General features: G+C 75.4%; 43 protein-coding genes, 1 pseudogene and 2 riboswitches. Of the genes and pseudogenes, 22 read left to right on the top strand and 22 right to left on the bottom strand.

What is annotated here, in order from left to right:
- Positions 1 to 38: 38 nt before the first annotated feature.
- The 3 genes from asnB to ACI796_RS21120 are packed head-to-tail and all read right to left on the bottom strand — an operon-like array spanning position 39 to position 2703.
- Positions 39 to 1973: an asparagine synthase (glutamine-hydrolyzing) gene (asnB, locus tag ACI796_RS21130; protein ID WP_456943181.1), complete on the bottom strand. Its 1935-nt coding sequence runs from the start codon at positions 1971 to 1973 to the stop codon at positions 39 to 41.
- A 30-nt stretch (positions 1974 to 2003) separates the two neighbouring features.
- Positions 2004 to 2348, bottom strand: a complete 345-nt coding sequence (locus tag ACI796_RS21125) for a DUF3817 domain-containing protein (RefSeq protein WP_456943180.1) — start codon at positions 2346 to 2348, stop codon at positions 2004 to 2006.
- Positions 2338 to 2703, bottom strand: a complete 366-nt coding sequence (locus ACI796_RS21120) for a metalloprotease (RefSeq protein ID WP_456943179.1) — start codon at positions 2701 to 2703, stop codon at positions 2338 to 2340. Before ACI796_RS21120 ends, ACI796_RS21125 begins: the two co-directional genes overlap by 11 nt.
- Positions 2704 to 2959: 256 nt before the next feature.
- Between ACI796_RS21120 and ctaC the strand changes: the two genes are divergently transcribed.
- Both ctaC and ACI796_RS21110 read left to right on the top strand, forming a co-directional pair.
- Positions 2960 to 3832: an aa3-type cytochrome oxidase subunit II gene (ctaC, locus tag ACI796_RS21115; RefSeq protein WP_456943178.1), complete on the top strand. Its 873-nt coding sequence runs from the start codon at positions 2960 to 2962 to the stop codon at positions 3830 to 3832.
- 54 nt (positions 3833 to 3886) lie between these two features.
- Entirely contained in the window at positions 3887 to 4291 is a 405-nt protein-coding gene (locus tag ACI796_RS21110) for a cytochrome c oxidase subunit 4 (protein ID WP_456943177.1), read from the top strand.
- Between the two features lie 667 nt (positions 4292 to 4958).
- Here the strand turns inward: ACI796_RS21110 and qcrB are convergent.
- From qcrB to ctaE, 4 genes are read right to left on the bottom strand one after another with little or no spacing between them, the layout of a single operon-like run.
- Complete coding sequence (qcrB, locus tag ACI796_RS21105) at positions 4959 to 6695, bottom strand: cytochrome bc1 complex cytochrome b subunit (RefSeq protein ID WP_456943176.1); 1737 nt, start codon at positions 6693 to 6695, stop codon at positions 4959 to 4961.
- Positions 6695 to 7807 (bottom strand): cytochrome bc1 complex Rieske iron-sulfur subunit, encoded by a 1113-nt coding sequence (gene qcrA, locus ACI796_RS21100; RefSeq protein WP_456943175.1) that lies wholly within the window; start codon positions 7805 to 7807, stop codon positions 6695 to 6697. The genes qcrB and qcrA overlap by 1 nt, the downstream gene beginning before the upstream one ends.
- On the bottom strand, positions 7804 to 8685 hold the full coding sequence (gene qcrC / locus ACI796_RS21095) for a cytochrome bc1 complex diheme cytochrome c subunit (protein ID WP_456943174.1): 882 nt from the start codon (positions 8683 to 8685) through the stop codon (positions 7804 to 7806). Before qcrC ends, qcrA begins: the two co-directional genes overlap by 4 nt.
- A gap of 7 nt (positions 8686 to 8692) precedes the next feature.
- Positions 8693 to 9316, bottom strand: coding sequence for an aa3-type cytochrome oxidase subunit III (gene ctaE / locus ACI796_RS21090; protein ID WP_456943173.1), 624 nt, complete (start codon positions 9314 to 9316; stop codon positions 8693 to 8695).
- 134 nt (positions 9317 to 9450) lie between these two features.
- On the opposite strand from ctaE, the gene ACI796_RS21085 reads away from it, so the two are divergent.
- Both ACI796_RS21085 and trpD read left to right on the top strand, forming a co-directional pair.
- On the top strand, positions 9451 to 9864 hold the full coding sequence (locus ACI796_RS21085; protein ID WP_456926577.1) for a hypothetical protein: 414 nt from the start codon (positions 9451 to 9453) through the stop codon (positions 9862 to 9864).
- The gene (trpD, locus tag ACI796_RS21080; protein WP_456943172.1) at positions 9861 to 10919 is read left to right on the top strand and encodes an anthranilate phosphoribosyltransferase; all 1059 of its coding nucleotides are present in this window, start codon (positions 9861 to 9863) and stop codon (positions 10917 to 10919) included. Before ACI796_RS21085 ends, trpD begins: the two co-directional genes overlap by 4 nt.
- Before the next feature lie 21 nt (positions 10920 to 10940).
- On the opposite strand, the gene ACI796_RS21075 is transcribed toward trpD, so the two are convergent.
- Positions 10941 to 11225: an Lrp/AsnC family transcriptional regulator gene (locus ACI796_RS21075; protein ID WP_456938673.1), complete on the bottom strand. Its 285-nt coding sequence runs from the start codon at positions 11223 to 11225 to the stop codon at positions 10941 to 10943.
- A 10-nt stretch (positions 11226 to 11235) separates the two neighbouring features.
- A complete protein-coding gene (locus ACI796_RS21070) occupies positions 11236 to 13188 on the bottom strand; it encodes a DEDD exonuclease domain-containing protein (protein WP_456943171.1) in 1953 nt (650 codons plus the stop codon).
- A 165-nt stretch (positions 13189 to 13353) separates the two neighbouring features.
- Between ACI796_RS21070 and ACI796_RS21065 the strand changes: the two genes are divergently transcribed.
- The 5 genes from ACI796_RS21065 to ACI796_RS21045 all read left to right on the top strand — a co-directional run bounded on the left by ACI796_RS21065 (position 13354) and on the right by ACI796_RS21045 (position 19635).
- Positions 13354 to 15084 (top strand): NlpC/P60 family protein, encoded by a 1731-nt coding sequence (locus ACI796_RS21065; protein WP_456943170.1) that lies wholly within the window; start codon positions 13354 to 13356, stop codon positions 15082 to 15084.
- A 110-nt stretch (positions 15085 to 15194) separates the two neighbouring features.
- The gene (locus tag ACI796_RS21060; RefSeq protein WP_456943169.1) at positions 15195 to 15482 is read left to right on the top strand and encodes a hypothetical protein; all 288 of its coding nucleotides are present in this window, start codon (positions 15195 to 15197) and stop codon (positions 15480 to 15482) included.
- A 157-nt stretch (positions 15483 to 15639) separates the two neighbouring features.
- Positions 15640 to 15820, top strand: a riboswitch (cyclic di-AMP (ydaO/yuaA leader).
- Between the two features lie 16 nt (positions 15821 to 15836).
- A complete protein-coding gene (locus ACI796_RS21055; protein ID WP_456943168.1) occupies positions 15837 to 17060 on the top strand; it encodes an NlpC/P60 family protein in 1224 nt (407 codons plus the stop codon).
- Positions 17061 to 17170: 110 nt separating this feature from the next.
- On the top strand, positions 17171 to 18496 hold the full coding sequence (locus tag ACI796_RS21050; protein WP_456943167.1) for a M48 family metallopeptidase: 1326 nt from the start codon (positions 17171 to 17173) through the stop codon (positions 18494 to 18496).
- Positions 18493 to 19635: a glycosyltransferase family 4 protein gene (locus tag ACI796_RS21045; protein WP_456943166.1), complete on the top strand. Its 1143-nt coding sequence runs from the start codon at positions 18493 to 18495 to the stop codon at positions 19633 to 19635. Before ACI796_RS21050 ends, ACI796_RS21045 begins: the two co-directional genes overlap by 4 nt.
- Before the next feature lie 43 nt (positions 19636 to 19678).
- Here ACI796_RS21045 and ACI796_RS21040 read toward each other — a convergent pair whose 3' ends face one another.
- Positions 19679 to 21478 (bottom strand): AMP-dependent synthetase/ligase, encoded by a 1800-nt coding sequence (locus ACI796_RS21040; RefSeq protein ID WP_456943165.1) that lies wholly within the window; start codon positions 21476 to 21478, stop codon positions 19679 to 19681.
- Positions 21479 to 21634: 156 nt separating this feature from the next.
- Here ACI796_RS21040 and ACI796_RS21035 point away from each other — a divergent pair, with 156 nt between their 5' ends.
- From ACI796_RS21035 to ACI796_RS21020, 4 genes are read left to right on the top strand one after another with little or no spacing between them, the layout of a single operon-like run.
- A complete protein-coding gene (locus ACI796_RS21035) occupies positions 21635 to 22066 on the top strand; it encodes an SRPBCC family protein (protein ID WP_456943164.1) in 432 nt (143 codons plus the stop codon).
- A 5-nt stretch (positions 22067 to 22071) separates the two neighbouring features.
- A complete protein-coding gene (locus ACI796_RS21030; protein WP_456943163.1) occupies positions 22072 to 23280 on the top strand; it encodes an ArsA-related P-loop ATPase in 1209 nt (402 codons plus the stop codon).
- Positions 23277 to 23588: a hypothetical protein gene (locus ACI796_RS21025; RefSeq protein ID WP_456943162.1), complete on the top strand. Its 312-nt coding sequence runs from the start codon at positions 23277 to 23279 to the stop codon at positions 23586 to 23588. The genes ACI796_RS21030 and ACI796_RS21025 overlap by 4 nt, the downstream gene beginning before the upstream one ends.
- Positions 23589 to 24581, top strand: coding sequence for an ROK family glucokinase (locus ACI796_RS21020; RefSeq protein ID WP_456943161.1), 993 nt, complete (start codon positions 23589 to 23591; stop codon positions 24579 to 24581).
- A 10-nt stretch (positions 24582 to 24591) separates the two neighbouring features.
- On the opposite strand, the gene ACI796_RS21015 is transcribed toward ACI796_RS21020, so the two are convergent.
- Positions 24592 to 25299, bottom strand: coding sequence for a hypothetical protein (locus tag ACI796_RS21015; RefSeq protein ID WP_456943160.1), 708 nt, complete (start codon positions 25297 to 25299; stop codon positions 24592 to 24594).
- Positions 25300 to 25442: 143 nt separating this feature from the next.
- Between ACI796_RS21015 and ACI796_RS21010 the strand changes: the two genes are divergently transcribed.
- Positions 25443 to 26204 carry a lysophospholipid acyltransferase family protein gene (locus tag ACI796_RS21010; RefSeq protein WP_456943159.1) on the top strand — a complete coding sequence of 254 codons (762 nt, stop codon included), beginning with the start codon at positions 25443 to 25445 and terminating at the stop codon, positions 26202 to 26204.
- Here ACI796_RS21010 and ACI796_RS21005 read toward each other — a convergent pair.
- The gene (locus ACI796_RS21005; protein ID WP_456943158.1) at positions 26201 to 26953 is read right to left on the bottom strand and encodes a TetR family transcriptional regulator; all 753 of its coding nucleotides are present in this window, start codon (positions 26951 to 26953) and stop codon (positions 26201 to 26203) included. The genes ACI796_RS21010 and ACI796_RS21005 overlap by 4 nt on opposite strands.
- The gene (locus ACI796_RS21000; protein ID WP_456943157.1) at positions 26950 to 27978 is read right to left on the bottom strand and encodes a flavin-containing monooxygenase; all 1029 of its coding nucleotides are present in this window, start codon (positions 27976 to 27978) and stop codon (positions 26950 to 26952) included. The genes ACI796_RS21005 and ACI796_RS21000 overlap by 4 nt, the downstream gene beginning before the upstream one ends.
- On the opposite strand from ACI796_RS21000, the gene ACI796_RS20995 reads away from it, so the two are divergent.
- Both ACI796_RS20995 and ACI796_RS20990 read left to right on the top strand, forming a co-directional pair.
- Complete coding sequence (locus ACI796_RS20995) at positions 27977 to 28189, top strand: hypothetical protein (RefSeq protein WP_456943156.1); 213 nt, start codon at positions 27977 to 27979, stop codon at positions 28187 to 28189. The two genes, ACI796_RS21000 and ACI796_RS20995, sit on opposite strands and share 2 nt — an antisense overlap.
- A 20-nt stretch (positions 28190 to 28209) precedes the next feature.
- Positions 28210 to 28695: a polyadenylate-specific 3'-exoribonuclease AS gene (locus tag ACI796_RS20990; RefSeq protein ID WP_456943155.1), complete on the top strand. Its 486-nt coding sequence runs from the start codon at positions 28210 to 28212 to the stop codon at positions 28693 to 28695.
- A 9-nt stretch (positions 28696 to 28704) separates the two neighbouring features.
- On the opposite strand, the gene ACI796_RS20985 is transcribed toward ACI796_RS20990, so the two are convergent.
- Positions 28705 to 29100, bottom strand: coding sequence for a PaaI family thioesterase (locus tag ACI796_RS20985; protein WP_456943154.1), 396 nt, complete (start codon positions 29098 to 29100; stop codon positions 28705 to 28707).
- A 100-nt stretch (positions 29101 to 29200) separates the two neighbouring features.
- Between ACI796_RS20985 and ACI796_RS20980 the strand changes: the two genes are divergently transcribed.
- From ACI796_RS20980 to ACI796_RS20970, 3 genes are read left to right on the top strand one after another with little or no spacing between them, the layout of a single operon-like run.
- Positions 29201 to 30223: an ATP-dependent 6-phosphofructokinase gene (locus ACI796_RS20980; RefSeq protein WP_456943153.1), complete on the top strand. Its 1023-nt coding sequence runs from the start codon at positions 29201 to 29203 to the stop codon at positions 30221 to 30223.
- 28 nt (positions 30224 to 30251) lie between these two features.
- Positions 30252 to 31589, top strand: coding sequence for a class II 3-deoxy-7-phosphoheptulonate synthase (locus ACI796_RS20975; protein ID WP_456943152.1), 1338 nt, complete (start codon positions 30252 to 30254; stop codon positions 31587 to 31589).
- Positions 31582 to 32607, top strand: coding sequence for a threonine aldolase family protein (locus tag ACI796_RS20970; protein ID WP_456943151.1), 1026 nt, complete (start codon positions 31582 to 31584; stop codon positions 32605 to 32607). Before ACI796_RS20975 ends, ACI796_RS20970 begins: the two co-directional genes overlap by 8 nt.
- 44 nt (positions 32608 to 32651) lie before the next feature.
- Here the strand turns inward: ACI796_RS20970 and ACI796_RS20965 are convergent, their stop codons facing one another.
- The 3 genes from ACI796_RS20965 to pknB form a co-directional block, all read right to left on the bottom strand.
- Positions 32652 to 33830 carry a S8 family peptidase gene (locus ACI796_RS20965; RefSeq protein ID WP_456943150.1) on the bottom strand — a complete coding sequence of 393 codons (1179 nt, stop codon included), beginning with the start codon at positions 33828 to 33830 and terminating at the stop codon, positions 32652 to 32654.
- A 138-nt stretch (positions 33831 to 33968) separates the two neighbouring features.
- Entirely contained in the window at positions 33969 to 34910 is a 942-nt protein-coding gene (locus tag ACI796_RS20960; protein ID WP_456943149.1) for a deoxyribonuclease IV, read from the bottom strand.
- Complete coding sequence (pknB, locus tag ACI796_RS20955; protein ID WP_456943148.1) at positions 34907 to 36895, bottom strand: Stk1 family PASTA domain-containing Ser/Thr kinase; 1989 nt, start codon at positions 36893 to 36895, stop codon at positions 34907 to 34909. Before pknB ends, ACI796_RS20960 begins: the two co-directional genes overlap by 4 nt.
- Before the next feature lie 166 nt (positions 36896 to 37061).
- Between pknB and ACI796_RS20950 the strand changes: the two genes are divergently transcribed.
- The gene (locus ACI796_RS20950; RefSeq protein ID WP_456943147.1) at positions 37062 to 37199 is read left to right on the top strand and encodes a hypothetical protein; all 138 of its coding nucleotides are present in this window, start codon (positions 37062 to 37064) and stop codon (positions 37197 to 37199) included.
- A gap of 48 nt (positions 37200 to 37247) precedes the next feature.
- Here the strand turns inward: ACI796_RS20950 and ACI796_RS20945 are convergent, their stop codons facing one another.
- Positions 37248 to 38705 (bottom strand): glycine hydroxymethyltransferase, encoded by a 1458-nt coding sequence (locus ACI796_RS20945; protein ID WP_456943146.1) that lies wholly within the window; start codon positions 38703 to 38705, stop codon positions 37248 to 37250.
- Between the two features lie 25 nt (positions 38706 to 38730).
- Positions 38731 to 38814: riboswitch (ZMP/ZTP riboswitch) on the bottom strand.
- A 38-nt stretch (positions 38815 to 38852) separates the two neighbouring features.
- On the opposite strand from ACI796_RS20945, the gene ACI796_RS20940 reads away from it, so the two are divergent.
- Entirely contained in the window at positions 38853 to 39191 is a 339-nt protein-coding gene (locus ACI796_RS20940) for an Rv2175c family DNA-binding protein (protein ID WP_456943145.1), read from the top strand.
- Here ACI796_RS20940 and ACI796_RS20935 read toward each other — a convergent pair.
- Genes ACI796_RS20935 through ACI796_RS20925 form a run of 3 tightly spaced genes read right to left on the bottom strand, consistent with a single transcriptional unit; the run spans position 39188 to position 42737 of the window.
- Positions 39188 to 40111, bottom strand: a complete 924-nt coding sequence (locus ACI796_RS20935) for a phytoene/squalene synthase family protein (RefSeq protein ID WP_456943144.1) — start codon at positions 40109 to 40111, stop codon at positions 39188 to 39190. The two genes, ACI796_RS20940 and ACI796_RS20935, sit on opposite strands and share 4 nt — an antisense overlap.
- Positions 40108 to 41601: a phytoene desaturase family protein gene (gene crtI / locus ACI796_RS20930; RefSeq protein ID WP_456943143.1), complete on the bottom strand. Its 1494-nt coding sequence runs from the start codon at positions 41599 to 41601 to the stop codon at positions 40108 to 40110. The genes ACI796_RS20935 and crtI overlap by 4 nt, the downstream gene beginning before the upstream one ends.
- 2 nt (positions 41602 to 41603) lie before the next feature.
- Entirely contained in the window at positions 41604 to 42737 is a 1134-nt protein-coding gene (locus ACI796_RS20925; RefSeq protein WP_456943142.1) for a polyprenyl synthetase family protein, read from the bottom strand.
- A 161-nt stretch (positions 42738 to 42898) separates the two neighbouring features.
- Here ACI796_RS20925 and metF point away from each other — a divergent pair, with 161 nt between their 5' ends.
- On the top strand, positions 42899 to 43825 hold the full coding sequence (metF, locus tag ACI796_RS20920) for a methylenetetrahydrofolate reductase [NAD(P)H] (protein ID WP_456943141.1): 927 nt from the start codon (positions 42899 to 42901) through the stop codon (positions 43823 to 43825).
- Between the two features lie 180 nt (positions 43826 to 44005).
- Here metF and ACI796_RS20915 read toward each other — a convergent pair.
- A pseudogene (locus tag ACI796_RS20915) lies at positions 44006 to 44262 on the bottom strand (HNH endonuclease); the annotation flags it as partial.

Below are 44262 nucleotides of genomic sequence, written 5' to 3'. Positions count from 1 at the left end.
GCCCGTCCCCGGGAGGGGACGGGCGCCGTTCCGCGTTCTCAGAGCTTGACGGGGTAGACCGTCTCCGGGACGTCGACGACGATCCGCTCCTCGACGAAGATCCCGTGCCACACCATGAAGACCAGCACCGACCACAGCTGACGGGCGATGCGCTTGCTCGGCACCTCCTCGGTGCGCAGCCGGTCGAGCAGGCCAAGGACGACGTCGCGGTCCAGCCACTCCTGCGTCTGGCTCTCGGTGACGATCCCGCGGGCCCAGTCGTGCAGCGGGCCGGCGAGGAACTCCGCCGTCGGCACGGGGAAGCCGAGCTTGCGCCGGTTCATGATCCGCGGCGGCACGATCTGGCGCATCGCCTGGCGCAGCGCGTACTTGGTCGCGTCGCCGCGGCGCGGCACCCGCTGCCCGACCGGGAGCGAGCTCGCGATGGCGAACACCTCGGGGTCGAGGAACGGCACCCGCAGCTCGAGCGAGTTGGCCATGGTCATCTTGTCGGCCTTGACCAGGATGTCGCCGCGCAGCCAGGTGAACAGGTCGACGTACTGCATCGCCGTCACGTCGTCGTAGCCGGCCTCGCGGGTGCGCCGGTACAGGTCCTCGGTGACCGCGACGTGCGAGAGGTCGGGGTCGCGGCCGGGCAGCAGCGCGGCCAGCTCGTCGTCGCGCAGGTTGCGGGCGTTGCCGTAGTACCGCTGCTCGAGCGGGATCGACGCCCGGCGCAGCAGGTCCTGCCCGCGGACGCCCTCGGGCAGCACGTCGGCGATCCGGGCCATCGCCCGGCGGGCGGCCGGCGGCAGCTTCGACGCCCACGCGAGGCTGATCGGCTCGCGGTAGATGGTGTAGCCGCCGAACAGCTCGTCGGCGCCCTCGCCGGACAGCACGACCTTGACGTGCTTGCGCGCCTCGCGGGCCACGAAGTACAGCGGCACCAGCGCGGGGTCGGCGACCGGGTCGTCGAGGTACCAGACCACCTCGGGGATGGCCGCGGCGAACTGCTCGGCGGTGACCTCCACCGGCACGTGCTTGACGCCGAGGATCGACGCCGACTCGGCGGCGATCTCGATCTCCGACTGCGCCTGCCGCTGGAAGCCGACCGTGAACGTCAGCAGGTCCGGGTTGTACCGGTGCGCGAGCGCGGCGATCGCGGTGGAGTCGATGCCGCTGGAGAGGAACGAGCCGACGGTGACGTCGGCGCGCATGTGCTTGGCCACCGACTCGTCGAGCACCTCGGCGATGCGGTCGTAGAGCTCCTGCTCCCGGCCGGCGGGCACCGGCTGCGGCGTCCAGGCGGGGTGGAAGTAGCGCGCGGTGGACAGCTCGCCGTCGACGACGGTGAAGGTCGTGCCGCTCTCGATCCGGCGGATGCCGCGGTGCAGCGTCGCCGGCTCCGGCACGTACTGCAGCGTCAGGTAGTGCTGCAGCGACGCCGGGTCGACGCCGCCCGCGGCCGCGCTGCCGCCGAGCAGCTGCAGGAGCGCCTTCTTCTCCGAGCTGAAGACCAGCCCGCCGTCGGCCAGGCGCGCGGTGAACAGCGGCTTGATGCCGAACGGGTCGCGGGCGCCGAAGGCGGTGCGGGTCTCGGTGTCCCAGATGACGAAGGAGAACATCCCGCGCAGCCGCCGGACGACGTCCTGGCCCCACAGGTGGTAGCCCGCGACGATCGTCTCGGTGTCGCCGTGCGTGGCCAGCTGCGCGCCCGCGGCCTGCAGCTCCTCGCGCAGCTCGACGTAGTTGTAGATCTCCCCGTTGAACAGGATCCGGTAGCGGTCACCGGCGTAGGGGAGGGGCTGGGGGCTGCCCTCGACGTCGATGATCGACAGCCGGTTGAAGCCGAGGACGACGTTGCCGTCGGACCACACGGCGGTGTCGTCCGGCCCGCGGTGGTGCAGGCAGTGCAGCGCCGCGCGGACGTCGTCGACGTGGGCCTCGGAGACCCGGGGCGCGTCGGTGGACAGGTAGGCCAGCAGGCCGCACATGCGGGGTTCTCCGGGGAGTGAGGAGGACGGTCAGAGGGGTCGGCCGGCGCGGACGCGGGTGGTCACCCGGCGCTCCGCGACGAACGACACGAGGGGGACGACGCCGGCCAGCAGCACCAGCAGGGTGCCCTTGGCGGTGAACCGCGCCTTGAGGGCCAGGTCGAACGCCGTCGCGAGGTAGACGATGTAGAGCAGCCCGTGGACGGGTGAGACGACCGCGGACACCTCGGGGATCCCGGCCGCGTAGCGCAGCGGGATGGCGACGGCGACGAGCACCAGGAGCATCACGCCGACGGCGTAGGCCATGACGCGGTAGCGGGTGAGCGCGCCGGCCACCTGGGGGGTCAGCGTCGCCTGCTGCGGCTCAGCGGCCACCCGGACCCCGCTGACCGAGCGCCCGCTCGTTGAGCTCGGCGAGGTAGGCGTTGTAGGCGGCCAGCTCCGGGTCCCCGCTGGTGTCCACCCGCGGCCGCTGGTACAGGACGACGGCGGTGGTCGGCTCGTCCTCGTCGGGGTGGCGGTTGAGCTCGACGCGGACCATCCGGACGTAGAACCACAGGCCCATGAACCCGTACAGCGGCCACTGCAGCGCGTAGCTCCAGTTGACCGCTCCACCGCCGGCTTCGGCCTTGGTCAGCTGCCAGTAGCCGAGGAAGAAGGTGGCGACGAACAGGGCGGCCACCAGCAGGTGCAGCAGCACCCAGCGGGGGGTCAGCAGCCGCGTCCACACGCCCTCGACTCTAACCGCCTCCGTCGCGGTCGAGGCGGCACGGTGAGCAGGCCCACGAGCGGCCCGGTCACCGGCGTCCCGGTGGTCCCGGCCGACCCGCCGGTACCGGGTCTCCGGTGGTCGGCCGCCGTGCGGGGTCGGCTAGTCTCGGCCCAGACTGAGGTCGGCGCACGGACCAGGGCGGGCACCCCGCCCGCGGCCGCGCCGGGAGAGCCGCCCGGGAACCGCCGGGCGGAGGACGAGGAGGCAGCGGGCAGTGGCTCGACGCAGCAGGCTCGCGCGGGTCGCCGCGCTCGGTCTCCTGGGGGTGCTCACCCTCACCGGGTGCGACCTCAACAACGAGTTCTGGCGCTTCGGGTTCCCCGAGGGCGTGACCGAGGAAGCGACGGAGATCCGTCAGCTGTGGACCGGCTCGGTCATCGCGGCGCTGATCGTCGGCTTCATCGTGTGGGGTCTGATCATCTGGTCGGTGGTCATGCACCGGAAGAAGGGCGACGACCTGCCGCGGCAGACGGCGTACAACCTGCCGCTGGAGATCGCGTACTCGATCTTCCCGTTCATCATCATCGCCGCCCTGTTCTTCTTCACCGTCTCGGTGCAGAACGACGTGCAGGAGCGCAGCGACGACCCCGACACGACGATCGCGGTCAACGCCTTCAAGTGGAACTGGCAGTTCGTCTACCCGGAGACCACCGGTCCCGACGGCGAGCCGGTGAACACCGTCGGCGCGACCGACGAGATCCCGATCCTCGTGCTGCCGGTCGACCAGGACATCCGCTTCGAGGTCGCCTCCGCCGACGTCATCCACTCGTTCTGGGTGCCGGAGTTCCTCTTCAAGCTCGACGTCATCCCGGGCAACGAGAACGGCCGGGACAACGTCTTCGAGCTGCACCCGAACGAGGAGGGCGCCTACGTCGGGCGCTGCGCGGAGCTCTGCGGCTCGTACCACGCGTACATGAACTTCGAGGTCCGCGTGGTCAGCGCCGAGGACTACGAGGCCTACCTGGCCGCCCGTGAGTCGGGCCAGGACACCCGCGAGGCGCTCGAGAGCATCGGCCAGGACGGCGAGGCCATCACGACCGAGCCGTTCCGCGTGGGCGACGGCTACTACCAGCGTGCGGCCGACTGACGTGTCCACCGGCACCGAGGACCACCGCACCGACGCTGCGCAGGGAGGACGGCCGTGAAGGTCGAGGCGCTCATCTTCAACCTCATCGCGGTCTTCTGCATCGTCGCGGCGGCCGTGTACGGCTTCTGGGCGCAGGAGCCGATCGGCACGACGGCGCTGATCCTGTCCGGGGGGCTCACCGGCCTCATCGGCGGGTTCTTCTGGTTCATCTCCCGCCGCATCGACGCCCGGCCCGAGGACCGCAAGGACGCCGAGATCGCCGAGGGCGCCGGTGAGCTGGGCTTCTTCCCGCCGGCCAGCTACTGGCCCTTCGGCCTGGCTCTCTCCGCGGCCGTCACGGGCCTCGGTCTGGCCTTCTGGTACGACTGGCTGATCATCCTCGGCGTCGTGAGCCTGCTCGTGACCATCGCCGGCCTGCTGTTCGAGTTCTACGTCGGGCAGAACGCGCAGTCCAGCTGACGTCCCGTCGCTGACGAGGGCCCCCTCCCGCACCGCGGGAGGGGGCCCTCGTGCATCTGCAGGCCGGACGGGAGCTGCGCTCCGGTGCGGGGGAGAGCGCCGGCCTCCCCGCGCTGCTCGTCACGAGGGAGTCCGGGCAGGTGCTGAGCCGCTCCTGGGACGCCGAGAGAGCGGTGCCGAGGCCATCGATGACGGAGGGGCGCCCACGGGCCCACCGAGACCCGCTGACGAGCGGCGGGGGGGTACGCCGCCACGGCGCCCGGGCCCGGAGCACGGTCGCCGTCGTGGCGGGGCGTCCGACGACCCCGTGGGGGCTGCGACGGTTGCGGTGGCCGCGGCGGTCGCTCCCCGGGACGGGGGAGTGCGCCCTGGCGACCCGTCCTCCGACGGCGGGCGGGGGTCGGGCGCTGCGCCGCTGGTCCCCGCACGCCCGTGGGTGCCGTGGCGGGCCGACCGTCCTCGGCCGGCGTCGCCTCCGGCCGGGAGACGGGATGCGGTGCCGTCGAGGTGTGCAGGCTGTGCGCGGCCCGCACACCCCACGCCGCGCGGTCTCCGGCGCTACGGCCCGGGGCTCAGCCCGTCCGGCCGACTGGGGCGCTCGTCCCGGAGATGCAGCAGGGCCCCGGTGGAGTGCTCCACCGGGGCCCTGCGTGCTCAGTGCGTCGCGTCAGTCGCGCGGCTCCTGTGGGCGTCCGCCCTCGGAGGGACGGCCACCCTCGGAGGGACGACCCCCCTCGGCGGGACGGCCACCCTCGGCCGGGCGCCCACCGTCGGCCGGACGGCCGCTGGTGGTGAGCTCGCGGCCCGGCTCGGCCGCGGACAGGCCCCGCTCCTCGGCGCGCTGCTCGATCTCCACCGCCGACGGCTCCTCGATCGGCGAGAAGAACCCGCGGATGGCGCGACGGGCGCCACCGACCTGGTTCATCTTCTTGGGCACCGGAGCGCCGCCGTAGGCCAGCTCGCTGTGGCCGTGCGCGTCCACCGGGCCGAGAGGCTGGTGGACCTCGATGAACTCACCGTGCGGCAGCCGGCGGATGACACCGGTCTCGATGCCGTGCTCGAGGACCTCACGGTCGTGCTGCTGCAGACCGAGGCAGATCCGGTAGGTGAGCACGTACGCGATCGGCGGCAGGACGATCAGGCCGATGCGGCCCATCCAGGTCATCGCGTTCAGGCTGATGTCGAACTTGTCGGCGATGACGTCGTTCGCACCCGACAGCAGCAGCACCACGTAGAAGGTGAGCGCCATCAGGCCGAGCGAGGTGCGCACGGGGACGTCCCGCGGGCGCTGGAGCAGGTGGTGCGAGGCGGTGTCGCCGGTCAGCTTCCGCTCCAGCACCGGGTAGGCGAGCAGGAGCGTGAAGATGATGCCGGGGAGCACGACCGTCGGCCAGAACAGCGCCGGGATGTTGTAGTTGCCCGGCAGGTAGATGTCCCAGGCCGGGAACAGACGGGTCGAGCCGTCGAGGAACATGACGTACCAGTCGGGCTGCGACGCCGAGGACACCTGCGCCGGGTTGTACGGGCCCCACAGCCACACCGGGTTGATCTGCACGAGGCCACCGAGGGCCGCGCAGACACCGAAGACCACCAGCAGCAGACCGGTCGCCTTGCCGGCGAAGGTCGGGAAGAGCCGGTTGCCGACCACGTTGTGCTCGGTGCGGCCCGGGCCGGGGAACTGGGTGTGCTTCTGCTTGACCAGGATCAGCAGGTGCAGCGCGATCAGCGCCAGGATGATCGCCGGGATGAGCAGCACGTGGGCGATGTAGAGCCGCCCGACGATCAGGTCCCCGACGTAGTCACCGCCGAAGACCGCCCAGTGCACCCAGGTGCCCACGACCGGGATCGACAGGATGATCGCCGACATGATCCGGAGGCCGGTGCCCGAGAGCAGGTCGTCCGGCATCGAGTAGCCGGCGAAGCCCTCGAAGATGCCGAGGATCAGCAGCGCGACACCGATGAGCCAGTTGGTCTCGCGCGGCCGGCGGAACGCGCCGGTGAAGAAGATCCGCAGCATGTGGCAGACGATCGCGGCCATGAACAGCAGCGCGGCCCAGTGGTGCATCTGCCGCATGAGCAGGCCGCCGCGGACGTCGAACGAGATGTCCAGCGTCGAGGCGTACGCGATCGACATGTCGACGCCGCGCAGGGGCGCGTACGAGCCGTCGTAGGTGACCTCGGTCATCGAGGCCTGGAAGAAGAACGTCAGGTACGTGCCGGTGAGCAGCAGGATGATGAACGAGTAGAGCGCGATCTCCCCGAGCAGGAACGACCAGTGGTCGGGGAAGACCTTGTTCAGCGTCCGGCGGAGCGGACCGGCGACGATGAGCCGGTCGTCGACCTCGAGAGCGGCCTTGCCGAGGCGCGTGGTGGGCGCCCCCGGCGCGGTGGCGGTGCGAGCCATCAGATGCGCTCCCGGTTCCAGTAAGTGGGACCCACGGCCTCAATGTAGTCGCTGCGCGCGACGAAGAAGCCCTCGTCGTCGACCGTGATGGGCAGCTGCGGCAGCGAGCGGGTGGCGGGCCCGAAGACCGGCTTGGCGCCCTGTGTGACGTCGAACTGCGACTGGTGGCACGGGCAGAGGATCCGGCTGGTCTCCTGCTCGTACAGCGACACCGGGCAGCCGGCGTGCGTGCAGATCTTGGAGAAGGCGACGTAGTCGCCGTAGCCGAAGCCCTCCTGGCCCTCGCGCGGGACCGCCTCGGCCTGCTGCGCGGGGCGCAGCCGGATCAGCATCGTGGCGGCGTCGGACAGCCGGTTGCCGCCGGGGACGGCCGGGAAGACGGTCTCCAGCGAGCCGGGCACCTGGTCGCCGGGGCGGATCGGGGTGCCGTCGTCGCGGACGAGGCGGACGCCCTCGGCCCACTCGGTGGTACCCAGCGGATTGCCGCGGTTCGGGTTCTTGATCAGGCCGCCGAGCGGGGCGATCAGCATCAGGCCCAGGCCGCCGCCCATGAACAGCAGGCTGCGGGTGAGGAGCTTGCGCCGCTTCAGGCCGCTGTTGTGCAGGCCGCCGACGAGCGTGGCGCCGGTGGTGACGCGGTCGAAGTGCGAGCCGTCGTGCTTGTCCTGCACCGCCGTCTCGTGCGGCAGCAGCTTCTTCGTGTAGAGCACCAGGCCCACGCCGAAGAAGGTGAACGCGAGGCCCATGAGCGCGCCGAGCAGCGGGGTGTAGAGCGTGCTGAAGGTGCCGCTGCCCAGCTCCCACTGCCAGTCGGGCAGGAACCAGCCGGCGCCGGCGTAGACGACGACGAAGGCGAACGCGGACAGCCCGGCCAGGCCGAACGTCAGGCCCACCTGGCGGACGGCGCGCCGCTCCAGCGCCGACCCGGGCTCGGGGCCCGGCTCGACGTGGAGCACCTCCACGCCGTCGTACCGGGCGCCGAGGCGGTCGAGCTCCTCGCGGGGGAGGGCCGCGAGCTGCTCGGGGGTGTAGTCGTCGTCCGGGCCGCCGTGCAGCGGGCCCGGGGTGTCCGCCCCGCCGGTCGAGCCGGGGCGGGTGTCGTGCGTGGTCACGCCTTGCTCCCCATCCAGAAGATCCCGAACATCAGCGCGGAGATCGCGACGGTCCAGATGACCAGGCCCTCGCTGACCGGGCCGATGCGGCCGATGCCCGCGCCGCCCGGGTCGGGCATGTCGGTGATCGTCTGGACGTAGTTGATGATCGCCCGCTTCTCCTCCGGGGTGATCTGGTTGTCCCCGAAGACCGGCATGTTCTCGGGGCCGGAGAGCATGGCGGTGTAGATCTCGAGGTCGTTGGCGTCCTCGAGGCTGGGCGCGTACTTGCCCGAGGAGAGCGCGCCACCCTCGCCGACGAAGTTGTGGCACTGCGCGCAGTTGAGCCGGAACAGCTCACCGCCGGCGGCCAGGTCGCCGTCGCGCAGGTCGCCCGAGGGGAGGGTCGGGCCGCCGCCGTTGGCCTGGACGTAGGCCATCAGCTGGTCGATCTCCTCGTCGGAGAAGATGGCCGGCTTGTCGGGGGCCTGGGCGCTCTGGCGGACCAGCGGCATGCGGCCGGTGTGCACCTGGAAGTACACGGAGGCCTCGCCGACGCCGATGAGCGAGGGGCCGCGGTTGGGCACGCCCTCGAGGTTCTCGCCGTGGCAGCTGATGCAGCTGCGCTCGTACAGCTCGCGGCCGGCGGCCTCGGCGCTGGACTCGCTGCCCTCGTCGGCGGCCTGGGCGCCCGGGGCGAGGGTCGAGTAGAGCGCGCCGGTCAGGACCAGCCCGGCCATCAGGGCGGCGACGTTGCCGACGCGGCGGCGCTGCTTCGAGCGGCGGCGGGCGCGGGCGGCGGCAGCCGGGGTCCCCTCGGCCGGGCGGCGGCGCGACCAGCGCGACCGCCGCGGCTCCTCGTCGGGCAGGGTGTCGGACTGCGGGTTCGTGGTGGACACCGGTTCCCTAGCGGATCAGGTAGATCGTGGCGAAGAGCCCGACCCACACGACGTCGACGAAGTGCCAGTAGTAGGAGACCACGATCGCCGAGGTCGCCTGCGCCGGCGTGAAGCGGCCCATGGTGGACCGGATGAGCACGTAGACGAAGGCCACGAGGCCGCCGATGACGTGCAGGGCGTGGAAGCCGGTCGTCAGGTAGAAGACCGAGCCGTAGGTGCTGCTCGAGATGGTGGTCGCGTGGTCGGTGACGAGCACCCGGTACTCGTTCGCCTGGCCCAGCACGAAGACCAGCCCCATGACGAAGGTGATCGTGAACCACCGGCGCAGGCCGTAGACGTTGCCGCTCTCGGCCGCGAACACGCCGATCTGGCAGGTGACCGAGGAGGCCACCAGGATCAGCGTGAAGACCAGCGCGTACGGCAGGTTCAGTTCGGTGGGTTCCGGGGGCCAGCCCTCGGTCGAGCGCGCCCGCGCGGTGAAGTACATGGCGAACAGCCCGGCGAAGAACATCAGCTCGCTGGAGAGCCAGATGATCGTGCCGACGCTGACCATGTTCGGTCGGGTCAGGGAGTGCACCCGCGAGGTGTCGAAGGTGCTGCTCGCCACGGGGGCCGTTGTCACGTCGCCCATCATGGCATCGGCCGCCGACGTGCACAGACCGTGGGTGGCACGGCGTGGCCGCGCCGTGACCCGCCCGAGACCGTCCCCCGGACGGGGGTCGCGCCCACCCGGACGGGAGCCGCGCGGGCACTAGGCTGCCGGGCGTGAGCGACGCGCCGGCCACCGTCCTGGTCTACAGCTCCCGGCCCGAGGTCCGCGAGGCCGTCCGCACCGCCGTCGGCCGCCGGCCGGCGCCCGACGTCGGGCCGCTGACCTGGATCGAGTGCGCCACCGGCGAGGACGTCGTCGACACCGTCGACGGCGGCGGCGTGGACCTGTGCATCCTCGACGGCGAGGCGCAGCCGACCGGCGGCCTGGCGCTGTCCCGGCAGTTGACCGTCGAGGTCGCCGACCGGCCGGCCCTGTGCGTGCTGATCGCCCGGCAGCCCGACCGCTGGCTGGCCCACTGGTCGCAGGCCGACGCCACCCTCGCGTTCCCGGTCGACCCGCTGGCCGCCCCCGAGGTCGTCGCCGGCCTGCTGCGCGCGCACGCGGGCCGCCGTCCCGTCTCGCGGTGAGCGCGGGCACCACCGCCGGGCCGACGTGGCCCGGCCTGCTGACGCGCCTGCTGAGCCGCCAGGACCTCACCGCCGCGGACACGGCGTGGGCGATGCGCGAGGTGATGTCCGGCGAGGCGACGCCGGCGCAGGTGGCCGGGTTCGCCGTCGCCCTGCGCGCCAAGGGCGAGGCGCCGGAGGAGGTCGCGGGCCTCGCGGCCACGATGCTCGAGCGCGCGACGCCGGTCGAGGTGCCGGTGCCCACCGTCGACATCGTCGGCACCGGCGGCGACGGCGCGCACACGGTGAACATCTCGACGATGGCCGCCGTCGTGACCGCGGCCGCGGGGGTGCCGGTGGCCAAGCACGGCAACCGCGCCGCGTCGTCGTCCTCGGGCGCCGCCGACGTGCTCGAGGCGCTCGGCGTCGTCATCGACCTGCCGGCCCCGGCCGTCGCCCGGTGCGTGCAGGAGGCCGGCATCGGGTTCTTCTTCGCGCCGGTGTTCCACCCGAGCTTCCGGCACACCGCGGCCCCGCGGCGGGAGCTGGGCATCGGGACCGTCTTCAACTTCCTCGGGCCGCTGACCAACCCGGCGCGGCCGGTGGCCGCCGCGATCGGTTGCGCCGACCCGCGGATGGCGCCGGTCCTGGCCGAGGTGGTCGCCGGCCGCGGCGCCCGCGCCCTGGTCTTCCGCGGCGACGACGGGCTGGACGAGCTGACCACCGCGACGACGTCGAGCGTGTGGGTGGCCCGCGACGGCGCGGTGACGCCCGGGCGCGTGGACCCGGCCGCACTCGGCATCGCCCCGGCGGGGCCGGACGCGCTGCGCGGCGGGGACCCGGCGCACAACGCGGCGGTCTTCCGGCGGGTCCTCGACGGCGAGCCGGGGGCGGTGCGCGACGCCGTCCTGCTCAACGCCGCCGCCGCGCTGGCCGCCTTCGACGAGCGCGGCGGGGAGCTCGGGGACCTGCTCGGCGCCGGGATCGAACGGGCCGCCGCCGCGGTCGACGACGGCCGGGCTGCCGCGCTGCTGGACCGGTGGGTGGCCGTCAGCCGCGAGGCCGCCGGCCGCTGAGGCCGGTCACTCGCCCTCGAGTCACTCGCCCTCGAGCCCCAGGGAGAACGCCGCCTCCAGGTCGTGCCGCGAGTAGGCGCGGAAGGCGATGTGCGTCTCGGTCTCCAGCACGCCGGGCACCTTGTTGATCCGCCCGGCGATCACCTCGGCCACCTGGTCGAACTCGCGGACCCGCACGATCGCGATCAGGTCGACCTCCCCGGCGGTCGAGTAGACCTCGCTCACGCCGTCGAGGTCGGCGATCGCGGCCGCCACCTCGGGGATCGCGTCGGTGGCCGCGTCGACCATCACGATGGCGGTGATCACGCCGGCGATGCTAGTTGAAGGACCCTCCGGCCCCCCACGCCTCGCTCCGCTCGGCGCGGGCCCCTGCAGGAGGGCCGTTCCAGTGCGTCACGGCGCCGCCGGGTACCGGTCCCGCGGCGGCCGGTCCCTCGCTCGAGACCCGCTCGGGGCGGGCGCGGGTGCCCAGCTGCCGGCCGTCGTGGAAGGGGTCGCGCAGCGCCCGGCCGGCCTCCACCCGGGCGAGGAAGCCGCTGAGCCCGCCGGTGCCCGGGGCGACGCAGGCGAGCGTGCCGGTCACCTCGACCAGCCGGGTGCCGGGCTTCTCCATCCACCGCATCACCAGCTCGGTCTCGTCGACCGTGGCGGCCAGCCCGCCGTCGTCGGGGGTGGTCTCGGCGGTGGCGCGCAGGACGGCGAGGGCGTCGCGGACCGACGTCCCGCGCGGGGCGCACCCGGCGGCGACCAGGCGGCCCCGCCGGACGACCGACAGCGCCCACCCGCCGGCGCCGTCGGGCCGGGCGATGACCAGCTCCGGGACGGCGGCCAGCGACTCCAGCCGCTGCCGTCGGCGCACCGCGCGCACGAGGACCGCGACCCGGTCGCGGAGCACCCCGGCGTCCTCGAACCGCTGGGCGGCCGAGAGGTGGTCGACCCGGTCCAGCAGCGGCGCGACCAGGGCGCTCGGGTCGCCGGCCACCGCGGCGCGCAGCACCGCGGCGATCGCGGCGTACTCCTCGACCGACTGGTGGCCCGCGCACGGGCCGCCGCAGCGGCCCATGCCGAACAGGGCGCAGGTGCTCGTGGGCACCCGCGGGGACAGCCGGGTGGTGCACTGCCGCAGCGGCAGCGCCTCGTGGATGGCGGCGGTGGCCATCTCCGCGGCCCGCCGGTCGGCGAACGGGCCGAGGAAGAGCCCCGCGTCGGGCCGCACCCGCCGCACGGTCGACAGCCGGGGGAAGGGCTCCTCGGTCAGCCGCAGCCACAGCGCGCGCTCGGGGAAGCGGGAGCGGCGGTTGTAGCGCGGCTTGTGCTCGGCGATCAGCCGCAGCTCCCGGACGGCGGCCTCGAGGTCGTGCGCGCACGGGATGGCCTCGACGCGCCGGGCCAGCGCGACCATCTCGGTCATCCGGCTGCGCTGCTCGCCGGAGGAGAAGTAGCTGCGGACGCGGGTGCGCAGGTCGTTCGACGTCCCGACGTAGAGCGGCTCCTCGCGCGGGCCGCGGAAGACGTAGACGCCCGGGCCGGGCGGGACGCCGTCGGCCAGGTGGCGCTTCTTCCGGCGTTCCGGGTCGACCTGGCGGGTGAGCCCGTGCAGCTCCTCGAGCGACGTCACCCCGAGCGGGCCGAGTCGTTCGAACAGGCCGTGGAGGACGTCGACGGTCGCGCGGGCGTCGTCGAGGGCCCGGTGGCAGGGCGAGGTGGAGGCGGAGAAGTACGGCGCCAGGGTGGCCAGCTTGCAGTTGGGCACCTCGTCGCGGGAGAGCAGCCGCCGGGCGAGGACCGCGGTGTCGACCGAGGCGGCCGCGGGCCACGGCGTCCCGGTCTGCTCGCAGGCCGCCCGCAGGAACCCGAGGTCGAAGGGGGCGTTGTGCGCCACGAGGACGGCGCCGCGGGCGAACTCCAGGAAGGCCGGCAGCACGGCGTCGATCCGCGGGGCGGTGGCGACCATCGCCGTGGTGATGCCGGTGAGCACGCTGATGTAGGGCGGCACCTCGCAGCCGGGGTCGACCAGCGTCTGGAACTCCCCGAGCACCTCGCCGCCGCGCACCTTGACCGCCCCGATCTCGGTGATCGCGCTGTCCTTCGGCGACCCGCCGGTGGTCTCCAGGTCGACGACGACGAAGGTGACGCCGGCCAGCGGCGTGCCGAGGTCCTCGATGCTCGCCTGGACGTAGGGGGTGCGGGGGAGCGGCCGCTCGCCGAGGGCGGGTGCCTGCTCGTGGCGCGGCACCGAGGAGCCCGTGCCGCTGGCGGGGAAGAGCACGGCGGGACGGTAGGCCGGAGGTCCGACAGTCCCGGGGACGCGCGCCCGGGGGAGCCCTCGCCCGACCGGGGGACCGGCGGTGCGTGTCCCGCTTGCGGCGGCGGCTCCGGGGAGATGACGATCCCCCGGCGGACCGGCGGGGTCCGGAACGGCAGAGGTGGTCCGATGCACGCGCGTTCCCTGGGGCGCACCCGGCGGGGCGTGGTGTCCGTGCTGGTCACGGCGGTGGCCGCCGTCCTGCTCGCGGCCCCGGCGGCCGCGGAGCCCAGCGACCAGCCCGGCGGGACCAGCGGGGTCCTCGACAGCGAGGCGCTGGACCGGCTGCAGCAGCGCGCCGCCGAGGTCCAGGCCGACCTGCAGCAGCGGCAGACCGAGGTGGCCGCCGCGCGGGAGCAGTTGGCCGACGCGCAGGCCGACGTCGACGCCGCGCGCGCCACGGTCGACGCCGCCGAGGGCGAGCTGGCGCAGTACCAGGCGGTGGTGGCGCGGTACGCGTCGGCGGTCTACCGGGACGGCGGCGCGCTGACCCCGCTCACCGTGCTGCTCACCGGCGGCGACCCGGCCGACGTCGTCGCGGCGCTGGGCTACCTGGAGGCCGTCGACGCGCACACCGCCGAGGTGGTCCGCACCGCCGAGCAGCAGCGGCAGGCCGCGGTCGCCCAGCAGACCTCCGCCGACGCCGTCCTCGCCGAGGCGCGGCAGCGGGCCGACCGGCTGGCCGCGGAGGTGGCCGACCTGGAGGCCTCCGCCGACGCGGTGACCGCGGAGCTCGACGTCGCGCTCGGCGACGTCGACCGGCAGCTGTCGGACCTGCAGCGCCAGCAGGTCGACGTCAACACCCAGACGGCGGCCAACTGGCGGGCCTACCTCGACCAGCTGCGCGAGGCCGGGGTGGCCGCACCCCCGGCGGCGGAGCTGCTCGACCCCGTGCGGGGCCTGCCCGCGGGGCTCACCCCGGTCGGGGCGGCCGCCGGCGGCGCCCAGCGGGGCGCCGCGCAGCTGCCGCGCCGGCCGGTGTCCGTGCTCGTGCTGCCCGCGGAGACGCTGGCCGCGGTCACCGCGGCCATGGACGCCCTCGGCAGGCCGTACGCGCCGGGGACGGCCGGCCCGGACTCCTGGGACTGCGGCTCGCTGGTCTCCACCGTCTACCGCGACGCCGGCATCGACCTGCCCGGTGACCAGGCCGGGCTGTTCGCGGTCACCACGCCCGTCGACCCGGCCGACGTCCTGCCCGGCGACCTGGTCTTCCTCGGCACCCCCGAGTCGGGCCTGGGCCACGTCGGCATCGCGCTGGACGCGCAGACCATGCTCGCCGCCGACGCGCGGGCCGGCGCCGTCGTCGTCCGCCGGCTGCCCGCCGACCAGGTCCTCCACGTCGGGCGGCCGAGCCTCGGCCCGCGGCCGGAGGTGCCCGCTCCCGGCCCGGCCGACGGCGCCCTGCGGGTCGAGTGCGGCAACACCGTCTACCCGCCGAGCTTCGACGGCGCCCGGTCCTGGGGCGGCTACCCCAACGGCCTCATCCCGCCGAGCGCGCTGTGCCCGATCGGCGTGGGCGGCCACTCGCTGCGCTGCGACGCCGCGGCGGCCTGGCGGGCGATGAGCGCGGCGTTCGCGACGGCGTTCGGGCAGCCGATCTGCATCACCGACTCCTACCGCACCTACGCCGGCCAGGTCCGCCTGTACGGGGAGAAGCCGGCGCTGGCCGCGGTCCCGGGCACCAGCAACCACGGCTGGGGGCTGGCGGTCGACCTGTGCGGCGGCATCGACGGCTTCGGCACGCCGCAGTACGCGTGGATGGTCGCCAACGCCGGCCGGTTCGGGTGGCTGCACCCGACCTGGGCCGATCCCGGCAACGGCCGCGAGGAGCCCTGGCACTGGGAGTACGCGGGCGGCTGAGCCGGGACTGTCGGTGGTCGTCCCTAGCGTGCCGGCCGACCGACAGGGAGACCCGTCCCGACCGCGGCCCGGCACCGGGCGGCGCGACCGGGGCACCGGAGGGACACGGCATGCTCATCGACTGCGACTCGTGCACCGCGCGCGGCGCCGGCTGCGCCGACTGCGTCGTCACCGCCCTGCTGGGCGCCCCGCCCGCGGAGCGGGACACCGGCCCCGTGCTGCTGCCGGTGCCCCCCGTCCCGGCGGCCCGCACCGCCGACGGCGCGGTGCCGCGGCCGGGCGTCGTCGTGGACCTCGACGACGTCGAGCGGCGGGCCGTGCGGGCGCTGGCCGAGGGCGGCCTGGTGCCGCCGCTGCGGCACCGGCCGTCACGGGACGGGCGCCGGCGCACGGGCTGACCTGCGCCGGGACCCCGATCGGGTACGCACCGGAGTGGCGCGGCTGCTGACCGTGTGTGTTCTCACAGTCCACGCACCTCTCGTTTGTCACAACTGCATCACGTCCGTACTGTGGCGCCGTCCGGCCGGGTGGTCGTCACTCGACGCAGGGTGACCTCGGCCGACACCGCCGAGTCACCGGACGCCCTCCCCGGAGGTGCGCGAGGTGAGCCGGGGACCCACCGCAGCACTGGGGTGAGTTCTCGTGCGCGCCGGTCCCGACCGGGGCGCAGAGATAGGGCACGTCTTCCCAGCCCGAACCCGTCAGCTAACTCGGTAGGCGGTTGCTGAGGAAGAAACGGAGAGCCGCCGACCGTGGCGACCCCCCGCCCCGTCCTGGGGCACGCACGCGAGAAGTCCACATCCGCCCCCCGCACCGCCGGCCCGCACCGCCCGTCGCGGGCCCGCCACCTCGGCCGGGTCACCCTGGTCGGCACCACCGCCGCGCTGACCCTCACCCTGCTGTCCGGCACCCTGCTGTCCGGCACCGCGGCCGCCGACCCCGAGCGGGCCGGCACCCCGGAGCAGGCCGCCCAGCTCGCCGCCGAGGCCGGCCACCGGCTCGAGGTCGTCACCGAGCGGGTCAACGAGGCCCGCGAGGTCCTCGCCCAGCAGCAGGCCGCCGCCGACGAGGCCGACCGGGCCGCCGCCGAGGCGCAGGAGCAGCTGCAGGACCTCGACGGCCAGATCCGCCAGGTGGCCCGCAGCGCCTACACCGCCGGCAACAGCGACGGCTTCGCCGGGCTCGACCTGCTGATGACCAGCGACTCCGCCGAGGACTTCGTCGCCTCGCTGGCCACCCTCGGTCAGATCGCCGACCACACCACCTCGGTCCTCGACCAGGTGGGCGAGGCGGCCGTCGCCGCCCGGCAGGCGCAGGCCGACGCCGAGGCCGCCGAGGCCGAGGCGCAGCGCACCCTCGACGACCTGAGCGCCCAGGAGGCGCAGCTCCAGGACGACATCGCCGACTACCAGGCGCAGTTCGCCGCGCTCACCGAGGCGCAGCGGCAGGCGGCGCTCGCCGCGCAGGAGGCCGGCCTGGTCGCCGGCGCGCAGGCCGGCTCCGACACCGCCGAGGACGGCGAGAGCGACTCCGGCGGCGACAGCGCTCCCGCCGCGACCGGCACGCAGGCCGCGACCGCCGCCCCGGCTCCGGCCCCGGCGCCGTCCGCGGGCAGTGGTGGCAGCGGTGCCGCGCAGACCGCGGTGCAGACCGCTCTGGCCCAGGTGGGCGACCCCTACGTGTGGGGTGCCGGCGGGCCGGACGCCTTCGACTGCTCGGGCCTGACCCAGTACGCCTACGCGGCGGCCGGGATCAGCCTCCCGCACTCCAGCAGCATGCAGTCGCGGATGGGCACCGCCGTCTCGCGGGCGGACCTGCAGCCGGGCGACCTGATCTTCTACTACAGCCCGGTCAGCCACGTCTCGATGTACATCGGCAACGGCCAGATGGTGCACGCCTCCACGTCGGGGCAGCCGGTGAAGGTCGTGTCGGTCGACTCGATGGGCGGCATCACCGCCATGCGCCGCATCGCCTAAGAGACGGCACCGCACGGGCCGGGGGCCGGTGACCCGTCCGGGTCGCCGGCCCCCGGGGTCCGCGGAGGGAGATCGCGGTGCAGCGCGGGCGCCCGCCTAGGATCGGCCGGGTGAGCAGGGCGGGCGGGACGAGCACCCGCCCCGGCCCCGAGGCCACCCCGCCCGACCGCGCCGGCCCCCGCCGGGTGGCACTGCTGGTCGCGCTCGCCCTCGGCGTGGCGCTCGTCGTGGTCATCGCCGTCCGCACGCCCTGGACGCTGCTGCCCACCCCACCCGGCGGCGCGTCCCCGGTCACCGACGACGCCGGCCTGCCCGCCGACGTCGTCCGGCGCGCCGAGGCCCTCGCCGCCGACATCCGTCCCGCGTCGCTGACCAACCTGGTGATCGGCCTGGCGGTCTCGGCGCTGCTCGGCCTCACCCGGCTCGGCAGCCGGCTGGTCACCGCGGTCGGCCGCGCGGGAGGCCGGCGCCGGCCGCTCACCGTGCTGCTGGGCACGGTCGCGATCGTCGTCCTCGGCCGGCTGGCGACGCTGCCGATCTCCGCCTACGGCGAGGTGGTGCGGCACCGCTACGGGCTGTCCACCCGCTCCTGGCCCCTGTGGCTGCGCGACGTCGGGGTCTCCACCGCCATCGACGCCGCGCTCACCGCCCTCGGCCTGCTGGTGCTCGTCGCGCTGGCCCGCCGCGCGCCCCGCACCTGGTGGGCGTGGGCCGCCGGTGGCGCGGCCGCGCTGGTCGTCGCCGGCTCCTTCCTCTACCCGGTGGTCATCGAGCCGGCGTTCAACAGCTTCACCCCCCTGCCGGCCGGCGAGCTGCGCACCGACCTGCTGCGGCTGGCCGAGGAGAGCGGCTCCCCGGTCGAGGACGTCCTGGTCGCCGACGCCTCCCGCCGGACGACGTCGCTCAACGCCTACGTGTCCGGGTTCGGCTCCACCCGCCGGGTGGTCCTCTACGACACCCTGCTGGCCGACGTGCCCCCGGACGAGATCGAGTCGATCGTCGCCCACGAGCTCGGGCACGTGGCCACCGACGACGTCCTCACCGGCACGCTCATCGGGGCGCTCGGCGCGGCCGCCGCCGTCGCCCTCCTCGGCTGGCTGCTGACCTGGGCGCCGCTGCTGCGCCGGGCCGGCGCGGACTCGGCGGGCGACCCGCGCGTGGTGCCGCTGGTGCTGTTCCTCGTCGCGGTCGGGTCCCTGGTGGCGACGCCGGTGCAGAACCTCGTCTCGCGGCACGTCGAGGCCCGGGCGGACCTGCACGCGCTCGACCTCACCCGGGACGCCGCCGCCTTCGTCGAGATGCAGCGCCGGCTGGCCGAGACCAACGTCTCCGACCCCAGCCCGCCGGCGCCGTGGCAGTGGTTCTTCGGCTCCCACCCGACGGCGGCGCAGCGGATCGCGATGGCCGAGGACTGGCTGCGGCTGGGCGACCGGTGAGCGACCACGGCCGCACGCTCGTCGTCACCAACGACTTCCCGCCGCGGCAGGGCGGCATCCAGACCTTCGTCGCGGCGCTGCTCGAGCGCCGCCCGCCGGACTCCCTCGTCGTGCTGGCCTCCCGCTCGCCGGGGTGGGAGGCGTACGACGCGCGGTTGCCCTACCGGGTGGTCCGGCAGCGGACGGCGGTGCTGCTGCCCACGCCGGCGACCGCCCGGGCCGCGACGGCGCTGGCCGCCGAGCACGGCTGCGACACCGCCTTCTTCGGCGCCGCCGCACCGCTGGGCCTGCTGGCGCCCGCCCTCCGCGACGCCGGGGTGCGGCACCTGGTCGGGGCCACCCACGGGCACGAGACCGGGTGGGTCGCGCTGCCCGGCGCCCGGCAGCTCATGCGCCGCATCGCCGGCGGGCTGGACGTCCTGACCTACATCAGCGAGTACACCCGCAGCCGCCTGGAGCCGGCCCTCGGCGGGCGCACCCGGCTGGCGCAGCTGTCGCCCGGGGTCGACGTCGACCGGTTCACCCCCGCGGTCGACGGCACCGCGGTGCGGCGGCGGCACGGGCTGGGGGAGGCGCCGGTCGTCGTCTGCGTGTCCCGGCTGGTGCCGCGCAAGGGGCAGGACGTGCTCGTGGCCGCCTGGCCGCGGGTCCTCGCGGAGCACCCCGGCGCGCGGCTGCTGCTGGTCGGTGGCGGCCCGGACGAGGCCCGGCTGCGCCGCGCGGTGGCCGACCGGCGGCTGGGCGACTCGGTGGTGCTGACCGGCCCGGTGCCCCCCGACCGGCTGCCCGAGCACTACGCGGCGGGGGACGTGTTCGCCATGCCCTGCCGCACCCGCCGCGGCGGCCTGGACGTCGAGGGGCTGGGCATGGTCTACCTGGAGGCCGCCGCGGTCGGGCTGCCCGTCGTCGCGGGCACCTCGGGCGGCGCGCCGGAGGCGGTGCGCGACGGCGAGACCGGCACCGTCGTCGCCGACCCCCGCTCCCCGGACGCGGTCGCCGCCGCGGTCAGCGCGCTGCTCGACGACCCCGCCCGCGCCCGCGCCATGGGCGCCGCCGGGCGGGCGTGGGTGGAGCGGCGCTGGTCGTGGACGACGATCGCCGCCGACCTCGCGGCGCTGCTGGAACCCGCACACGACTGAGCCCCGCCCCGCGGGGGCGGGACGGGGCTCGGTCGATCCGGGGTCAGCGGCTGTAGAGCGCCTCGACCTCCTGGTCGAACTCCTTCATGACCACCGCGCGCTTGAGCTTCAGGCTCGGCGTCAGCATCCCGTTGTCCTCGGTGAAGTCCGTGGTGAGGACGCGGTACTTCTTGATCGCCTCGGCCTGGGACACCGCCTTGTTGGCGTCGGCGACGGCGGCGTCGATCTCGGCCTTGACGTCGGGGTCGTCGACCAGCGCGGAGGGCGGGGTGCCGGCCGGCTTGCCCTTGCTCTCCAGCCAGGCGGGCAGGGCCTCGGCGTCGAGGGTGACCAGCGCCGCGATGAACGGCCGCTGGTCGCCGACGACGATGCACTGGCTGACCAGCCGGTGGGCGCGCAGCCGGTCCTCGAGCACCGCGGGGGCGACGTTCTTGCCGCCGGCGGTCACCAGGATCTCCTTCTTGCGGCCGGTGATCCGGGTGAAGCCGTCGGCGTCGATCTCGCCGATGTCCCCGGAGTGGAACCAGCCGTCGGGGTCGATCGCCTCGGCGGTGGCCTGCTCGTTCTTCCAGTAGCCGCGCATGACGACGCCGCCGCGGATGAGGATCTCGCCGTCGTCGGCGATGCGGAACGAGACGCCGGGCAGCGGGCGGCCGACGGTGCCGATCCGCAGCGCGCGGTCGTGGTTGACCGAGGCGGCGGCGGTGGTCTCGGTCAGGCCGTAGCCCTCGTAGACGGTCACGCCGGCGCCGCGGAAGAAGTGGCCGAGCCGCTCGCCGAGGGGGGCCCCGCCGGAGATGGCGCCGAGGCAGCGGCCGCCGAGCGCGGCGCGCAGCTTGCTGTAGACGAGCCGGTCGAACAGCGCGTGCTGGACGCGCAGGCCGAGGCCCGCGCCGCCGGTGTCCTGGGCGCGGGACCAGGCGATGGCCACCTGGGCGGCCCGGTCGAAGATCCGCCCCTTGACCGGGCTGTCCGCCTCGGCCTTGGCCTTGGCCTGGTTGAACACCTTCTCGAACACGCGCGGGACGGCCAGGACGAACGTCGGCTTGAACCCGCCGAGGTCCTCGACCAGGTTCTTCACGTCCGGCGTGTGGCCGATGACGGTGCGGGTCCGCACCGCGCCGACCTGCAGGACGCGGGCCAGCACGTGCGCCAGCGGGATGAACAGCAGCAGCGAGCCCTGCACGTTCATGAACCGGTCGAGCAGGCTCATCCCGTTGCCGATCTCGAACAGGAAGTTGCCGTGGGTGAGCTCGCAGCCCTTGGGCCGGCCGGTGGTGCCCGAGGTGTAGATGAGCGTGGCCAGGCTGTCGGCGTTCAGGGTCGCGCGGCGGGCCTCGAGCTCGCTGTCGGGGACGCTCTCGCCCGCGGCGGTGAGCGTGCCGACGGCGTCGTCCTCGATGACGTACAGCGGGCCGAGGTCGGGGGCCTGGTCGCGCACCGAGTCGACGGCGGTGGCGTGCTCGGCCTTCTCGACGATCGCGGCGACCGCGCCGGAGTCGGAGAGGATCCAGGCGACCTGGTCGGGGCTGGAGGTCTCGTACACCGGGACGGTGACCGCGCCGGCCGTCCAGATGGCGAAGTCGATGACCGTCCACTCGTAGCGGGTCTTGGCCTGCAGGGCGACCCGGTCGCCGGGCTGCACGCCGGCGGCGACCAGCCCCTTGGCGACGCCGGCGACCTGCTCGCCGAACTCCCGCCAGGTGACGTCGACCCACCGGCCGTCCCGCTGCCTGCGCAGGCCGACCTCGTCGCCGTGCTCGGCGACGTTCTCGGCCAGCATGTCGGTGAGCGCCTCCGAAGGGCCCACCTCGGTCGTCGCCGGGACGCTGTACTCGCGCACGCTCCGTCCTCTCCTCCCCGTGCGGCCGGGGCGCCGCTGCCCGCGGTCCCCGCACGGGACACGTCCCGCCGAATCTACCGGCTGGGCCTACCGGTGAGTAGCCGAGCCCGGGCCACCCACCCTGCGGCTTTCGGGTGAACGGCTAGCCTCAGGCCCATGGCGGAGCAGTCCACCCAGTCGATCGTCGTCTCCGCGCCGGCGGCCGACGTGATGGCCGTGATCGCCGACTTCGAGGCCTATCCGCAGTGGGTGAAGGCGGCCCGGACCGTCGAGGTGCAGGAGCGCGGGCCCGACGGCCGCGCCCGCCGGGTCCGGTTCGTCATCGACGCCACCGTCCTCACCGACGAGTACGTCCTCGACTACACCTGGGACGACGACCGGCAGGTCTCCTGGACGCTGGTGACCAGCAAGATCATGAAGCGCCAGGACGGCTCGTACACGCTGCGCGAGACCGGCGGCGGCACCGAGGTGACCTACCGGCTCGCCGTCGACATCGGCGTCCCGATGCTCGGGATGATGAAGCGCCGCGCGGAGAAGGTCATCCTCGACACCGCGCTCAAGGAGCTCAAGAAGCGCGTCGAGGGCTGACCCCCGTGCGCACACTGCTGCTCACCGGCCCCGGCGGGGCCGGCACGACCACGCTCGCCGCCGCGGTCGCGGTGCGGGCCGCCCGGGACGGGCGCCGGGTGGTGCTGGTGACCCGCCAGCCGGTCCCCGACGGGACGGCGGCGGGCGTCGAGGTGGTCACCGCCGAGCCGCAGGCCGGGCTCGAGGCGCTGTGGGCCGAGCGGGTGGCCGGCCCGGCGGCGGCGCTGCCCGACCTCGAGCTGCCGCCCGCGAGCTCGGTCGTGCCGCTGCCCGGCGCCGGCGAGCTCGGGGTCCTCGCCGCGCTCGGCCGCGTGCGGCCGGACACCGACCTCGTCGTCCTCGACGCCGGGCCGCTGCCCGCCGCCACCGGGCTGGTCGCGCTGCCCGGCGCGCTGCGCTGGTGGCTGGAGCAGGTGCTGACCACCCGGGTGCGGGTGCTCGCCGCCGTCCGCACCGCCGCCGTCCGCGCGGGCACGGTGCGCCGGGGCCCCGCGGACCTCGCCCTCGACGCGCTGCCCGACCTCGAGGCGCTGCTCGACCGGCTGACCCTGACCGACCCCGCCGCGACCGCGGTCTGGCTGGTGGGCCGGCCGCGGCCCTCCGCCGTCGCCGCGCTGCGGGCCGCGACCACCGCGCTGGCCGTGCACGGGCAGCGCCCGGTGGGCGTGCTCGCCCGCCGGCTGCCCGGGGGCGGGCCGGCGGACTGGGCGGCCGCCCGGGCGGCCGAGGAGGACGCCGCGCTCGCCGCGCTGGCCGGGATCGCGCCGGTGCGGGAGGTGACCGAGGCCCCGGTCGAGCCGGCCGGCGCCGAGGCGCTCGCCGCGCTCCTGCCCGACCTGCCCGCGCCCACCGGGGACCCCGCCCCGCCGGTGCCCGCCCCCGAGCGCGTGGACGGCGGCTGGCGGCTGACGCTCCCGCTGCCCTTCGCCGAGCGCGCCGGGGTGCGGCTCACCCGCTGGGACGACGACCTGGTGGTGACCGCCGCCGGCAGCCGCCGCTCGCTGCGCCTGGACGCCCTGCTGCGCCGGTGCGTGGTCACCTCGGGCACCCTGGCCGAGCCGGGCACCGCCACCGCGCGGCTGGAGGTCGGCTTCGCCGCCGACCCGCAGCAGTGGCCGGCCGACCTGCTGGCGGCCGTCGGGGCGGACAGTGCGGAGGGGGCGCCGTCGAGCACGTCGGCGGGCGGCCCGGCGGACGACAGGGGGACACGGTGACCGAGGGAGCCGACTGGCTCGATCAGGCGCGGCGGCTGGTCGCCGGGCTGGGGCAGGCCTGGGCCGAGACCGGCGCCGCCGCGGAGGGGGAGACGTCCGGGCACGTGCCGGGCGGGGACTGCCGCTGGTGCCCGCTGTGCCGGGCGGCCGCCGTCGCCCGCCGGCCGGACGTCAGCGAGGCGCTCGCGGACCTGCTGACCAGCGCCGCGGGCGCGCTGCGGTCGGTGGCCACCCCGCCGGCGCCGCCCGCGCCAGAGCCGGCCCCCGCGCCGGAGCCGGCGCCGGTCCAGCACATCGAGCTCGGCTGAGTGGCCGGCGACCGGACCGGTCCCGCTGCGCTGCCCGCGCTCGGCGTCGACGTCGGCGGCACCAAGGTGGCCGGCGGTGTCGTCGCGCCGGACGGCACGCTGCTGGACACCGCCCGCCGGTCGACGCCGACCGCGTCGGTGACCGAGACCGAGGCCGCGATCGCCGGGGTGGTCGAGGAGCTCGCCGTCCGGCACGGCGGCCCGCTGGCGGCGGTCGGCGTCGGCGCGGCGGGCTGGTTCGACCGCACGGGTGACGTCGTGCTGTTCAGCCCGCACCTGGCCTGGCGGCACACCGCGCTGCGCCGCGACCTCGCTGCCCGTCTGCAGCGGCCGCTGTGGGTGGGCAACGACGCCGACGCCGCGGCCTGGGCCGAGTACCGCTTCGGCGCCGCCCGCGGGGCGGAGCTGGCCCTGTGCATCACCCTCGGCACCGGCATCGGCGGCGGGATCGTCGCCGGCGGCCGGCTGCAGCGCGGCGCGCACGGGGTGGCGGGGGAGTGGGGACACATGCGGGTGGTCCCCGACGGGCGGCTGTGCGCCTGCGGCAACCGCGGCTGCTGGGAGCAGTACGCCAGCGGCAGCGCCCTGGCGACCACCGCCCGCGAGGTGGCCACCCGCTCACCGGCCGCGGCGGCGCGGCTGCTCGACCGCGTCGACGGCGACCCGGCGCAGCTGACCGGCGAGGACGTGGCCCGCGCCGCGGCCGACGGCGACCCGGTCGCGCTGAGCCTGGTGAGCGACGTCGGGGAGTGGCTCGGCCAGGGCATCGCCGACCTGGCCAGCGTGCTCGACCCGGACGTCGTCGTCATCGGCGGCGGGGTGAGCGTGCTCGGCGACATGGTGCTCGACCCGGCGCGCGAGCGGCTCGGGCGGGCGCTGCCCGGCCGCGGCTTCCGGCCGGGTCCGCGGGTGGTCGCCGCGGCGCTCGGCGCCTCGGCCGGCCTGGTCGGCGCCGCGGACCTCGCGCGCGCGGCGGTCTGCGCCGGGCTCTAGACGACGACCGCTAGACGACCGCGCCGTCGTCGCCGTCGTCGTCGCGGTCGCGCATCCGGGACAGCGCCAGCGCGGCGCTGCCGACCAGGGCCGCGACGCCGAGCACCAGGCCGGTCTCGGTCCGCAGGCCCAGCACGCCGGGCGCGCCGACCAGCACCACGCCGGCGGCGGCCAGCAGCACCGCGTACAGCGTCGAGGGCGAGGGCATCGGCACCGGCGGGGCCGGCGGGGGCTCGTAGTGCTCCTCGTCGAGCGGGTCGTCCTCCTCGTCGTCGGCCGGCGGCGCGGCCGGCCGGACGACGGCGGGCCCGGCGGGGTCGGCGTCCTCGACGACCGTGCGCCCGTGCTCGGCCTCGTAGGCGGCGACGATGCGCGCCCACTCGGCGTCCTCGTCGAGGTCGCGCCGCAGCGGGCGCCGCTCGGCGGCGGGGCCGGCGGCGGGGACGTGGTCGTCGGCGTGCCGCTCGACCAGGGAGCGGCCCTCGCCGAGGCGGGCGCGGTCGACGAACAGCCGGTCGGCCGGCGGGCTGGGGAGGAAGACGGTGCGGGTGTAGGGCCCGACGTCGGCGGCCGGTTCCAGGTAGGCGGGGATGCCGGCCTCGCGCAGCACGTCGAGCAGGTGTTCACCGACGCGCGGGTCGACGTCGCGCAGCGGGGCCCAGAGCGCGGCGTCCAGGCCGTTGTCGCGACGGCCCCGCCCGCGCCGCGGCCCCGTCACGCCGCGGCTCCCCGGGGGAGCGGCCGGTCAGCAGCCACGGTGGTCCTCCTCCGGGGTCGGGCGGAGGGTGCGGCCGACGTGACACGCGGGCCGATTGTCGGCGAGGCACCCGGATCCCTAGTCTGGCAGCCCAACAGGGAGGCGTGTTGTTCTACTGGTTCCTCAAGTTCGTGGCCATCGGGCCGCTGGTGAAGCTCGTGTTCCGCCCGCGGGCGGAGGGGCGCGAGCACGTACCGGCCGACGGCGCCGCGATCCTGGCGAGCAACCACCTCTCGGCCTCGGACTGGATCTTCATGCCGCTGTCGCTGCGGCGCCGGGTCACCTTCCTCGCCAAGCAGGAGTACTTCACCGGCACCGGTGTGAAGGGCCGGCTGCAGCGCGCCTTCTTCTCCGGCGCGGGGCAGGTGCCCATCGACCGCTCCAGCGCCACGGCCGCCGAGGACGCCATCCGCACCGGCATCCGGATGCTCCGGCAGGGCCGGCTGCTGGGCATCTACCCCGAGGGCACCCGCTCGCCCGACGGCCGCCTGTACCGCGGCAAGGTCGGCGTGGCGCGCATGGCGCTGGAGACCGGCGTCCCGGTGATCCCCCTGGCGATGGTCTACCGGCCGCGGCGGATGCCGTTCGGCAGGAAGCTGGTCCGGGTGACCGTGCGCTTCGGGGAGCCGCTGGACTTCTCCCGCTACGAGGGCCTGGCCGGCGACCGCTTCGTCGAGCGGTCGATCACCGACGAGATCATGTACGAGATCATGACGATGTCGGGCCAGGAGTACGTCGACGTCTACGGCGCCACCGTCAAGAAGTCGATGCAGGCCACCGGCGCCAGCGCCTCCGACGTCGTCGGCCGGCTGCAGCCGCCCGCCGGCGAGGCCGGTGACCGGGCGCCGGACACCCTGGCCGGCTAGCGGTCGAGGAGCCGGCCGAGCAGGTCGGTGAGCAGGGCCAGCAGCTCGTCGCGGCTGGTCGCGGGCTCGCGCACCCACTGGTGGACGAGGTCCTCGGTGAAGGCGAACCACGAGCGCACCAGCTGCCGGCGCAGCGGGTCCTCGAGGCCGCCGAGCGCGCCGATGCCGAGGTCGACCAGCGCCTCGCGGGTCTCCTCGTAGACCTCGGCCACCCACGGGTCGCCGCCGGCCGCGCCGCGGACGAACGCCAGGTGCGACTCCCGGTAGGTCTCCACCCAGCCGACGTAGCGGTCGAGCATCCAGGCCGGGCGTTCTCCGGCCGGCAGGTCCGCCGGCGGGGTGAGGTGGGCGCGCAGCAGGTCCGCCGCCGCCCGCGTCACGGCCTGGTAGTACTCCCGCTTGGACGGGAAGTAGTGGAACAGCAGGCTGCGGCTGATGCCCGCCCGCCGGGCCACCTCGTCGATGGTCAGCTCCTGCACCGGTGTCGTGGGCAGGGCGGGCGAACCCCAGGTCGAGCGGCCGTGGCCGCGCTGGTCGTAGCGGACCAGGCGCAGCCGCCCGTCGGCCACCTGCCCGGTCAGCAGCGCGGCGACGTCGTCCCACGCGGCCTGCGACAGCGTCCAGCCGTGCGCGAGGACCAGCGTGACCGGGGCGTCGTCGGAGCCCTCGACGGTGGCGTGCAGCAGCGCCCCGTCCGGGGTGGCGACGGCGGCGGTGCGGCGCAGGCGCAGGGGAGCGGTCGTGCTCACGCGGCCACCTCCGGGGTCCGGGTCGGGACGGCCGCGGGGGTGCCGACGTAGTCCTCCCGGTCCAGCCGCCGGGTCAGCCGGCGGAAGCGGAAGGTGAAGTCCGGCCAGAGCGTGGTGTTGTGGCCGTGCCGGTCGAGGTACCAGCTGCCGCAGCCGCCGGCCAGCCACACCGTGCCGCGGGACCGGCGGGCGACGAGCTCGCGGTAGGCCTCCTGCGCCTCCGGGGTGGTCTCGAGCGTGTCCAGGCCCTCGGCGGCCAGGGTGCGCAGCGCGTCGTCGACGTAGGCCACCTGCGACTCGATCATGTAGACCATCGACGTGTGGCCGACGCCGACGTTCGGCCCGACCAGCAGGAAGAGGTTGGGGAAGCCGGCGACGGTGCTGCCCCGGTTGGTGACCGTGCCCTCGTCCCAGACCTGCGCGAGGGTGCGGCCGTCGCGGCCGGTGATCCGCCGGGCGATCGGCAGGTCGGTGACGTGGAAGCCGGTGGCCAGCACAATCGTGTCGGTGGACCGCTCGACGCCGTCGACGGTGACGACCGAGTGCGGCCGGACCTCGGCGATGCCCGCGGTGACCAGCTCGACGCCCGGTGCCGAGACCGCCGGGTAGTAGTCGTTGCTGATCAGGATCCGCTTGCAGCCGATCGTGTAGTCCGGCGTCAGGGCCTCGCGCAGCCGCGGGTCGCGGACCTGCCGCTCCAGGTGCGCCCTCGCCACCCGGCCCACCGGCCTCAGGAAGCGGCGGTTCTTCGCCAGGCCGAGGACGAGGACCTCACGGACCAGGTAGAGCACCGCGCGGACGAGCCGCTGGAAGCCGGGGACCAGCCGGTACAGCCGCTGCACCCGCGGGGACACCGGGTGGTCGGTGTGCGGCACGATCCACGGCGGCGTGCGCTGGTAGACGGCGAGGCTGCCGACGCGCGGCTGGATCGCCGGGACGATCTGGATCGCCGAGGCGCCGGTGCCGACGACGGCGACCCGCTCGCCGGTGAGGTCGTGGCCGTCGTCCCAGCGCGCGGAGTGCATGAAGAACCTGGAGACCCGCGGCCGCCGGGTGTTCGTGCCGCGCTCGGTCGGCGTCGTCTCGGCGCTGCGCCAGGCGGTGACCGGCGCGGTGGCGGAGAGGGTGGTGCTGAGGCTGTCCGCCGCCCGCGTGCCGCAGCTCGAGCGCGACGTCGCGGCGTTGCGGGGCCAGGAGTTCGGCCGCTCCTCGGTGGGCGGCCGCCGGGCGGGCTGAGCGCCCCTACGGTGGGCGGTGTGCGGCGGTTCTTCTACGACACCGAGTTCATCGAGGACGGGACGACGATCGACCTCGTCTCGATCGGCGTCGTCGACGAGACCGGCCGCGAGTTCTACGCCGTCAGCACCGAGTTCGACGAGCGCCGCGCCATCCCGTGGGTGCGCCGCAACGTGCTCGACCGGCTCCCGCCGCCGGCCGACCGGGCCTGGCGCAGCCGCCGGCGCATCCGCGACGACCTGCTCGCCTTCCTCACCGGCCCGGGCGAGGAGGTCGAGCTGTGGGCGTGGTTCGCCGCCTACGACCACGTGGCGCTGGCCCAGCTGTGGGGGCCGATGACGGCGCTGCCGCGGGCGGTGCCCCGGTTCACCCGGGAGTTGCGGCAGCGGTGGGACGACGTCGGCCGCCCGGAGCTGCCGCCCAGGCCCGCCGGCACGCACGACGCGCTGGTCGACGCCCGCTACAACCTCGCCCGCTGGGAGGCGATGGAGGCCGCCCGCCGCTGACGGCCGCGGCTACGCCGGCCCCAGCACCGCCTGGGTCTGGGTGACCGAGGCCACCGGGCGGCCGTCGTCGTCGGTCACCTCGGTGAGGACGACGACCGTCGAGCGGCCGACGTGCAGCGGGCGCGCGGTCGCGTGCGCGGTGCCGGAGCGGACCGCGCGCAGCAGCGACGTCGACGACGCGAGGGTCGACGTCGACGCCCCGGCCGGCAGGTTGAGGAAGGCGCAGACGGCGCCGACGGTGTCGGCCAGCGTCATCAGCGCGCCGCCGTGCAGCACCCCGCCGGCGGTGCACCGCTGCGGCGCCCACGGCAGCCGGCCGGCGACCTCGTCCGGCGCGGCGCGGTCCAGCTCGACGCCGGTGGCGACGGCGAAGGGCATGAGCGCGAGCAGTTCGGCGGGCTCCACGGCGGGGATCCTGCCGGTTCCGGCGCGCAGACGGTGACCGCGGCCGCGGATCGGGTGCAGGATCGTCCTGACCTGCGGTTCGTCCCTCCAGGGAGGCGTCGTGCGCATCGGCATCCTGACCGGCGGGGGCGACTGCCCCGGCCTCAACGCGGTCATCCGGGCCGTGGTCCGGTGCGGCATCCGCTCCGGGGACGAGGTGGTCGGCTTCCGCGACGGCTGGCGCGGCCTGCTCGACGACGACGCCGTCCCCCTGGACCTGGCCGCCGTCCGCGGGCTGCTGCCCCGCGGCGGCACCGTGCTCGGCACCTCCCGCACCAACCCCTACGCCATCGACGGCGGGCCCGCGCGGGTGACGGCCACCCTCGAGCGGCACGGGATCGAGGCGCTGGTGCCGGTGGGCGGCGAGGACACCCTCGGTGTCGCGGCCAAGCTGGCGGGGGAGGGGGTGCGGGTCGTCGGCGTCCCCAAGACGATCGACAACGACCTCGACGGCACCGACTACACCTTCGGCTTCGACACCGCGGTCGGCGTCGCGACGGAGGCCATCGACCGGCTGCACACCACCGGCGACAGCCACCACCGGACGCTGGTCGTCGAGGTGATGGGGCGGCACGCCGGCTGGATCGCGCTGCACGCGGGCATGGCCGGCGGCGCCACCGTCGTGCTCGTGCCCGAGCGCCCGTTCGACGTCGAGGCCGTCGTCGCGCACTGCCTGCACCGCTTCGAGTCCGGCTACTCGCCGATCGTCGTCGTCTCCGAGGGGGCGCGGCCGGCCGACGGCGACCTGGTGACCGCCACCGGCGAGCGCGACGCCTTCGGCCACGTCCGGCTCGGCGGCATCGGCGCCGCGCTGGCCGCGCTGCTGGAGGAGCGCACCGGCCGGGAGGCGCGCGCGGTGGTGCTCGGGCACATCCAGCGCGGCGGCACGCCGTCGGCGTTCGACCGGGTGCTGGCCACCCGGTTCGGCCTCGCCGCGGTCGCCGCGCTGCACGAGGGGCGCTCCGGTGTCATGGTGGCCCTGCGCGGGACCGACGTCGTCCCGGTGCCGATCGCCGAGGCCACGGCGCGGCTCAAGCTGGTCCCCCTGGAGCGGTACGCCGAGGTCGAGGTGTTCTTCGGGTGAGGGGGGCGACCGCCGTACCCTCGACGGTGTGAGCCTGTCCCGATCCCCGCAGCCGGTGCCCGGTCCCGACCGGTGGCGGGAGCTCCCCGCCGCCCAGCAGCCGGCCTGGCCCGACCGCGCCGCCCTCGACGGCGTCCTGACGACGCTGTCGTCCGTGCCGCCGATCGTGGCGCCCAGCGAGGTGGACGAGCTGCGCGGCCGGCTGGCCGAGGTGGCGCAGGGGCGGGCGTTCCTGCTGCAGGGCGGGGACTGCGCGGAGACCTTCGACCTCAACACCGACGCGCACCTGCAGAGCACCACCCGCACGCTGCTGCAGATGGCCGTCGTCCTCACCTACGGCGCGAGCGTGCCGGTGGTCAAGGTCGGCCGGGTGGCCGGGCAGTACGCCAAGCCGCGCTCGTCGGACACCGACGCCCTGGGCCTGCCGTCCTACCGCGGCGACATGGTCAACTCGCTGGAGCCGGTGCTCGAGAAGCGCATCCCCGACCCGAACCGGCTGGTGCGCGCCTACGCCAACTCGGCCGCGGCGATGAACATGATCCGCGCCTACGCGCACGGCGGCCTGGCCGACCTGCACGCCGTGCACGACTGGAACAAGGACTTCGTCGCCAACTCGCCGGCCGGCGTCCGCTACGAGGTCATCGCCCGCGAGATCGACCGGGCGCTCGCGTTCATGAAGGCCTGCGGGGTCGACGACAGCGCGCTGCGCGGCGTCGAGCTCTACAACAGCCACGAGGCGCTGATCCTCGACTACGAGGCCGCGCTGCTGCGGGTGCACGAGGGCCGGCCCTACGCCGCCTCGGCGCACTTCGTGTGGATCGGCGAGCGCACCCGCCAGCTCGACGGCGCGCACGTGGAGTTCATGTCGCGCATCGCCAACCCGATCGGCGTCAAGATCGGGCCGACGACGACGCCGGAGCAGGCCACCGAGCTGGTCGAGCGGCTGGACCCCGAGGGCGTCCCCGGCCGGCTGACGCTGATCAGCCGCATGGGCAACGGCAAGATCCGCGACATCCTGCCGCCGATCGTCGAGAAGGTCACCGCCAGCGGCCACCAGGTCGTGTGGCAGTGCGACCCGATGCACGGCAACACCCACGAGTCCCCGACCGGCTACAAGACCCGGCACTTCGACCGGGTCGTCGACGAGGTCCTCGGCTTCTTCGACGTGCACCGCGCGCTGGGCACCTGGCCCGGCGGCATCCACGTCGAGCTCACCGGCGAGGACGTCACCGAGTGCCTCGGCGGGGCGATGGAGATCAGCGACGAGGACCTCAACAGCCGGTACGAGACCGCCTGCGACCCGCGGCTGAACACCGGGCAGTCGCTGGAGCTGGCCTTCCTCGTGGCGGAGATGCTGCGTGGCTGAGCCCGTGTCTCCCGGGCTGGTCGACCTGCGCTCCGACACCGTCACGAAGCCCACGCCCGGCATGCGCCGGGCGATGGCCGAGGCCGAGGTCGGCGACGACGTCTACGGCGAGGACCCGGCCATCCGCGCGCTCGAGGAGCGGGTCGCGGACCTGTTCGGCCACGAGACCGCGCTGTTCGTGCCGTCCGGGACGATGGGCAACCAGATCGGCATGCGGCTGGTGTGCGAGCCCGGCCAGGAGGTGCTCTGCGACGCCGACGCGCACGTGGTCACCTACGAGATGGGTGCCGCGGCCGCGGTGTTCGGCATCTCCACCCGCACGGTGGTCAGCGACGGCGGGCTGCTGTCCGCGGACGCGCTGGTCGAGCAGGTGCGCCCGCGCGGCGACTGGCACCTGACCGCCACCGCCGCCGTCGCCGTCGAGAACACCCACAACCGCGGCGGCGGGCGGGTGCAGCCGCTGGCCGAGCTGCAGCGGCTGTTCGCCTGGTCCCGCGACGCCGACGTCGCCGTGCACCTCGACGGCGCCCGGATCTGGAACGCGTCCGTCGCCTCCGGCGTGGACCTGGCGACCTACGGGCGGCTGGCCGACACCGCGTCGGTCTGCCTGTCCAAGGGCCTGGGCGCGCCGGTCGGGTCGGTGCTGGTCGCCTCCGCCGAGCGGATCGCCGCCGCCCGGCTGTGGCGCAAGCGCCTCGGCGGCGGCATGCGGCAGGCCGGGGTGCTGGCCGCGGCCGGGCTGTACGCGCTGGACCACCACCTCGCCCGGCTGGCCGAGGACCACGAGCACGCCCGGCTGCTGGCCAAGCGCCTGGGCGTCGACCCGGCCACGGTCGAGACCAACATGGTCGTCGTCGACGACGTCCCGGCGCCCGTCGTCGCCGAGGCCGCCAAGGCGCGCGGCGTGCTGGTCTCGCAGGTGAGCCCGCGGCGGATCCGCCTGGTCACCCACCTCGACGTCGACCGGGCGGCGGTCGACCGCGCCGGCGACGTCCTCGCCGACCTCCTCGACCGCTGAGACGCCCGCCGGTCACCCCTGAGGTGGCCGGCGGGCGCCGCGGCTCACCAGGAGCTGAACAGCAGCCGGTTCGGCGTGCCGGCCCGGGTGGCGGTGCGCGAGAGCGTGACGTGGTTCGTCGTCGCGGCCGCGGTGACCGCCCCGGCGACCGTGGCCGGCGCGGCGCCGGTGTTGCCCTGCAGGTACAGCGCGGCGACGCCCGCGACGTGCGGCGTGGCCATCGAGGTGCCGCTGATCGTGCTGGTCGCCGTCGGAGAGGTGTGCCAGGCGCTGGTGATCCCGACGCCGGGCGCGAGCAGGTCCACGCAGGCGCCGTAGTTGCTGAACGACGCGGCGGTGTCGGTGCGGTCGGTGGCGCCCACGGTGAGCGCGGCCGGCACCCGTGCGGGGGAGGAGGCGCAGGCGTCCTGGGCCACGCCCGCGCTGTTGCCGTTGCCGGCCGCGACGGCGTACGTGACGCCGTCGGCGATGGAATTGCGGACGGCGGTGTCGATCGCCGTGCTCGCCCCGCCGCCCAGGCTCATGTTGGCCACCGCCGGCGCGCCCGCCGCGTGGTTCGCGGTCACCCAGTCGATGCCGGCGACCACGCCGGAGGTGGTGCCGCTGCCGTCGCAGCCGAGCACCCGCACGCCCACCAGCCGCACGCCCCTGGCGACGCCGTAGGTGGTGCCGCCCACGGTGCCCGCGACGTGCGTGCCGTGGCCGTTGCAGTCGTCGGCCGAGCCGCCGTCGACGGCGTCGTAGCCGGAGACCGCCCGGCCGCCGAGGTCGGTGTGGGCGTAGTTGATGCCGGTGTCGATGACGTAGGCGGTGACGCCGCTGCCGGTCGCGGTCCAGCCGAACGTGCCGGACAGCGGCAGGTCGCGCTGGTCGGTGCGGTCCAGGCCCCACGGCGCGCCGGACTGCGTGCCCTCGGCGGTGACCACCCGGTCGCGCTCGACGGCGACCACGCCCGGGATGGCCGACAGCCGGCTGGCCGCGGCCTCGGGCAGGTCGACGGCGAAGCCGGTGAGCGCCGCGGTGTAGACGTGGGCGATCCGCCCGCCGAGGCCGCGCGCCCGGTCCGCCGCCTGGTCGGGGAGGGTCGAGCGGTCGACGGTGACCACGTAGGTGGCCCGCGGGCCGCCGTCGGCGGGAGCGGCGGAGGCGGGGCCGGCGGTGACGCCGAGGCCGGCGGTCGCCAGCGCGACGACGCCGGCGGCCAGGGTGCGACGAGTGGGCAAGGACGGCTCCTCGGGGTGACTCTCCGCGGCCGGGCGACCGCGGGGGGATGCGAGCCAATCCCGTGTCGTAGATCACCGCAAGTGAAGACGCGAACCCGCAGGGTGACTGCGGCGTGTCACCCTCCCCGGGCGCGCCGCTCAGGCGGCGGTGGAGGCCCCGGTCACGACAGTGCCGTCGCCGAGGCCGGCGCGGAGGCCGTCGCGGAGGCCGTCGCGGAGGCCGTCGCGGAGGGCGCACAGCAGGGCGATGTCGCGCGCGTGGCCGCGGTCGGCGCTCGGCGTCTCGACGACGACCGGCACCCCGGCCATCGACGGGTGCGCCATCAGCTCGCCGAAGGCGCCGACGCCGATCGAGCCCTCGCCGATGGTGGTGTGCCGGTCTCGCTTGGAGCCGCGCTCGTCGAGGGAGTCGTTGGCGTGCACCAGCCCGAGCCGGCCCGCGCCCACGGTGGCCTCCAGCGCGTCCAGCGTGGCCGTCGTCCCGCCCGGGGTGGCCAGGTCGTGCCCGGCCGCCCAGGCGTGGCAGGTGTCCAGGCAGACGCCGACCCTCGGGTGCCAGTCCAGCGCCGCGAGGTAGGGGCCGAGGTCCTCGACGGTGGCCGCCAGCGACCGGCCGCCGCCGGCCGTCGGCTCGACCAGCAGCCGCGGGCCGTCGTCGGGGAGGGCGTCGAGCACCGGCAGCAGCCGCTCGTGCAGCTGGCGCAGCGCGGCCTCGTAGCGGTCCTCGCCGACGGCGGACCCCGCGTGCACGACGACGCCGCGGACGCCGAGCCGGACGCCGCGCGCCAGGTCGGCGGCGATCGTCTCGATCGAGCGGTCGACCGTCGCCGGGGTGGGCGAGCCGACGTTCACCAGGAACGGCGTGTGCACGAACGACGGGACGCCGCGCTCGGCCAGGCCCGCGACGAACGCGGCGTCCTGCGCGGGATCGCCGGCCGACCGCTTCCAGCCGCGCGGGTTGCCCACGAAGACCTGAACCGCCTGCGCCCCGACGTCGTCGGTGTAGCGCAGCCCGCCGGCGGCCAGGCCCCCCGCGACCTGGATGTGCGCACCGACCGGGGTGGAGGGGACGCCGCTCACCCGAAGCTGAGCAGCAGGCTCACCTGGCTGCCCTGGTCGACGACGGTGCCCGCGCCCGGGCTCTGCCGGTACACGCGGTCGCCGGTGATGAAGGTCGAGGTGGTGACCGTCAGGCCGGCGGACTCCAGGGCCGCGGTCGCCTCGTCCTCGCTCATGCCGGTCACGTCGGGCACGGTCACCTGCGGCACGCCGATGGAGACCTGGATGGTCACCTCGCTGCCGTAGGGCGCCTCGGTGCCCGGCCCTGGGCTGACCGCCATGACCGCCCCGGTGGGGACGTCGGCGCTGCGGCCCTCGGTGCGGACGACGGTGAAGTCCGCGGCCTCCAGGTTGGCCTGCGCGGCGTCGGCGGGCTGGCCGACCACGTTCGGGATCGCCACCGGCGCCGGCCCGCGGCTGACGTAGACGACCACCGGGTCGCCGCGCTTGACCTCCGTGCCGGCCTCCGGCTCGAAGCCGGTGACCGACCCGACCGGGACGTCCTCGTCGTAGTCCTGCTGCTCGGTGGGGACGACGGGGATGCCGGCCAGCGCCTCGCGCACCGCCTCGATCGGCCGGCCGACCAGGTCGGTGGGCACGGTGAACCGCTCGGGCCCCTTGGAGACGACCAGCTCGACGTCGCTGTTGCGGATCGCCTCGCCGCCGTCGGGGTCGGCGGAGATGACGACGCCCTCGGGCACGGTCTCGCTGAACTGCTCCTCGCCGAAGACCGGGTCCAGGCCCGCCTCCTGCAGCAGGTCGACGGCGGCCGCGCGGTCGCTGCCGACCAGCGAGGGCACCTGCGTCCAGCGGCCGGAGCCCATCCACCAGCCGATCGCGCCGATGGTGACCGCCAGCAGCAGCACGACCGCGACGGCCAGCCGCGCGCGGCGGCGCCGCACCTGCGGCGAGACGCCGCTGCGCTGCGGGGGGGCGGGCCGCCGCCCGCCGACGTCGGCCGTCGAGCCGGTGCCCACGTTCGGCAGCAGGCTGGTGCGGCCGGCGCGGGAGGGGCGGCTGCCGCCGAGCACCTCGGTGCCCGGCTCGCTGCCGTCCCCGGGGTCGCTGGGGTGCCGGCGCGGAGGCCGGTTGGTCGGGCGGATGGTGGCCGGGCCCGCGGAGCTGCGCCCGGTGGGCACCGGCACGCGGGCGAGGCCCAGGTCGCTGCGCACGTCCTCGAGGTCGGCGAGGAAGGCGCCGGCGTCGAGCGGGCGGACGGCGGGGTCGCGGCGCGTCGTCCGCTTGACCAGTTCGTCGACCTGCCACGGCACGGTCGGCACCTCGGCCGAGGGCAGGGGCACGTCGTGGTGCACGTGCTGGTAGGCCACCGCCAGCGGGGTGTCGCCGCCGTAGGGCGGGTGGCCGGTGAGCATCTCGAACAGCACCAGCCCGGCGGCGTAGACGTCGCTGCGGGCGTCGGCGCGGCCGCGCTCGAGCTGCTCGGGGGACAGGTAGGCGACCGTGCCGATGAGCACGCCGCCGGTGTGGCTGGTCTGGCCGGTGCCGGTGAGCGCGCGGGCCAGGCCGAAGTCGGCGACCTTCACCGTGCCGTCGTGGCCGATGAGCACGTTCTCGGGCTTGACGTCGCGGTGCACGATGCCGGCGCGGTGCGCGGCCGACAGCCCGGCCAGCACCGGCTCGAGCACGGCGAAGGCCTCGGCGACGGTCAGCCGGCCGCGCGCCTGCAGCAGGTCGCGCAGCGTGCGGCCGCGCACCAGCTCCATCACCAGGAAGACCAGCCCCTGGTCGCTGCCCTGGTCGCTGACCCCGACGACGTTGGGGTGGCTGAGCATCGCCGCGGCGCGGGCCTCGCGGGTGAACCGGCCGACGAACGTCGGGTCGTGCGCCAGGTGCTCGGCCATGACCTTGACCGCGACCGTGCGGTGCAGCCGGAGGTCGGTGGCGGCGTAGACGGTGGACATGCCGCCGCGCGCGAGCCGCTCCTCGAGGCGGTAGCGCCCCTCGAGGACCAGGCCGACCACGGGGTCGGTCACGGCGGTGTCCACGAGCAGGAGTCTAGGAGCGCCCGGCCCCGGAGCGGTCCGCACACGCGCAGGCAGGCGGGCCGGCGCACCCTCCCGTCACACCGGTCACGGGAGGGCGCGCCCGCGTGCACCCGCCCCGCTGCGGGTAGGCGTGCGGGCACCGACCGACGACGGAGAGGACGAGCGCGTGAGCGAGCAGACACCGGAGCCGGGCCCGCAGGACCCGGTCGAGCGGGGCGGGGCGGACGAGGCCAGCGGCGCCCCGGTCACCGAGACCGAGGTGGAGACGTCGAAGAAGCCCGAGGACCGCGACAGCGACGTCTGACGGTCCCGGCCCGGGGCACCCGCCCCGGGCCGGGTCGCCGTCGCGGGCTCAGGCCAGCTCGAGCCCGGGGTAGAGCGGGTGCGCGGCGACCAGCTCGGCCGCGGCCGCGCGGGTCTTCTCGGCCACGCCGCCGTCGACGACGTACTTCGCCTTCGACGGCGAGCCGTCCTTCGTCGCGGTCGGGGTGGTGTGCGACAGCACGTCGACGATGAGCTCGGCGGTGCGGTCGAACTCGGCGGCGCCGAACCCGCGGGTGGTCAGCGCGGGGGTGCCCAGCCGGACGCCGGAGGTGTACCAGGCGCCGTTGGGGTCGGCCGGGATCGCGTTGCGGTTGGTGACGATGCCGGCGTCGAGCAGCGCGGACTCGGCCTGCCGGCCGGTGAGGCCGAAGCCCGAGACGTCGAGCAGCACGATGTGGTTGTCGGTGCCGCCGGTGACCAGCCGGGCGCCGCGGCGGGACAGGCCCTCGGCGAGGGAGACGGCGTTGTCGACGACGGCCTGCGCGTAGCCGGCGAACTGGGGGCGGCGGGCCTCGGCGAAGGCGACCGCCTTGGCGGCCATGACGTGCGGCAGCGGGCCGCCGAGCACCATCGGGCAGCCGCGGTCGACGGCGTCGCTGTACTCGGGCTGGGCCAGCACGAACCCGCCGCGGGGGCCGCGCAGCGACTTGTGGCTGGTGCTGGTGACCACGTGGGCGTGCGGCACCGGGTCGAAGTCGCCGGTGAACACCTTCCCGGCGACCAGGCCGGCGAAGTGGCTCATGTCCACCACGAGCGTCGCGCCGACCTCGTCGGCGATCTCGCGCATCCTCGCGAAGTCGACCTTGCGCGGGTAGGCGGAGTAGCCGGCCATGAGGATCAGCGGCCGGAACTCGCGGGCGCGGGCGGCGACGGCGTCGTAGTCCAGCAGCCCCGTCCCCGGGTCGGTGCCGTAGGAGGACTGGGCGAACATCTTGCCGCTGATGTTCGGGCGGAAGCCGTGGGTGAGGTGGCCGCCGGCGTCCAGGCTCATGCCGAGCATCCGCTGGTCGCCGAGGGCGTGCCGGAGGGTGGCCCAGTCCTCGTCGGTGAGGTCGTTGACGTGCCGGACGCCGGCCCGCTCGAGCGCGGGGGACTCGATCCGCTGGGCGAGCACCGCCCAGAACGCGACCAGGTTGGCGTCGATGCCCGAGTGCGGCTGGACGTAGGCGTAGGGGGCCCCGAACAGCTCGCGGGCGTGCTCGGCGGCCAGCGCCTCGACGGTGTCGACGTTCTGGCAGCCGGCGTAGAAGCGGTGCCCGACCGTGCCCTCGGCGTACTTGTCGCTGAACCAGTTGCCCATGGTCAGCAGCACCGCGGGGCTGGCGTAGTTCTCGCTCGCGATGAGCTTGAGGGAGGCGCGCTGGTCGGCGAGCTCCGCGCCGATCGCGTCGGCCACCCGCGGCTCGACCCCGGCGATGACCGACAGGGCGCTGCGGTAGGCGGTGGACGCGGCGGCGGCGTCGAAGGAGGGGGTCACGTCGCTCATGGGGGCTCCTGGCGGGTGTCGGCGTCAGCGGTGCCCAGGCGCCCGGCGGGGGAGTGCAGGCCGCTCCCCGGTGGTGCCCCACCTCGATGCGCCAGTCACGGCCCGCCGCCGATCCTAACCGCCCGCGCGGCGTCCTAGGCTCGGCCCGTGCAGTCCGACCGCATGCAGACGCTCACCCCCGCCGAGGTCGCCGACGTCCTCGGTGTCTCGCCCAACAAGGTCCGGCAGCTCGTCCGCGAGGGGAAGCTCCTCGCCGTCCCGGGCAGCGGCAACAGCCGCATCCCGGCCGACTTCATCCAGGACGGCGCGGTCCTGCGGCACCTGCCCGGGCTGATCACCGTCCTCAGGGACGGCGGGTTCAGCGACGCCGAGGTGTTCGAGTGGCTGTTCCGCGCCGACGAGTCGCTGCCCGGGACGCCGGTCGAGGCGCTGCGCGGCGACCGGCACACCGAGGTCACCCGGCGCGCGCAGGCCCTCGCCTTCTAGGGACGCCGCGTTCTGAGCCGCACCGCCTGGGCGGAGGCGAGGCGGCGGGCGAAGATCCCGAGCCGGCGCGGCTTGGACACCGTCACCCGGCGGTCGAGCACCCGGTGGTCGGCGCGCTCGATCTCGGTGAGGATGCCGCCGTAGAGCGCCGTCGCCGCGCGCACGCAGTCCCGGGACTCCGGCGCGAGCATCGGCGTCCCGGGGGCGGCGTCGTCGTAGCGGCGGCGCACGATCGCCACCATCTCCTGCATCAGCGCGCGGAACCGGGCGTCGTACCGCTTGGCCTCGATCTGCTCGCGGGTCACGCCGTGGGCGGCCATGACGTCGGCGGGCAGGTAGACCCGGCCGCGGTCGGCGTCCTCGGCGACGTCGCGCAGGAAGTTGGTCAGCTGGAACGCCTCGCCGAGCGCGATGGCGTGCGGCGCGGCCTCCTCCTGCGTGACGCCGGGCGCGGTGCCGAGCACCGGCAGCACCTGCAGGCCGATCACCGACGCCGAGCCCCACATGTACCGGTCGAGCGCGGCGATGTCGGCGTAGCCCGTGACGGTGAGGTCGCTGGTCATCGCGGCGAGGAAGTCGACGAGGTGCTCGACCGGGATGCGGTAGCGGCGGTAGGTGTGCACCGTCGCGAGCCGCACCGGGTCGTCGGACCAGCCGGTCTCGAGCTCGTCCAGCAGCGCCCGCGACCAGTCGGCGAGGTCGGCCTCGGGGTCGGCGCCGGGGTGGTCGACCAGGTCGTCGGCGGTGCGCGCGGCGGCGTAGAGCGCGTGGATCGCCGGTCGCCGGTCGGCGGTGAGCAGCCGGGTGGCCAGGTGGTAGCTCTTGCCGTGCTCGGCGTTGACCGCGGCGCAGTACCGGTAGGCGGCGTCGAGCCGCTCCTGCCGCTCGGCCTGCGTCAGCGGCCGCTCGGTCGCCGTCACCGCGTCACCGGCCCCGTGATCCGCTCGGCGGCCAGGCGGCCGCTGATCACCACCATGGGGACGCCGACGCCCGGCTGCACCGACGAGCCGGCCAGCACCACGTTCTCCGGGCCGCGGCGGGGCAGCGTCGGCGTCCGGAACGGGCCGGTCTGGCCGAAGGTGTGGGCCAGGGCGAACGGCGTCCCGGCCGCCATGCCCTGCCGCGCCCAGGTCAGCGGGGTGTCCACGTGCTCCACCTCGATCGCGTCGGTGATCCCCGTCCAGCCGCGGGCCTCCAGCACGCCGAGCACCTCCTCGCGGTAGCGGGGGGCCAGCGCGTCCCAGTCGATGCCCGGGTTGCCGCCGCTGTGCGGGTCGAGGTTCGGCGCCGGCGCGACGACGCTGAGCACCTGCCCGCGCCCGGGCACCAGCGACCGGTCGGTGACCGAGGGCATGCTCACCAGCAGGCTCGGGTCGCTCATCGGCCGGCCGTCGCGGGTGAGCTCGTCGAACACCTGCTGCCAGGCCGCGCCGAAGCTGATCGTGTGGTGCGCCTGCCCGGGCAACTCGTCGCGGACGCCGAGGTGCAGTGTCACGCACGAGGGCGAGTACACCGGCCGCCGGCGGCGGGCGAACCCGGGCACCAGCCGCTCGGGCACGTCGGTGGTGACGACGACGGCGTCGGCCGGCAGCCGTTCGCCGCCCGCGAGGCAGACGCCGGTGACCCGCCGGCCGCGGACGTCGAGCCGCTCGACGGTCGCGCCGTGACGGAACCCCACGCCGGCGTCCGCGGCCGCGGCCGCCATCGCCCGCGGCACCGCGCCGATCCCGCCGACCGGGTGCCAGACGCCGGCACCGATGTCGAGCTGCGCGATCACGGCGTACGCGGCGATCGCCCGGAACGGGGAGACCCCGGCGTAGAGCGCCTGGAAGCTGAACAGCCGGCGCAGCCGGTCGTCGGAGAAGAACCGCGCCACGTGGCCCGACAGCCGCCCGAAACCGCCGCGCCGGACCAGCGCCCACAGCTCGGGGCCGAGCAGGTCCAGCGGGGTGTCGAGGTTGCGGTCGATGAAGGTGTCCAGCTGCAGCCGGTACAGCTCGGCGAGGTCGGCGAGGTAGCGGCGCAGCGCGGCGGCCTCGGCCGGGCCGGCCAGGGCCTCCACCTCGGCGGCGAACCGGTCGACGTCGGCGTGCACGTCCAGGTGCGAGCCGTCGGCGAACTGCGCCCGGTAGGTGGTCTCCAGCGGCACCAGCGTCAGCCGGTCCTCGAGCTTCTCGCCGACGGCGGCCAGCGTGTCGGCGACCAGCTCCGGCGCGGTGAACACCGAGGGGCCGGTGTCGAGGACGTAGCCGTCGCGCGCGACGACGCCGGCGCGCCCGCCGGGACCGTCACCGCGCTCGACGACGGTCACCTCGCGGCCGGCGCCGCGCAGCCGCAGCGCCGTCGCGAGGCCGGCGAGGCCGGCACCGACGACGACGACCCGGTCGGTCGGCCCGGGGACGGTGCGCACGCTCAGGCGGTCCGCGAGGTCGCCGCGACGGCGAGCGCGTCGAGGGCGGCGCGGGCCTCGTCGGCGATGGGGGCGTCGGCGATCGCGCGGCGGGCGGTGGCGGTGCGCTCGGCGATCCGCTCCTCGACCCGGGCGCGGGCGCCGGTGGCCTCCATCAGCCGGCGCAGCGCGTCCAGCTGCTCGGCGTCGCAGTCGGGGTTGCCCAGGCAGGTGCGCAGCAGCCGGCGGCCCGCGTCGTCGGCGGCCTCCTCGGCGAGGGCGACCAGCAGCGTCTGCTTGCCCTCGCGCAGGTCGTCGTCGGCGGACTTGCCGGTGACGGCGGGGTCGCCGAACACGCCGAGGACGTCGTCGCGCAGCTGGAAAGCCTCGCCCAGCGGCAGGCCGACGGCGGTGTAGACGTCGGCGGCACGCGGTCCGGCGCCGGCGATGGCGGCGCCGAGCTGCAGCGGCCGCTGGACGGTGTAGCCGGCGCTCTTGTAGCGGGCGACGGTGAGCGCGCCCTGGGCGCCGGGCAGGCCGCCGGCGGCGCGCAGCAGGTCGAGGTACTGCCCGGCGGTGACCTCGGTGCGCATGGTGTCCCACACCGAGCGGGCGCGGGCCAGCGCCGGGGCGCTGATGCCGGAGCGGCGCAGCAGCTCGTCGGACCAGACCAGCGCGAGGTCGCCGACGAGGATGGCCGCGCCGACGCCGAACGCCGCGCCGTCGCCGGACAGGCCGCCGTCGCCGTGCCGCTCGGCGAAACCGACGTGGGTGGCCGGCCGGCCGCGGCGGGTGAGCGCGCCGTCCATGACGTCGTCGTGCACGAGGGCGCTGGCGTGCACGAACTCCAGCGCGGCGACCGCGCGCAGCACCGCGGCGTCGTCCTCGGCCGGGCCGCCGACGTCCTCGGTGACCCCGCGCCAGCCCCAGTAGGCGAACGCCGGGCGCAGCCGCTTGCCGCCGTCGGCGAGCGCGCAGACCTCGTCGACGACGGGGGTCAGCGCCGGCGCCATCCCCGCGAGCGTCGTCCGCTGCTCCTCGAGGAAGCCGGTCAGCGCCGCGGACACCGCGCCGCGGATCCGGTCCAGGTCGGCGGCCTCCAGGGGCGGTGCCAGCGGCCGGACCACGGACTCTGTCTGCGCCGCCCCGGTGATCACGCGGCCAGTATCGCCCCATCGAGTCGTGCGCGTCCTGTCCAGGGGCCGGTGGTGGGCGCTCACGGGACCTCCTCGCCGCTGAGTCGTCGTCTTCCCCGGCTCTTCTGCCGGGAGCGCGTGGACGGATGCAGTGGCTGGGGCTCCCCGTACCCTCGGCACCTATGACCCGAAGCGTCCGCGAGCTGCTCGCCTCGTCGCGGCCCACGTGGTCGTTCGAGTTCTTCCCCCCGAAGACGCCCGAGGCCGAGGCCCAGCTGTGGACGGCGCTGCGGCAGCTCGAGCGCCTGCGGCCGTCGTTCGTGTCGGTCACCTACGGTGCCGGGGGCTCCACCCGCGAGGGCACCGTCGCCGTCACCGAGCGGATCGCGGCCGAGACGACGATGACCCCGCTGGCGCACCTGACCGCCGTCGACCACTCGGTCGCCGAGCTGCGGCACGTGGTCAGCCGGCTGGCCGCCGCGGGCGTGCGCAACCTGCTGGCGCTGCGGGGCGACCCGCCGGGCAGCGACCCCCAGGCTCAGTGGGTCCGGCACCCCGAGGGCCTGGAGTACGCCTCGGAGCTGGTGGAGCTGATCCGCTCGATGGGCGACTTCTCCGTCGGCGTCGCGGCCTTCCCCGAGCGGCACCCGCGCTCGCCGGACTTCGAGACCGACGTCGAGATGTTCGTGCGCAAGTGCCGCGCCGGCGCGGACTTCGCGATCACGCAGATGTTCTTCCGCGTCGAGGACTACCTGCGGCTGCGCGACCGGGTCGTGGCCCGCGGCTGCGACGTGCCGGTCATCGCCGGGGTCATGCCGGTCACCAACGCGCGGCAGATCACCCGGATCGTGCAGCTGTCGGGCCAGGCGTTCCCCGAGGAGCTGGCCTCCCGGTTCGCCGAGCTCGACGGCGACTCACCCGAGGAGAAGGCGGCGGTGCGCGCCTACGGCGTCGAGGTGGCGACGGCGATGTGCCGGCGACTGCTGGACGAGGGCGTGCCCGGCATCCACTTCATCACCATGAACCGGTCGACGGCGACGCGGGAGGTCTTCACCAACCTCACCAACGCCGGCACCTCGGTGCCCTCGACGCTGGCCGCCACCCCCTGACCGGCGGAGCGCTCCCCGGCCGCTGATCCCGGACGCCGGGAGGGCGATCGACGCGGGGCGTGAGCGACCGGCGCGGCTCCCGAGAACCGCGCGAGGCACGGCCGTTCCGGGTGTCGGCTCACCGCAGTGCGGACGAGCCGACACCCTGCGACGTGGCGTCGACCAGTACCTGGACCTGGGTCAGAACGGTGGCGGGTCGTCCGGGGCCGCCGGCGTTCGTGGTCCGGGGTCCGGTGGTGGGTCCGACTCGGCCGGGGGTGGTCGCAGGCCCGGGGGTCGGGTGGTCCGCGTGATCCCCGACGGGGTGGTCACGGTCAGACGCCGTCGGCACTCATCTCGAACCGCCACCCCCTCGCGAAGGTCTTGAGGCGGTGGTGGCTGCGGCACAGGCAGCACAGGTTGGCGCAGTCGGTGGCGCCGCCGTGGGCGTGCGGGAC

The organism is Geodermatophilus sp. SYSU D00525, from assembly GCF_054050475.1.
The sequence above is the reverse complement of the archived record's forward strand: the minus strand, read 5'-3'. Positions and strand labels throughout refer to the sequence as shown.

Coding starts and splice junctions, on each gene's coding strand:
- ACI796_RS21060 (WP_456943169.1), top strand. CDS start 15,195: ATGCTCATCGACTGCGACTCGTGCACCGCGCGCGGCGCCGGCTGCGCC.
- ACI796_RS21065 (WP_456943170.1), top strand. CDS start 13,354: ATGCACGCGCGTTCCCTGGGGCGCACCCGGCGGGGCGTGGTGTCCGTG.
- metF (WP_456943141.1), top strand. CDS start 42,899: ATGACCCGAAGCGTCCGCGAGCTGCTCGCCTCGTCGCGGCCCACGTGG.
- asnB (WP_456943181.1), bottom strand. CDS start 1,973: ATGTGCGGCCTGCTGGCCTACCTGTCCACCGACGCGCCCCGGGTCTCC.
- ACI796_RS21035 (WP_456943164.1), top strand. CDS start 21,635: ATGGCGGAGCAGTCCACCCAGTCGATCGTCGTCTCCGCGCCGGCGGCC.
- ctaE (WP_456943173.1), bottom strand. CDS start 9,316: ATGGGCGACGTGACAACGGCCCCCGTGGCGAGCAGCACCTTCGACACC.
- ACI796_RS20995 (WP_456943156.1), top strand. CDS start 27,977: ATGAAGAACCTGGAGACCCGCGGCCGCCGGGTGTTCGTGCCGCGCTCG.
- ACI796_RS20945 (WP_456943146.1), bottom strand. CDS start 38,705: ATGAGCGACGTGACCCCCTCCTTCGACGCCGCCGCCGCGTCCACCGCC.
- ACI796_RS21000 (WP_456943157.1), bottom strand. CDS start 27,978: ATGCACTCCGCGCGCTGGGACGACGGCCACGACCTCACCGGCGAGCGG.
- qcrB (WP_456943176.1), bottom strand. CDS start 6,695: ATGGCTCGCACCGCCACCGCGCCGGGGGCGCCCACCACGCGCCTCGGC.